The 43,636-nt window shown below is 51.9% G+C and carries 35 protein-coding genes, 2 tRNA genes and 2 pseudogenes; 15 read left to right on the top strand and 24 right to left on the bottom strand.

Annotated features, from left to right (window positions below; translation table 11 throughout):
* Nucleotides 1-515, top strand: a pseudogene (locus FYJ73_RS15740) (IS1634 family transposase); the annotation flags it as partial.
* Between the two features lie 553 nt (nucleotides 516-1,068).
* On the opposite strand, the gene FYJ73_RS12005 reads toward FYJ73_RS15740, so the two are convergent.
* Nucleotides 1,069-2,859, bottom strand: coding sequence for a calcineurin-like phosphoesterase C-terminal domain-containing protein (locus FYJ73_RS12005; protein ID WP_154534961.1), 1,791 nt, complete (start codon nucleotides 2,857-2,859; stop codon nucleotides 1,069-1,071).
* A gap of 144 nt (nucleotides 2,860-3,003) precedes the next feature.
* Here FYJ73_RS12005 and fabG point away from each other — a divergent pair, with 144 nt between their 5' ends.
* Nucleotides 3,004-3,765 carry a 3-oxoacyl-[acyl-carrier-protein] reductase gene (gene fabG, locus FYJ73_RS12000; protein ID WP_154534960.1) on the top strand — a complete coding sequence of 254 codons (762 nt, stop codon included), beginning with the start codon at nucleotides 3,004-3,006 and terminating at the stop codon, nucleotides 3,763-3,765.
* Nucleotides 3,766-3,866: 101 nt separating this feature from the next.
* Nucleotides 3,867-4,535 (top strand): RluA family pseudouridine synthase, encoded by a 669-nt coding sequence (locus tag FYJ73_RS11995; RefSeq protein ID WP_154534959.1) that lies wholly within the window; start codon nucleotides 3,867-3,869, stop codon nucleotides 4,533-4,535.
* Between the two features lie 65 nt (nucleotides 4,536-4,600).
* Here the strand turns inward: FYJ73_RS11995 and FYJ73_RS11990 are convergent, their stop codons facing one another.
* The 5 genes and pseudogenes from FYJ73_RS11990 to FYJ73_RS11970 form a co-directional block, all read right to left on the bottom strand.
* Nucleotides 4,601-5,227 carry an HD domain-containing protein gene (locus FYJ73_RS11990; protein WP_154534958.1) on the bottom strand — a complete coding sequence of 209 codons (627 nt, stop codon included), beginning with the start codon at nucleotides 5,225-5,227 and terminating at the stop codon, nucleotides 4,601-4,603.
* 226 nt (nucleotides 5,228-5,453) lie between these two features.
* Nucleotides 5,454-6,932, bottom strand: a complete 1,479-nt coding sequence (locus FYJ73_RS11985; RefSeq protein ID WP_154534957.1) for an L-fucose/L-arabinose isomerase family protein — start codon at nucleotides 6,930-6,932, stop codon at nucleotides 5,454-5,456.
* A 1,350-nt stretch (nucleotides 6,933-8,282) separates the two neighbouring features.
* Nucleotides 8,283-8,399 (bottom strand): annotated as a pseudogene (locus FYJ73_RS11980) (IS5/IS1182 family transposase); the annotation flags it as partial.
* A gap of 103 nt (nucleotides 8,400-8,502) precedes the next feature.
* The gene (locus FYJ73_RS11975) at nucleotides 8,503-9,687 is read right to left on the bottom strand and encodes an MFS transporter (protein ID WP_154534956.1); all 1,185 of its coding nucleotides are present in this window, start codon (nucleotides 9,685-9,687) and stop codon (nucleotides 8,503-8,505) included.
* Between the two features lie 13 nt (nucleotides 9,688-9,700).
* Nucleotides 9,701-10,027, bottom strand: a complete 327-nt coding sequence (locus FYJ73_RS11970) for a DMT family transporter (protein WP_154534955.1) — start codon at nucleotides 10,025-10,027, stop codon at nucleotides 9,701-9,703.
* A gap of 160 nt (nucleotides 10,028-10,187) precedes the next feature.
* Here FYJ73_RS11970 and FYJ73_RS11965 point away from each other — a divergent pair, with 160 nt between their 5' ends.
* Complete coding sequence (locus FYJ73_RS11965; protein WP_154534954.1) at nucleotides 10,188-10,751, top strand: Crp/Fnr family transcriptional regulator; 564 nt, start codon at nucleotides 10,188-10,190, stop codon at nucleotides 10,749-10,751.
* Between the two features lie 360 nt (nucleotides 10,752-11,111).
* On the opposite strand, the gene FYJ73_RS11960 is transcribed toward FYJ73_RS11965, so the two are convergent.
* The 5 genes from FYJ73_RS11960 to rpsF all read right to left on the bottom strand — a co-directional run bounded on the left by FYJ73_RS11960 (nucleotide 11,112) and on the right by rpsF (nucleotide 15,722).
* Complete coding sequence (locus FYJ73_RS11960) at nucleotides 11,112-13,262, bottom strand: alpha-amylase family glycosyl hydrolase (RefSeq protein ID WP_154534953.1); 2,151 nt, start codon at nucleotides 13,260-13,262, stop codon at nucleotides 11,112-11,114.
* Between the two features lie 31 nt (nucleotides 13,263-13,293).
* Nucleotides 13,294-14,181 carry an ACP S-malonyltransferase gene (gene fabD / locus FYJ73_RS11955; protein ID WP_154534952.1) on the bottom strand — a complete coding sequence of 296 codons (888 nt, stop codon included), beginning with the start codon at nucleotides 14,179-14,181 and terminating at the stop codon, nucleotides 13,294-13,296.
* A 352-nt stretch (nucleotides 14,182-14,533) separates the two neighbouring features.
* Nucleotides 14,534-15,082: a 50S ribosomal protein L9 gene (rplI, locus tag FYJ73_RS11950; RefSeq protein ID WP_154534951.1), complete on the bottom strand. Its 549-nt coding sequence runs from the start codon at nucleotides 15,080-15,082 to the stop codon at nucleotides 14,534-14,536.
* A 19-nt stretch (nucleotides 15,083-15,101) separates the two neighbouring features.
* Complete coding sequence (rpsR, locus tag FYJ73_RS11945; RefSeq protein WP_154534950.1) at nucleotides 15,102-15,374, bottom strand: 30S ribosomal protein S18; 273 nt, start codon at nucleotides 15,372-15,374, stop codon at nucleotides 15,102-15,104.
* A gap of 3 nt (nucleotides 15,375-15,377) precedes the next feature.
* Nucleotides 15,378-15,722: a 30S ribosomal protein S6 gene (rpsF, locus tag FYJ73_RS11940; RefSeq protein WP_154534949.1), complete on the bottom strand. Its 345-nt coding sequence runs from the start codon at nucleotides 15,720-15,722 to the stop codon at nucleotides 15,378-15,380.
* 194 nt (nucleotides 15,723-15,916) lie between these two features.
* Between rpsF and FYJ73_RS11935 the strand changes: the two genes are divergently transcribed.
* A complete protein-coding gene (locus tag FYJ73_RS11935; protein ID WP_154534948.1) occupies nucleotides 15,917-16,159 on the top strand; it encodes a hypothetical protein in 243 nt (80 codons plus the stop codon).
* 202 nt (nucleotides 16,160-16,361) lie between these two features.
* On the opposite strand, the gene rprY is transcribed toward FYJ73_RS11935, so the two are convergent.
* From rprY to FYJ73_RS11920, 3 genes are all read right to left on the bottom strand, one after another.
* Nucleotides 16,362-17,060 (bottom strand): response regulator transcription factor RprY, encoded by a 699-nt coding sequence (gene rprY, locus FYJ73_RS11930; RefSeq protein WP_154534947.1) that lies wholly within the window; start codon nucleotides 17,058-17,060, stop codon nucleotides 16,362-16,364.
* A gap of 102 nt (nucleotides 17,061-17,162) precedes the next feature.
* The gene (locus FYJ73_RS11925) at nucleotides 17,163-18,725 is read right to left on the bottom strand and encodes a sensor histidine kinase (protein WP_154534946.1); all 1,563 of its coding nucleotides are present in this window, start codon (nucleotides 18,723-18,725) and stop codon (nucleotides 17,163-17,165) included.
* 389 nt (nucleotides 18,726-19,114) lie between these two features.
* Nucleotides 19,115-19,387: a hypothetical protein gene (locus FYJ73_RS11920; RefSeq protein ID WP_154534945.1), complete on the bottom strand. Its 273-nt coding sequence runs from the start codon at nucleotides 19,385-19,387 to the stop codon at nucleotides 19,115-19,117.
* 752 nt (nucleotides 19,388-20,139) lie between these two features.
* Between FYJ73_RS11920 and FYJ73_RS11915 the strand changes: the two genes are divergently transcribed.
* Nucleotides 20,140-20,212: transfer RNA gene (locus FYJ73_RS11915), tRNA-Phe, on the top strand.
* A gap of 262 nt (nucleotides 20,213-20,474) precedes the next feature.
* On the opposite strand, the gene FYJ73_RS11910 is transcribed toward FYJ73_RS11915, so the two are convergent.
* The 6 genes from FYJ73_RS11910 to FYJ73_RS11885 form a co-directional block, all read right to left on the bottom strand.
* Nucleotides 20,475-21,188, bottom strand: a complete 714-nt coding sequence (locus FYJ73_RS11910; RefSeq protein WP_154534944.1) for a cyclic nucleotide-binding domain-containing protein — start codon at nucleotides 21,186-21,188, stop codon at nucleotides 20,475-20,477.
* A gap of 14 nt (nucleotides 21,189-21,202) precedes the next feature.
* The gene (locus FYJ73_RS11905; protein ID WP_154534943.1) at nucleotides 21,203-22,216 is read right to left on the bottom strand and encodes an FAD:protein FMN transferase; all 1,014 of its coding nucleotides are present in this window, start codon (nucleotides 22,214-22,216) and stop codon (nucleotides 21,203-21,205) included.
* A gap of 11 nt (nucleotides 22,217-22,227) precedes the next feature.
* Nucleotides 22,228-22,953, bottom strand: coding sequence for a DUF6048 family protein (locus FYJ73_RS11900; protein ID WP_235899355.1), 726 nt, complete (start codon nucleotides 22,951-22,953; stop codon nucleotides 22,228-22,230).
* Complete coding sequence (locus FYJ73_RS11895) at nucleotides 22,925-23,359, bottom strand: DUF6452 family protein (protein WP_235899353.1); 435 nt, start codon at nucleotides 23,357-23,359, stop codon at nucleotides 22,925-22,927. Before FYJ73_RS11895 ends, FYJ73_RS11900 begins: the two co-directional genes overlap by 29 nt.
* 161 nt (nucleotides 23,360-23,520) lie before the next feature.
* Nucleotides 23,521-24,471: a glycosyltransferase family 2 protein gene (locus FYJ73_RS11890; protein WP_154534942.1), complete on the bottom strand. Its 951-nt coding sequence runs from the start codon at nucleotides 24,469-24,471 to the stop codon at nucleotides 23,521-23,523.
* A gap of 49 nt (nucleotides 24,472-24,520) precedes the next feature.
* On the bottom strand, nucleotides 24,521-25,102 hold the full coding sequence (locus tag FYJ73_RS11885; RefSeq protein ID WP_154534941.1) for a DUF4199 domain-containing protein: 582 nt from the start codon (nucleotides 25,100-25,102) through the stop codon (nucleotides 24,521-24,523).
* A 158-nt stretch (nucleotides 25,103-25,260) separates the two neighbouring features.
* On the opposite strand from FYJ73_RS11885, the gene FYJ73_RS11880 reads away from it, so the two are divergent.
* The 5 genes from FYJ73_RS11880 to cydB all read left to right on the top strand — a co-directional run bounded on the left by FYJ73_RS11880 (nucleotide 25,261) and on the right by cydB (nucleotide 31,512).
* Nucleotides 25,261-27,744 (top strand): S9 family peptidase, encoded by a 2,484-nt coding sequence (locus tag FYJ73_RS11880; protein ID WP_235899352.1) that lies wholly within the window; start codon nucleotides 25,261-25,263, stop codon nucleotides 27,742-27,744.
* Nucleotides 27,745-27,754: 10 nt separating this feature from the next.
* Nucleotides 27,755-28,207, top strand: coding sequence for an acyl-CoA thioesterase (locus FYJ73_RS11875; protein ID WP_154534940.1), 453 nt, complete (start codon nucleotides 27,755-27,757; stop codon nucleotides 28,205-28,207).
* 257 nt (nucleotides 28,208-28,464) lie between these two features.
* A complete protein-coding gene (locus tag FYJ73_RS11870; RefSeq protein ID WP_154534939.1) occupies nucleotides 28,465-28,686 on the top strand; it encodes a DUF4492 domain-containing protein in 222 nt (73 codons plus the stop codon).
* Nucleotides 28,687-28,712: 26 nt separating this feature from the next.
* Nucleotides 28,713-30,293, top strand: coding sequence for a cytochrome ubiquinol oxidase subunit I (locus FYJ73_RS11865; RefSeq protein WP_154534938.1), 1,581 nt, complete (start codon nucleotides 28,713-28,715; stop codon nucleotides 30,291-30,293).
* 70 nt (nucleotides 30,294-30,363) lie between these two features.
* Nucleotides 30,364-31,512: a cytochrome d ubiquinol oxidase subunit II gene (gene cydB / locus FYJ73_RS11860; RefSeq protein ID WP_154534937.1), complete on the top strand. Its 1,149-nt coding sequence runs from the start codon at nucleotides 30,364-30,366 to the stop codon at nucleotides 31,510-31,512.
* 209 nt (nucleotides 31,513-31,721) lie between these two features.
* On the opposite strand, the gene FYJ73_RS11855 is transcribed toward cydB, so the two are convergent.
* The 3 genes from FYJ73_RS11855 to FYJ73_RS11845 form a co-directional block, all read right to left on the bottom strand.
* Nucleotides 31,722-32,018 carry a FecR domain-containing protein gene (locus FYJ73_RS11855; protein ID WP_154534936.1) on the bottom strand — a complete coding sequence of 99 codons (297 nt, stop codon included), beginning with the start codon at nucleotides 32,016-32,018 and terminating at the stop codon, nucleotides 31,722-31,724.
* Entirely contained in the window at nucleotides 32,015-33,427 is a 1,413-nt protein-coding gene (locus tag FYJ73_RS11850; protein WP_154534935.1) for an ATP-binding protein, read from the bottom strand. Before FYJ73_RS11850 ends, FYJ73_RS11855 begins: the two co-directional genes overlap by 4 nt.
* A gap of 347 nt (nucleotides 33,428-33,774) precedes the next feature.
* Nucleotides 33,775-34,173, bottom strand: a complete 399-nt coding sequence (locus FYJ73_RS11845) for a hypothetical protein (protein ID WP_154534934.1) — start codon at nucleotides 34,171-34,173, stop codon at nucleotides 33,775-33,777.
* Nucleotides 34,174-34,517: 344 nt separating this feature from the next.
* Between FYJ73_RS11845 and FYJ73_RS11840 the strand changes: the two genes are divergently transcribed.
* The gene (locus tag FYJ73_RS11840; protein ID WP_154534933.1) at nucleotides 34,518-35,417 is read left to right on the top strand and encodes a Cbp1 family collagen-binding glycoprotein adhesin; all 900 of its coding nucleotides are present in this window, start codon (nucleotides 34,518-34,520) and stop codon (nucleotides 35,415-35,417) included.
* Between the two features lie 555 nt (nucleotides 35,418-35,972).
* Nucleotides 35,973-36,055 (top strand) — tRNA-Tyr (locus FYJ73_RS11835).
* Nucleotides 36,056-36,337: 282 nt separating this feature from the next.
* On the opposite strand, the gene FYJ73_RS15735 is transcribed toward FYJ73_RS11835, so the two are convergent.
* A complete protein-coding gene (locus tag FYJ73_RS15735; protein WP_206081768.1) occupies nucleotides 36,338-36,577 on the bottom strand; it encodes a hypothetical protein in 240 nt (79 codons plus the stop codon).
* Nucleotides 36,578-37,031: 454 nt separating this feature from the next.
* Here FYJ73_RS15735 and gltB point away from each other — a divergent pair, with 454 nt between their 5' ends.
* On the top strand, nucleotides 37,032-41,564 hold the full coding sequence (gene gltB, locus FYJ73_RS11825; RefSeq protein ID WP_154534932.1) for a glutamate synthase large subunit: 4,533 nt from the start codon (nucleotides 37,032-37,034) through the stop codon (nucleotides 41,562-41,564).
* 223 nt (nucleotides 41,565-41,787) lie between these two features.
* On the top strand, nucleotides 41,788-43,218 hold the full coding sequence (locus tag FYJ73_RS11820) for a glutamate synthase subunit beta (protein WP_154534931.1): 1,431 nt from the start codon (nucleotides 41,788-41,790) through the stop codon (nucleotides 43,216-43,218).
* Nucleotides 43,219-43,636 lie beyond the last annotated feature (418 nt).

Here is a 43,636-nt window from a genome sequence, read left to right as displayed (position 1 = left end):
AGAAAAGACATGTCGTGTCGTTTGAGAAGAACGAGAAGAAGTACAACGACTCACTCAGACTTTTAGGGTTTGTCGCCATTGTAACGCTCGGGCTGGATCTGACGGCACCGCAAGCTCTGGCTCACTATAAATTGAGAGATGAGCAAGAGAAGTACTTCCAGCAGATGAAGACGGAGATGTGTTCTGACAGGCAAAGAAACTGGAGTGAAGACGGTAAGACCGGCAGGCTGTTCGTCTTGTTCGTCGGACTGGTCATCGGATCATATATCAGACACATCTGGAAGACGACAGGCCTTCACAGCATGTTCGCCTCTTCGCTTGACATGCTTGACGAGATGAGAAACATAAGATGTATCGAGCGGCAGGGGCATGCCACCAAGATAACGCCTTTTGTCGGGAAGCAGGTAGAGATTGCAAAGGCTTTTGGGATTGACATCCCAGTCGGGTGTGAACCGGGATACAAGTCGAAAAAGGTAGGGAGAAAAAGAGGAAGGCCAAAGAAAAACGAGTCGTAGTAGGTTATCGCTACAAACTAATTGAAAATTCAGATTGAAACGACTCCCTTAAAGAATATGATTGCCAATCATCCCTTTTCATTCTATAAGAACCAATAGAAATGTAGCCTATCTACTGCTTTATCACATTTTTATACTTCTTAAACGCAGTTTTTCCATTGGTTATGCTGTATTTCGAAATAAAAAAGTTAGCTTTATGGTGTAAAATATGATACCAATATCAAAAAAAGCACTCTAATATGATATTTGAGCGTAAGACTTGCACCGAAACCCAGCTCCAACTTGCTATTCTTCTTTCCGAGTAGATAGTTTAGCTCCAACGGAACACCAACGCCATTGATTTTCTGGTCGAACAAACCAGAATTGTCTCCATAGCCATAGCCAATGCCCACACGGTAGCCAAAACCTGAGTTGCCCTCGAAATCGGTGTCACATTTTCAGAGTCGCATGAAGTCAGCGCAAGGACTACGACAGCAAGCCATCCGCACATCAAATGTCTAAATCCAAACTTTTTCATTTTATGCTTCAATTATGGATTCGTTCAAAGGACAAGTTACCTGTTTGGATAGTAATGGGCATAGTTGAAGAAAGGCTCCGTGATGACATTCCTGCTCGAGGCGCGGTACACATTGCCGTAGGGGTCATGGGCGCGCACGGTGATCTCTGCTGAGGGCGACAAGGGCTCGTAGTAGTAGAGATGGTTCATGATCAGATATTTGTTGTGCTTACCTACGAACTGATAGGGTACCGATACCGCGTAGCGATGGTGATAGCCCACGGCAAAGGCATCCTGTCCCTCACCGCTGAGGCGTTTCATGGGATGCTCCACGCCGTTCTCAATGGCATAGACCTTCCACCTCGAGTCGGCATTGAAGACGTTGGCAACAATCACGCCCTTGCCGCGCGGCAGGCTCCAGTCGGCAGCGTACGACTCACCGTTGAAATCTGTGTCGGCGCGGAAGAGAGCCATCTGTGTCATGCGGTTCCATCGTGTGCCTTTATAATAGTCGGTGTAGATGGCTGTACCTTGGAAGCCATAGATATAGTATCCGTTGGGCGTGCCGCAGATGTTAACGTTGGACTGCCAGATGTTTCCGCAGGCTGCTGCATGGCAGTGCTCCAGGAGATGCCGTCCGTGGTAGTCAAGTTCATGGTTCAGGGCAAAGTGTGTGTGTCCGCAGAAGAGTTCGTATCCCCCCTTGAAGGTGTCGAGGAGCAAGAGGATCTCCGTGAGCCGCGACGAGGTGAAGTGTCCTTCTTCCGTGGCAATGCCTACGGGTTCAGCGCCTTTCTTCGGTCGTGTGCCCATGGTGAGAGGAATGTGATAGCAGAGCACCACCTTTTTCTGTTTGTCGGCCAGCGCGAGGTCTTGCTTGAGCCACGCCATCTGCCGGTCGGTGAGCTCGCCGGGCTGCCAATAGATGCTGCCACGGTAGAAGTGGCAGTCGTTGAAGCACACGTAGTGCTCGTCGCCACGGTCAAACGAGTAGTCGGTGGGTCCCCATGCCTCTTCCCATTTGCGTTTATAGCGGTCTTTGCCGTCTTGGTCGTGGTTGCCGATGACAGAGAACAGCCTCATGCGAGAAGCGCCGAGAGTCTTGCGTATCTTCTTCTCGAGGGTAGCGTTGAAGCCACCGTAGTATTGTACGTCGTCGCCCATACTCAGTCCGTATACGGGCATGTCGCCGGGTATGGCTTTCAAGGTCTGGCGGACGTCGGCCATCGTCTCTTTGGAGAAGCGTGCCACGTCGGTGATCTTCACGGGGTTGTCGTTGGGGCCGGTATAATAAGGACTGAAGGCGTTGGTGACCTGTGGGTCACCGAAGACGAGCATGGCATAGCGGCTTTCCTTGCCTGTGGGCAGCGGTTTCAGCCAGAAGTCATAGACCGAGTCAGTAGGCGTGATGCGCTGATAGATGCATGCCGTGTGGTCACTATGGCTGTGCGTGGGCACCTCTGCCCAGTCGGGAACGGTGTAGTAGACAAAGTGTGCGTCGGCGCGTCGGCGCAGGGCATAGTGGCCCAGCGAGTCGGTCTTCACACATTCGATGCCGTCGCTGACCGTCACGGCGGGCACGGGCGTGCCGTCGGTGCGACGCAGCGTGCCCTGTATCATCAGCGATGGCTTGGGAATCGGCTTCTGCAGATGGGGCTTGAGGGCGCGGTGCATGGTGTCGCGCACCGTGTCGGCATGACGCGCCACGGCCGAAGCAGTCTGCTTGTGCGGATCGTCGGCATCGTCGGGCTGATGCCAGACAGCGACCACAGCAGCCACCACCACCAAGGTGGCGATCAGGGCTGCCAAGGTGAGCAGGATGGTATGTCGTTTCTCTTTCTTATCCATTGTGAAGCCTTTCAACCTACAAAGTTACATAATAATCATGACTTTATGGCTTTTTGTGCTTTTATTCCGTCAATATTTCGTAACTTTGCGCTGAGAATAACATTTTGGGACATATTAATTGATCAAATAACAACTCTAAACGTTATGGAAAAGAAAGGATTATTGGAGGGTAAGACCGCGCTCATCACCGGTGCTGCCCGTGGTATCGGCAAGGCCATTGCCCTGCGTTTCGCTCAGGAAGGTGCTAACATCGCCTTCACCGACCTCGCTATCGACGAGGAGCACGGCGGTCTGGAGACCGAGCGTGAGCTCAACGCTCTGGGCGTGAAAGCCAAGGGCTACGCCAGCAATGCTGCTGACTTTGCGCAGACCGAGGCTACCGTGAAGCAGGTTGTGGCTGACTTTGGCTCTGTGGAGATCCTGGTCAACAACGCCGGTATCACCAAGGACGGACTGATGCTGCGCATGACCGAGGCACAGTGGGACGCTGTCATCGCTGTGAACCTCAAGAGTGCCTTCAACTTCATCCATGCTTGTATTCCGTATATGATGCGTCAGCGCGACGGCCGTATCATCAACATGAGCTCGGTCGTCGGCGTGCATGGCAATGCCGGACAGTGCAACTACTCGGCTTCCAAGGCAGGTTTGATCGCTCTGGCCAAGAGCATCGCTCAGGAGATGGGTCCCAAGGGCATCCGTGCCAACGCCATCGCTCCGGGATTCATCGACACTGCTATGACGCAGGCTCTGCCCGAGCCCGTGCGCAAGCAGTGGGTCAGCCATATCCCCGTACGTCGTGCCGGTACGGTCAACGACATCGCCGACACAGCTGTCTATCTGGCTTCCGACCTCTCCAGCTATGTCTCGGGACAGGTCATTCAGGTCGACGGCGGTATGAACATGTAAACCAATGACAATGATGAGTGCTGAGGATTGAATGCGGCACTCATCATTTTTTCATCTTCATTCAACACACAGCTTTCAACAGGTATCATTCAACAGACATCATGCAAGTCGTTTACGAGGACAATCACATCATCATCGTGTATAAGGAGAGCGGTGAAATCGTGCAGGGTGACAAGACCGGCGACAAGCCTCTCGCCGAAACGGTGAAGGAATATATCAAGGAGAAATACCATAAGCCCGGCAACGTGTTTCTCGGCGTGGTGCATCGCCTCGACCGCCCCGTGGCCGGCCTCGTCGTCTTCGCACGCACCAGCAAGGCACTGTCACGACTCAACGAGATGTTCCGAAAAGGCGAGGTGCACAAGACCTACTGGGCGATCACGCAAAATGTGCCTGCTGACGAGGCGGGTACGCTGACCAACTGGATGACACGCAATGAGAAACAAAACAAGAGCTACGCCTACGACCGCGAGGTGCCGGGGGCTAAGAAGGCGGTGCTCAACTATCGCGTCATCGGACACAGCGACCGTTACCATCTCTTAGAGATCACACTGCTCACGGGGCGCCATCATCAGATACGCTGTCAGCTCGCACATATCGACTGCCCGATCAAGGGTGACCTGAAATACGGCGCACGCCGTAGCAACCCCGACGGCAGCATCTCGCTGCTCTCCCATCGCGTGCAGTTTACGCACCCTGTGTCGGGCAAGGAAATAGACATTGTCTCCCCCTTGCCCAATGATGCACTGTGGCAGTCGTTTGGAAAATAGCTCTAACGGCCGACGTCCTTGGATTGATACATCCCAAGGTGTTTGCTAGTCTTTTGTATCCTTCATTATAAACTATCAATATCCTCTGCTGTCGTCTCAATGATAGCGGCGGCAAGGCTGTCGGCAGCCTGAACGATGGCGCAGAGCGGATACTCTATGCGTGCCGTGTCGTAGCAGCGCTCATCCTCATAGGAATTGAAGTTCAGTCCAAAAGCACCCATGTGCCAGCGGATGGCGCACATCTCATCGTCGTTGAGTTGCAAGCCGCTGAGCAAGAGCAGGATGACACTTTTCTCGCCGTGACCCATCGGGAAGTCTTTGTACGACACGTTATATCCTTCCGCGTCTTCCCACTGCCCAAGTTTGTTTTTACGTTTCTTGACAGTACGCTTATAGATGTCCATCTTGCACACATCGTGCAGCAGGGTGGCGAGGATGATGCTCTCGCGCTTGACCTCACCCATAGATGCGGCATCAAGGCCTTTCATGCCCTCCCAGATAGCCAGACCGGCGTGGCAGACATTCAGGCTGTGCTCACACAGCCCTCCCGGCACGTTGAGATGATGACCGGCAGAGGCCGGTGCCTCAAAGAAGCCGCCCTTCTCAAGATCTTCGATCACATAGTCGATGCCCTCACGCTTGGTTTCGCGCAACAGCGCTTCAAACTCTTCTTGATTTTTTTGCTTGTCCATATTATAAGATGATATGATGATTGTCGTGATATGCAGATAACTCTGTTTCTATTGCAAAATTACTAATTTTTTCTGACCAACAGCCTTAATCCGGGAACCTTTGCACAACGTTGCGATAAAATAAGTGGGGCTGACAAGATAGTTTCTCTTGTCAGCCCCACGCTATTCATAGGATACTGTCCGCCTTTGAGACCGTCTTAGGGGTCAAGGCGTTGGTATTCGTTTCTTACTCAAATGGGTTTTCTGTTGGGTATGGCAGGCTCTTCGGCTGGTTGTAAGCCACATCCTGGATGCCCATGTACTTCAGGAAGTTGAAGAGATACTTGCCGACATGGGAGAAGGCAACGGCACCATGGTGAGGATAGTGCTTCTCGATGAGCACGTGACGATAGAAGCGGCCCATCTCAGGAATAGCGAAGACGCCGATGCCACCGAAGGAACGTGTCGGCACGTTGAGTACCTCACCCTCAGCGATATAGGCACGGAGCACACCCTCGGAGTCGCACTGTACGCGGTAGAATGTGATGTCGCTCGGAGCAATGTCGCCCTCCAGCGTGCCACGAGTGAAGTCGGGCTTGCCGCCGTTCTCGAGCAGGCGGTTCTGGATGAGCTGGTACTTGATGGCACGGCCGGCGCACATCTTGCACGATGGCGTGTTGCCGCAGTGGAAGCCCATGAAGGTGTCGGTGAGCTTGTAGTTGTACTTGCCGACGATGTCCTCGTCGTAGATATACTTAGGCACAGAGTTGTTGATGTCGAGCAGGGTGACGGTGTCGTCGCTCAGGCACATGCCGATATACTCGGAGAGCGCGCCATAGATGTCTACCTCGCAAGCCACAGGGATGCCACGGCTCACCAGACGGGAGTTGACATAGCAGGGCTCGAAACCGAACTGGCTTGGGAAGGCAGGCCAGCACTTGTCGGCGAAGGCTACATACTTGCGTGAGCCCTTATGCTGCTCAGCCCAGTCGAGCAGGGTCAGCTCAAACTGTGCCATACGGCGGCTGAGGTCGGGATAGTACTTGCCCTCACCCATCTCGGCAGCCATGTCCTTGCAGACATCGTCGATGCGCGGGTCGTTCTCGTGAGCCTTGTAAGCCACGAGCAGGTCGAGCTCAGAGTTCTCCTCGATCTCCACGCCGAGCTCATAGAGTCCCTTGATAGGAGCGTTGCAGGCGAAGAAGTCCTGAGGACGCGGACCGAAGGTGATGATCTTCAATCCCTTCAGGCCGATGACGGCACGGGCCACGGGCACGAAGTCGGCGATCATCTTGGCGATGTCATCGGCGGTGCCGACAGGATAGGCGGGGATATAACCCTTGAGATGACGCATGGCAAGGTTGTAGCTGCAGTTGAGCATACCACAATAAGCGTCGCCACGGCCGTTGATCATGTCGCCGTCGCCCTCAGCGGCAGAGACAAACATGCAGGGACCATGGAACTTCTTGGCGATGAGCGTCTCGGGAGTCTCCGGTCCGAAGTTGCCAAGGAACACGACGAGGGCGTTGCAGCCTGCCTCGCGTACCTCTTTAATGGCTTTGAGCATGTCCTGCTCGTTCTCTACTGTTGTCTGGCAGTCATATATCTCGCCCTTATAAGCCTTCACGATGTTCTCGCGACGCTTTGTGGAAAGAGCGATAGGGAAACAGTCACGGCTGACGGCAATGATGCCGAGCTTCACCTGAGGAATGTTGTTGCTTTGCATAATCTTTTTGCTTAGTTGATTTTGGTGTTATTAGTTGTTGCTATTGATTTGCTTGTTTCGCGATGTCTTTTCGCAATGCGGTGACAAAGATACACTTTTTCTTTGTAACTACAAAGAGATGATATAAAAGAAAAAGTTTTTGCAACGAAACATAACATATAAACAAAATGTACGGTGACAAAATCCGTCTAAATGCTTATCACCTGCTTTCGTCATTGGGACACCCAAGTTCCAAGATTGGTGACGATATCGACCCACTCATATGTTTTGCGGGGTTAAGGCGGGGATAACCCCCGCCCCTACCCACCACTTCAAACGACGTTTAGAAGCGGAGACAATTCCCCGCAATTCAGTGTCAAGGGTGACAAAGTAGGGGCGGGGTTCATCCCCGCCCTAACCCCGCAAAAGATATATAAACAGATGGCACGGGGGGAGAATAATTACCGACAAGGGGGTTAGGGCGGGGATGAACCCCGCCCCTACGAACCCACCACTTCAAACGACGTTTAAGATCGGAGACAATTCCCCGCAATTCAGTGTCAAGGGTGACAAGTAGGGGCGGGGTTCATCCCCGCCCTAACCCTCTTGTCTGTAATATTCTCACACAAAGGACACAGAGATCTCTACCCGTGGCGCACTGGATATTTTCCGTGGAATCATAGTGAGAGGAAATATAAATCTTTATGCTGCCATTATCGCTTTGGCATTTTCAAACGGAAAAGAGAAAAGAAAATCATGGTCATGCTTATGCTCCCCAAAGAGCAATGGGTCTAAAGCTATGGGGTAGTCTTGCGAGCAAGCTCGCCGCCTACCCTATAGCTTTAGCCCCACACCTTTGGTGTCAAGCCTGCCCATGACGAAAATCGCTAACGCGTAAAATTGCCCTTTGGGCATAAAATCCTGCGGCCGAAAGATAGTCCATAGCGTCTTGAAAGTCTGCTATGCTGCTTGTGTTCTGTTGGGTGGTATCATATTTTATGCGCTTATGCGCAATTTTATGCTAAGGCAATTTTCGTCATAGGCTGGCTTTTACCCCGTCAGGGGTGGTGTGGAAGTGATGGGGCAAACTGCGAGCTTGCTCGCAAAGGCTGCCCCATCACTTACACACCATAGCTCCATCGGGAGCTTAAGCCTGCCTATGAATATTTTCTTTGAGTTATGGACCTGAGTTATGGACCTCTCTAACCAATTATGAACATATCGGCCCACGGGAAATATCCAGTGCGCCGATAATCCCCGCCCTAACCCCCATGCCAGTAATTATTTCCATTTACCCACGCTACATATTTTATGTAAACGTACCACTACTGTCCCGTTAAGATTTTAGATCTCGAAATAAATCGAGTTGGCCAGCAGCACATCTTCAAGTACGGCGCGGAACATCTCGAAGTCCACCAGGGAGGAAAGACGTTCCAGGGGATTGCCCATTTGGGAGAGTGCTTCCACGGTGAACTCCTCCTCAAACAGGCTTGCGGTATATTGTCGGTTTGTCCATTTTTACGTCTGATCGGTACCACAAATATAAGACTCTTTCTTAAATTGCGCAAGCAACTTGTTGATTTTTAATAACTTAATTTATAGAACATCCCTTAAGGCAATTAGCAAGCAAGGAAGCTGCGGTAAAGGCAACTCCTACCCCTACCACACCCGTCCATCCATAATGTTGCCAGAATAGACCTGAAACAAATGTACCGGCAGAACCTCCTAAGAAGTAAATGGTCATATAAACGGTATTGACCCGGTTGATGGCGGATGCGTCAAGAGCGACCACGCTGGTCTGATTTGACAGATGGATGCTTTGCATTCCGGCATCAATCAAGAGGATGGCGATTATCATCCACAAGTAACTGTCATTTCCCCAAAATGCCAACAACCATGCAAACAACATGACGCATCCTCCGACAATGGAGAAGAATCTTGCGCCATACTTTTGGATATATCCGCTGATGAAAACCACTGTAGATGCACCTGCCAATCCACACAAACCGAGTGCTCCGATAATATCGTCGCTTGCAAAGAAAGGCTCTTGCTTCATTCGGAAAGCAAGGCAGCTCCACAAGGCAAAGAACGAGCCATAAGCCAATGCCGCCCTCAACGACGCGATACGCAAGTACGGGTATTTGATAAGCAGACGCAACAAGGATTTCATCAGCCCTGCATAACTTTCTCGTGAACGGGCAGGCAACATGGGCAGCATTTTGTGAATCATCAGAAAACAACCGAGCATAAACATGCAAGCCACAAAATAGACAGAACGCCATCCCCATATATCGGCGAGAAAACCACTGAATACCCGTGACCCAAGAATGCCTATGAGCAAACTGGACTGTATAATCCCCACGTTGCGCACCTTGTGGTCCGGAGCTGAATTATACGACACCAACGGAATGAAGAACTGCGGCATGACCGAAGATGCCCCGGCAAGCAAAGATGCGCCCCACACCCAGTAGATGTTCGGGGAGAGTGCTATGGCAAGCAAGGCACACGAAGAAACGATGTAATTGGTCAATATCAGTCTCTTTCGTGAAACCAGGTCGCCAAGCGGAATGACCAATACAAGCCCTGTCACATAGCCTATCTGGGTCAATGTCGCCACCATGCTGGCGGAAAAGTCGCTAACCGCAAAATCCTTAGCCATGCTGCCCAACAGAGGCTGGTTATAATAGCAGTTGGCAACGGAAAGCCCGGTAGCGACTGCCATCAGCGCCAGCAGAGGTGCCGGAATGCCTTGGTTCTCCCTCAATTCATACTTCATCTTCCACCTCCTTTCAGTATGACACGATTTTCAATCCTATCAGGGAAGCAATGAGCATGAACAGGAAGAAAAGACGGATGGGAGTGGCTGGCTCCTTGAAGACGAATATTCCTATCAAGACTGTGCCAACCGCCCCGATACCCGTCCAAATGGCGTATGCCGTTCCCAAAGGCAAAGTCTGAACCGCCTTGGCAAGCAGGGTCATGCTCAATACCGTGGAAGCCAAGAAACCGCTACCCCACAGATAAAAAGCAAGTCCTGACGCTGCTCTCGTTTTACCCAAGCTGAATGTAAGGCTCACCTCACACAATCCTGCCAATAATAAGATTATCCAATTCATACCTATGATTTATTAAATTCAGGTGCAAAAGTAAGCAAGAAATCTCTAAAGGCTTTTTGCATTTGGTAAAAACTGATTTTGCATTTGGCAAAAAACAGCCGTTCATTCCCGTTTCTTTGTGCTATTTTATAATTTTGCACACTGAATACAACAATGAGTTATGGATATAAAGGAAATCTTCAATCAAAGATATGCCATGCCGGATGCGTCTTTGGATAGATTGCGGCAATGCCTGACAGAGGTTTCGTACCCCAAAGGATTCCACGTGTTGGAAAGCGGCAAGATAGAAAAGAATATCTTTTTCATCAAGAAAGGCATTGTCCGCACCTATACTTCGGTGGACGGGAAAGAAATTACCTTTTGGGTTGGCAAGGAAGGAGCAACCCTTGTTTCTATGAAAGGATACGTGAACGATGAGCCGGGATATGAGACGATGGAGCTGATGGAAGATTCGGTCTTATACGTATTGGAGAGGAAAAAGCTGAAAGCATTGTTTTCGGAAGACTTGCATATTGCCAATTGGGGACGGCGTTATGCGGAGATGGAATTGCTTGCCACCGAGGAACGGCTGATTTCCATGTTGTCCGCCATTGCTTCGGAACGGTACAAAGAGTTGTTAGAGAAAGAACCCGATTTGTTGCAACGGTTGCCGTTGGGAAACATTGCTACCTATTTAGGCATAACACAGGCAAGCCTGAGCCGGATCAGGGCACAAATAAAGTGACGTAATTCGGCGATATTCTTTGACGCATTCTCTCAGAATGATATTTAGCAACAAGTTTGGCAGCAAGGATTCAGCACGTTCGAGTTTTAATAAACGGATCACTACTGTCCCATTAAGATTTTAGATCTCGAAATAAATCAAGTTGACCATCATCCTTTGGGACGTTAATAATAGGTTTGTTAAACAATTTAGGTATGATCCCCGAAAAAGTGACGGAAACAGAAAAAAGTTTTTGCAACGAAACATAACATATAAACAAGATGTACGGTGACAAAATCCGTCTAAATGCTTATCATCAAAATAGGGCGTGCCTGATGCAGGCACGCCCTATATATAATAAGGTGTAAGGAGCCCCTGTCGTCAGGGTATCACCTTGAAGCGAATGCGGAAGGTATGGGACTGCTCGTCCCAGTTGGTACCGAGAATCTCGAAGCGACCTATCTGTGAGGTAGAGCGCACATGCTTGCCGATACACGGACAGACATCGAAGTCGCCGATACGAACCAGACGGATCGTCTGCGAGGCATCTTCGGGCAACCGGTCGAGGTTAATGCCCTCAGGTACATGGTTGCGGTCCACATCCTCGTAGGTCACCGGCAGGTCCTCCTCTATGAGTTCGTTCATCTTGTCGCCGATCGCCTTCTCCTCCTGCCGCGACGGCTTATGGTCGAGGTGATAGCTGATCTTGCTTTTCTTCCGTTCGATATGCGCATTGCGCGAGCGCTCGCAACCGAACATGCGGATCATCACCTGGTTGAGCAGATGCTCGGCAGTGTGTGCCGGCGGGAACTCATCCTTGTTGTGCACATTGAGCAGATAAGGTGTCTCTTCCATCTTGGTACTGAATTTATAGATACGTCCTGTATAGGGTCTGAGATCCATGTCCACGGCACCGTCTTTCTTCAACTCGATATTCATCTCCTGCCCGGTAAGCAAGTCGATGGCGCGAACCTCCTTTTCGGGCAGTCCGAGGAAGTCGAAGGCGTGGGCAGGGATGTTCACGCTGGTGTTGACGCGGTCGGGTCCGAAGTTTGCCACCACGAGCAGCACTTCATCCTCGAACTTACGCAGGAAAGCATACTCATGACGGGGATTGAACTTCCACGTCTGCGGGTTGACATACATCAGATCGAAGAACTCTCCCTCGCGCACAGCGGCCTCGCGGTTGGCAATATGCAGGATCTGCTGGTATTTCAGCTGCAGGTGCATCTCGTCCTGCGTGAGATGACGGCGGTCGAAATAGCCGCGGCGGATGGTGTCGACACACCAATAATCGAAGATCGTCGTGCGGCCGTCGCGTCCGGAGAACCCTTCGGCATCCATGCCCCGCTCGCCGAACTCCTGTCCGGCATAGACCATAAACGGATTGTTGCCCATCAGCGCGGCGACGATGACGGCCGGTATGGCCTTTGCCCCACTGCCACAGAAGAAGTCGCTGGCGATGCGCTGCTCGTCGTGGTTCTCAAGGAAGTAGAGCATGTGCTGCCGGATGTCGTCGACATGCTGCCAGTAGTAGGTGATGCTGCTTGCCGGACGGCGGTCGCAGACGATGTCGCGCAGACAGTCGTACATGCCCACCTTGTCGTAGAGATAGTCAAAGCCCGACTGTATGTAGGTGCGATACTGGTTGGTATCGTAGACCTCGCCGATGAAGGCGATGCGGGGATAGCGCTCCTTGACGATGCGGGTGGCGTATGCCCAGAAAGCCGGCGGCACCATCTCCGCCATGTCGCAACGGAAGCCGTCGATGTCTTTCGAAGCCCAATAGAGCAGGATGTCAGTCATCTTCACCCACGTGTTGGGCACCGGATCGAAGTGATAGCTACGTCCCCCGGCATCGCAGTAGTCGATGCCATAGTTGAGCTTTACGGTCTCGTACCAGTCGTTGCGCCCCGGACAGTTGTCGAAGCGGTCGTTGCCGGTGCACTTGGCAGGATTTTCGACATAAGGTTCCTCACCCTCCTTGGGCTGCACCGGTGAGACGAAGGACTGCCCGGGACAATAGTAGAAGTTGTTGGTGGGAGAGAAGTGCTTGCCGGTGTCGTCGTCCTCGCCGAGGTCGCGCACGCCTTCAGGCTTCATGATCGAGTGATACTCTCGTGCCACATGGTTAGGCACGAAGTCGATGATGACCTTCATGCCTGCCTGATGGGTACGGTCGACGAGCTGTTGGAACTCGTCCATGCGCCGGTCGATGTCGTCAGCGAGATCCGGATCGATGTCGTAGTAGTCTGTGATAGCATAGGGCGATCCCGCCACACCCTTCACCACGGAGGGATGCTGTCGCGGTATGCCATGCTTGCTGTAGTCGGTAGCGGTGGCGTGGCGGATGACGCCCGTATACCACACATGGGTGAAGCCCATGTCGTGGATGCGGCGCAGCCGTTCCGCGTCGAAGTCACTCATCTTTCCCGTCCCGTTGACGCGCAGCGTGCCGTTGGGAACGCGGGCCGTGTTACGGTTGCCAAAGAGACGGGTAAAGACTTGGTAAATGATGATTTTTCTCTTCATCCAATCATTTGCGTTTCACACTGAATGATGCTTATTCGAGGCCCGTGGCCTTGACATTCTTGTCGATGCGGCCGATCATTCCACGCAGAGCCTTGCCCGGTCCGCACTCTACAAACTCGTCAGCGCCGTCAGCGATCATGTTCTGCACAGACTTGGTCCAACGCACCGAGCTGGTGAGCTGAGCGATAAGGTTCTGCTTGATCTCCTCAGGATCGGTATGCGGCATGGCGTCTACATTCTGATAGACGGGGCACACCGGCTTTGCGAACTGTGTCTTCTCGATGGCAGCCTGCAGCTCTTCCTTGGCGGGCTGCATGAGGGGAGAGTGGAAAGCACCACCGACCTTCAGGGGCAGCGCGCGCTTGGCACCGGCAGCCTTCAGTTTCTCACAAGCCTCGAGGATACCGTCCTTGTCGCCAGAGATGACGAGCTGGCCCGGGCAGTTGTAGTTGGCAGGTACCACGGTGTGGCCTTCCTTGCTGACCTCAGCGCAAATCTCCTCTACTTTCTCGTCGGGGAGTGCGATGATGGCAGCCATCGTGCCGGGGTTGGCCTCGCAAGCTTTCTGCATGGCGTTGGCACGGGCAGCAACGAGGCGAAGGCCGTCCTCAAAACTCAGCGCGCCGGCAGCTACGAGAGCAGAGAACTCGCCGAGAGAGTGACCGGCGACCATGGCGGGCTTGAAGTCGTCGCCAAGGCACAGTGCCGAGATGACGCTGTGGAGGAAAACGGCAGGCTGTGTGACCTTGGTCTCCTTGAGCTGCTCGTCTGTACCGGCAAACATCACGTCGGTGATCTTGAATCCGAGTATCTCGTCGGCCTGGTCAAAGAGCTTCTTAGCCAATGCGTTGTTGTCGTAGAGGTCCTTGCCCATGCCTACGAACTGTGAGCCCTGTCCGGGAAAAACAAATGCTTTCATCTTCTTTAATGTATGTTCTATTTATGATACGTTCTGTTTCAGTAGGGAACACGGCTGTATGACAGTCATTGACAGCCGCTTCTACTGTATTATGCAAATTTACATAAAAAAAGTAAGACTAAGAACTTCAATGCCTAAAAAATGATCACCCTTAACCGTATTTATGTTTTAGCGGGATCGCAGTAACTGTTCTATGTATGTCTTTCGTCAGCATTCGCTGAACAGCTACGAAGCACGCCATTATTTAGGACTGTATAACAACGAAAGATCCCCACCGCAAGCGGATGCGGCAGGGATCGATATAATATGCTTTACAGTGCAAAAATTACTTCAAGCTAACAGTAGCTGTTGATTACTCAGCAGCAGGAGCCTGCTCCTCAGCAGCCTCAGCAGCGGGAGCTTCCTCAGCCTTAGGAGCCTCCTCCTTTGCTGCTTCCTCAGCGGGAGCAGCCACAGGCTGGTTCTCGGCGACAACCTTCACAGGCACCTTGACCTCAACCTCCTTGTGGAAGTGAACGGTAGCCTCGAAGTCACCGACCTTGCGAGCCTCACGCATGGTGATGATCTTGCGGTCGATCTCGATGCCGAGCTTAGCGAGCTCTTCAGCAACCTTAGCAGCACCGACAGAGCCGTAGAGGTGACCGGTAGCGGCAACCTTAGCGGAGATGACAAGCTGAACATCCTTCAGAGCCTCAGCACGCTTCTCAGCCTCAGCCTTCAGAGCGGCGAGCTTAGCAGACTGCTGCTTGAGGTTCTCGGCGAGCTGCTTGCGGGCACTTGCAGATGCGATGACACCCTTGCCTGTCGGGATCAGATAGTTACGGCCGTAGCCGTCCTTAACCTTTACGATATCGTTCTTGTATCCAAGTCCGATAATATCTTCTTTCAGTATGATTTCCATATCTTCTGCTCCTCCTTAATTACTTCATCAAATCGGTTACATAAGGCAGCAGCGCGATCTGGCGTGCACGCTTCACGGCCTGAGCCACACGACGCTGATACTTCAGAGAAGTACCGGTGATGCGGCGAGGAAGGATCTTGCCCTGCTCGTTGAGGAACTTCTTCAAGAACTCAGGGTCCTTGTAGTCGATATACTTAATGCCACTCTTCTTGAAACGGCAGTACTTCTTCTTCTTTGTGTCGATAGAAGGGGCGTTCAAATAACGGATTTCTGATTTCTTCTGCTCTGCCATAGTTTATGCCTCCACTTTGTTGTTCCACTTTGCCTTACGCTTCTCGGCATAAGCCACAGCGTACTTGTCAAGCTTCACAGTGATAAAACGAATCACCTTCTCGTCACGGCGGTAGCCGGTCTCGAGGGTGTTAACTACTGAAGGCTCTGCCTTGAACTGCAACAGGCAATAGAAACCTGTCGACTTCTTGTCAATTGCATAAGCCATCTTCTTCAGTCCCCAGGCCTCTTCGTTCACAATCTCAGCACCCTTGTCGGTGAGCAGCTTCTTGAACTTAGCGACCGTTTCCTTCATCTGTTCATCAGACAAAACGGGAGTCAAAATGAAAACGGTTTCGTATTGATTCATACTACTTTGTTGATAATTAAAATGTTATTTTGCAAAATGCGACTGCAAAGGTACTATTTTTATTTGTGATAACATGACAGGGCTGAGCCCTTTTTCTTCTTTTTAACATTAATTGCCTTGCTCACGCGACGATGCTGCAACAATAATTCGTAAATTTGCAGGCGATAAACAGAAAACTTAGCAATACAAAGATCATGTCTCAATCGCAGCAAGAGAATAAAACGGTAAGGCATCGGCTCGTCTCAAAGGCAAAGGGATTCATCGGCCGCTTATGGCCTCGTGTGCGTCCGGTAGTGGGTATGCCTCTTATATATATCGGTGTGCTGTTGATGGTTGTCTTTTATTTCACCAACCTCACCAACTACAACCTGCTTCTCTTCCTGCCCCTGTTGCTGATTGCCCTTGGCATCATCGGAAAGGTAGCGGCTGACAGGTAATTGCAATGTCTTGCCGTTTATGTTCTTTTTAGCTCTTTGCGGCAGGATATGGCATATTATATTTTGCCGATTCAAACATTTAACCCCGAGCTGCCCGCTTGAAAAGCCTTTTGCGATGCTTAGGCTTTCCACAATAGGCAACTCGGGGTTAATGCTTGCCAGTCCTTTTTGAAAGGAACTAACCGCAAACTATCATTCTGTATTAATCGTCTTCCGGCACGATGAGCTTATAGCCCTGACCGTGGATGTTGATGATCTCGATCTGGTCGTCAGCTTTCAGATGCTTGCGCAGCTTGGTGATGTACACGTCCATGGAGCGTGCGTTGAAGTAGTTGTCGTCGATCCAGATCGTGCGCAGAGCGTCGTTGCGCTTGAGGATTTCGTTGGCATGAGAGCAGAGCAGAGCCAAGAGTTCGTTCTCCTTGGTGGTGAGCTTGGTCGACTTGCCGTCGATGGTGAGCAGCTGCTTCTGAGTGTCGAAGGTGAAGCGGCCGATCTTGTACATCGTACTCTCACGGTTTTTCTTGCCACGCACACGGCGGAGGATAGCCTCCACACGCTTGACGAGCTCCTCCATGGAGAACGGCTTAGTGATGTAGTCGTCAGCGCCTTTGTCGAAACCTTCGAGTACGTCTTCCTTCTGCACACGGGCGGTGAGGAAGATGATAGGCACTTGAGAGTTCATCTGACGAATGTCCTGAGCCAGCGTGAAACCGTCTTTTTTCGGCATCATCACGTCGAGGATGCAGATGTCGAACTTCTCTTTCTGGAACTCTCTGAAGCCAGCCTCGCCGTCGGGACAGAGCGTAGCGTCGTAGCCTTTGGCAATGAGGTACTCACAGAGCAGGGTGCCGAGGTTCTCGTCGTCCTCGCAAAGCAGAATCTTTACTTTTTCTTCCATAGTTGTTGGTATTTAATTGTTTTTTATTATTGTTCTTGTATCTGGGTGGAAGCGGCGGGCTACACCTTATTATATATATAGATGTACGTGACGCTCCAAGGTTTAATCCTTGATCACCGGCAACTTGATGGCGAAGGTGGTACCCTTGCCGTACTCGCTGTCCACCTTGATCTCGCCGTCGTGGAGATCGACAACCCGCTTGACATAAGCCAGTCCGAGGCCGAAGCCCTTCACGTCGTGGACGTTGCCGGTATGTACGCGGTAGAACTTCTCGAAGATCTTCTTCAGGTTCTCTTTCTTCATACCTATGCCCGTATCGTGCACGGATAGATAGAGATAGCTGTCATCGTTCCATGTCTTCAGATAGATGTCGACAGGCTGGTCGGGTTTGCGATATTTCACAGCGTTGTCCATCAGATTGAAGATCACGTTCTGGAAATGTACCTCATCGACATAGATGCTTGAGTCGACAGCCTCCACGTCCACGTAGATCTTGCCGCCGGTATGCTCCACACGCAGGGTAAACGAGTTGGCGATGGTCTCCACCATCTCGTTGAGGTCGAGATGCTTCTTCTTAAACGATGAGCGCTTACGGTCGAACATCGACATCTGCAGCACTTTCTCCACGAGGAACCTTAAGCGCTTGGTCTCGTCGGTGACCACACCGATGAGGTGCTTCATCATCTTCTCGCTCTTGGGCACGCTGTCATCGTTGAGCATCTGGGCAGCGAGCGAGATGCTGGCAATAGGAGTCTTGAGTTCGTGCGTCATGTTGTTGATGAAGTCGTTCTTGATCTCGCTGTAGCGTTTCTGCCGGAAGATGACCACAATAGTGAAGATGAACGTGATGAGCAGGATGATGGTGAACACCACACTCGGGATCATGAACCGGATGCTGGAGAAGATATAGCTGTTGATGTCAGGAAAATGCACGCGCACCACACCCATATTCGAAGCCGGATCATTGCGGAAGAGCACCTGGCTGTAGGTGTATTCGCTGCCTTCATCGCTATAATCGGGACAGCGGTAGACCTCACGTCCGTCCTGTGTGGACACCGTGAAGTGATAGGGAATATTGATGCCGTTGTTTATCAGCTCGGCTTTGATGTCCTGGTCGAGAATCTTGAAGTTGACACGCTCCTTCAGCGGTTTGTCTGAGGCAGAGTAGAGCATGTTCATGATCACCTCGTCGAGCAAAGCCTTCTGATAGACGTATCTGTTCTTAACTATCTCCTGAAGTGACTTGCTGGCAGCCGTGTTGGAGTTGCGGTCGGTGCGCAGGATCATGGCCTTGGGCATCTGTGTTGGCTTCACCGCCATCGTCTTCAACTCAAAGGAAGAGTAGACGGTGCCGTCCTTGCCCGCCACGGAATATTGGTGAGAGTACTGCACGCTGCCGTCGTTGGGTTTTCCACTTCGGGTGCCTACGCTGTCTTTGCGGTAGGCATGACGCTCGGTCTCGTTGACGTCTTTCTCAAGATAGCGCAGAGTCTCGTTGAGTTCCAGATTGCGCGAAGCCTGATAGAGGGCGCGGTTGACGCTTTCGTCAAACTGTTCCTTCTTCATGTTGGCCATCTCACGAATGTAGGTGAGCTGTAGGCCAAGCAAGATGACAAAGGACACGCCCATGATGATGGCGATGGTCCAAATGGATTTCTTCTTCATGGCGGCAAAGTTAGGGAAAATCTTAATTGGTTAACAGTTTAATGTTAACGATTATTTGATCGTTTAACTATATTAACCATAATCATAGCAATATAGATACAATATGTTTTCTATTTCTTGCCGTACCAATATAAAGATTTGTCGTTGCTTGCAACAGATAAGCGTGACGCTTGGATGATAAAACAAGGTGAGCCATATACAACAAGGCAGGTCATATATAAAATAATGTGTGCGCACGACAGAAAGGACAAAAGGCAAGTAGTAACTATTCAACTGCCATATCGCCCTTTGGCGATAACAAGTTGTTAATATAACAGGGTTAGTTATATAGAAGCGAATACAAGCGGAAAGGAATTCGCCGAATAGTTACAATGCAGAAATTCTTCCTATTATCCTTTCTCTGCTTGGTCGTAGTGCGCTGCCTTCTTGAACGTCCAGCTCTGATATGCTACACAGAAAGCGATGAAGACGATCACGAAATGAGCCGGCAACTGATTGAAGGCGAAGAAAGGAATGAGGTTGACAACGATCATGAGTGTGACAATCAAATAGGCAAGACCCAACTCTTGCATCCATTTGAGCAAGAGAATGCGTTTCTTGACACCACCTTTCCGACACTCCCGCTCAACCATCAGCCCCATGCCTTCATAGAACAGCGCCATTGTGATGGCAAGCAGATGCACTGATACAAGCTTAAAGATTATGCTATCAATGAGGCCAAACAATGTTGTAACCGTCAAAATGCCATAGATGCATAACAGTGACAGAACAAACTCTTTCAGAAAATTAGTTATTAAATTTTTCATATGCAAGTATAAAAGTCATAAGCCATTAGCGCCCATCCTACATACGGAACTGTTTTACCAGCAACTTTTGCGGTTAATTTCAGCAGAGCCGATTTTTAGTTGCAAAGATAGTAAACTTCTATCAAAAGACAAAAGACCTAAATGTTTTTGTTACGGTTAAGATTGCATATAGTATCATGCTGTAAATCGATGTTTTTTGCATCGGCTACAACTTCTCTTTCATGTTTTTCAGCGCATCTACTATGTCCATAACCGTCTTTTTCACAGATACAAAAGTAAGAAAATATCTAAAATAAGCAAACGCAAACATAACTTTTTCCATACTTACTTTGCTGATTAATAGACGTTTAAACGTATCTATCGAACGTGGAATTTACCCCAAGGTGAGATTGGAATGCATTCACTTCTATATAACTAACCCTGTTATATCAACAACTTGTTATCGCCATAGGGCGATATGACAGCTGAATAGTTACGGAAAAGAAGAATAGCGTTAATAGATATTAAACCATTGGGAGAAATTTGCAAGATGAGAGGAAATGTTGTATCTTTGCACTCGCTTTTCTAAATCAATCGCTGGCGTTGTCCCGCCATGCCATTAGAAAGAAGGTGCCTTAGCTCAGGTGGTAGAGCAATGGACTGAAAATCCATGTGTCCTTGGTTCAACTCCAAGAGGCACCACTCCTCCTTTCATTCTGCCCGGATTTCCAATGATGGAGTTCGGGCTTTTTTATGCCTTGCTGCGAATTGCCATTGTCATCTTCATCTACATGTGCATCTACATCTTCACACGCATCTTTAACTTCAACATCATCTCATTACCATCTTCATTTTTTTACAACAGATCTTCTATAATTATTATCCCCTCCACTATCCACTTATAGGGTATGTCTTTTCGACCCTTGCAGCATATTACTCCCCTCTATTCTTTTAGGGGACGAGGCTATTGGGTTGGGTGTAAGACTATTGGTTTTGAGGGCGTGAGGCTGTTGTTAATGATCTTCTCCAGCGCAGGTATGATCAAACATCCTCGTGTCCACTCTACGAGCCCCTGCTGTTCCCATTGTCGGAGCACCGCAGAGAGCCGGCGGCGGTCAATGTTCAGTTCCTTTTCCAATCTTGAGATCTTGATGTGGACAACCTTCCTGCCTGCCGGGCGTATCGAATGTACCAGAAAGAACCGGCGGAGGAACTCCTCGTCGGTGTGCAAGGGAGCATGCCAAAAGAGTGCCTGTCGCTTTTGCACCTGCGTGGAGAGTAGGTTCAGGAGATTGAGGCGAAAGATGAGTGAGTTGTCGCTGAGCTTGAGTATCTCCTGCTTGTCAAGCGTGATGAGATGGCAGACAGTCTTTGCTTTCCATAACTGAGAGAAGTGCTGTGCCAGTCCGAAGACGTATTCCGGTTGTACAAGCATAGGTCCGTTGATCTCTTCCTCCACCCTGTATCCTTTGTCGTCGGAGAAGGTAGTAGCCACCGCCGTGCCGTCGGTGAGCATGACCATCATGCCGCTGCGGGTGTCCGTATCGACGATAGTATCCCCTTCGTGCAGCGTGTGAAAGGAGAACTTTGTTTTTGTCACGATGTTCTCCAGTTCCCTTCGTCCCATGCCGATGAAGAGCGGGAAGCTGAGGAGCGTGTAGAAAATATCAGCGACCATGTCTTGCAGGCATATTATTGTGCGATGGCCTTTTTCATCGATGGCGAGTACCATACCTGGTTGTGCCCTTTGCCGTCGTCGTAGATGAAGTAGACCATCAGTTCGGGATGTTTCCGGAGAATCTTCTGCGCACCTTTCAGTCCCGTGACCATAAACGCGGTGGCATAGGCGTCGGCAGTGGCGCAGTCTTTGGCGAGCACGGTCGAGGACAGGATATTGTGCTGCACGGGATAGCCCGTCTTGGGGTCGATGGTGTGGGCGTATTTCTTTCCGCCTTTATAGTAGAAGTTGCGATAGTTTCCGCTTGTGGCCATGGCTTTGTCCGTAACGTTGAGCACGGTCTGCAGTTCCTGATTGGTTTGTGTGGCGTCGTCGGTGGGTTTGGTGACACCGATCTTCCAGGGCAGACGCTTTTCGCTGATGCCACTTGTGACAATCTCGCCGCCGATCTCCACCATGAAGTTTTCTATGCCCTTATCGCGCAGGAGCTTGGCCACCACATCGACGCCGTAGCCTTTGGCAATGCCCGAGCAGTCGAGCATCAGCCGCGGGTCTTTCTTGACAATATGCCCATCGACGAGAGCCACCTTGTCATATCCTACAAACTGCCGCAGAGAGTCTACGACATGGCGCGAGGGATGCACACCCGACTTGAATCCGAAGCCCCACTCGTTGACGAGTGGTGCCACGGTGATGTCAAAGGCACCGTCGGTCTCACGCGATATGGACTCAGCTTTGTCAAACACTTCGGTAAACATCTTGCCGAGCTTCACCGGCCGGTTGTTGTTGACCTGCGTAATGACCGACTGCTTGTTGAACGGCGACAGTGCGGTGTCTACCTGTGCCAAAGCCTTGTCGATGTCCTGCTGCAAGTTTTCCGACGACTGATAAGTGATATGGTATTCCGTGCCAAAGACAAACCCCGTGTCGTGCTGGTAGGGAGTGTTGCGCTGCTGCATGATAATCATCACCGTGCCCACGACGAGAACGGCGAGAAAAATGATCTTCAGAAAGTTCTTTTTCTTCATAGGTTACAGGATCATAGTTCCACAATGATGTCGAAAGTACCTCCGATGCGTGTGGAGGCCTGCTTGCCGAATCCCGGCACGTACCAGACGTTACCAAGTGGTCCGTCGTCGTGCGAGAGGCGGCGGTAGTATCGCACGCTCCATCCGAGATGTATCGGCCCGTAGATTTTCGCGTCGATGCCCGCCAAGGCTTCCATCCATGAGCATTTGGCTTTCACGCCCTGTTGGTGCACCGGATAGTTGCCGCCGTAGACGGGGTCAATGATAGCGGGATTGTCGACATCATATTTAAAGGAAGTGGCAGCCAGACGGGCGCCGACGTAGGTGCGATAGATGTCGTGTTTGTTTTTCATGATGTTGAAGTCCATACCTATCTTGGCGTAGGGTGCGGAGGTATGGTAGCTGATTGCCGTGGTCACCTCGCGGTGGTCAGCCTTTCCGAGTCCGAATTCCACAACGGGGAAGTACTTGTCTTTGAGGTTCACGCGCACGCCGGCCTCATACTGTCCATAGTCCGAGACAGCTTTCTGCACGAGTCCGATGGCGTCTACCTTCACTTGTACGCCACGGAAGAAAGGTATCGAGTCGTCGATCTGCTTGCGTCTCATAGCTTCCTGCTCCTGCTTTGACAGGTGGCGGGGCTGTTGGGGGTGCTTTGCCACTGTTTCCTTCTGAGCATATGCGGTGGAGACGAGGAGCACCAGGAGACTAATAGCGATACTCCTTAAAATATACATAGAAATGCTTCTTGGATGTATCATAGGTGATATCTCGGTTTTGGATGGTGATAGAGTCGATGGCATTGCGTGTGTAGTGTATGCCCTTGACTTCATGGAAATAGTTCATGCCGCAGTCCACGGATTCGAAGTGAGGGATGTTGGTCTTGTCAATGGTCACCGTGTCGAGCGTGGTATTGGTGCGGAAGAAGAGTGTGTCGCGGTCGCGGGCGTAGCTCACGGGCAGCGTAAAGCTGTCGGTGTTGACCTGCTGGTTGATGAGTATGGTGTCGTTGCCGTCGTTGCGGTTGGTCCAGATGGTGAGCGGATCTGTCAGCGTCGTTACCCGTCCCATGAGCTTATAGTTGGCATACACCGTGTTGTTGAGCGGACAGTCGACGGAGGAACACGAGGCAAGGAAGAGCAAAAGGAAGAGGGGAAGAAAGAGCAGACCCTCTCTAGCTCTCCCTAAAAGGGAGAGAAATGGTAGCCCTTCTCTCACTCTCCCCAAGGGGGAGAGAAATGCCCGTCGAAAAGTGGGGACGGAAGAATGGTTGTTATTTCGCATATATGTTGATGCCTGTGTTTTTATATTTCCTTCTCTATCTGATAGTCGTTTCTGTTTGGGTTCTGCCGGCTGATAAGGTCGCCGAGGAAGCCGGCGAGAAAGAACTGCGAGCCCAGTACCAGTGCGGTGAGTGCCACGTAGAACGAGGCGTGCTCGCTGAGCAGGTCGCCGTAGACACCGTTGCAGAGGTTATAGATTTTCTCGCCAAAGAGCCAGCAGAGCGAGAGAAAGCCGATGAAGAAGATGATGCTGCCGATAAATCCAAAGACATGCATCGGCTTCTTGCCGAAATTGGTGAGAAACCACAGCGTCAGCAAGTCGAGATAGCCGTTGAAGAAACGGTTGATGCCGAACTTCGAGTGTCCGTATTTCCGTGCCTGATGGTGCACGACTTTCTCGCCGATCTTGGTGAATCCGGCATTTTTTGCCAGATAGGGAATATAGCGGTGCATCTCACCGTATACCTCGATGTTCTTCACCACGTCGCGTCGGTAAGCCTTCAGTCCGCAGTTGAAGTCATGGAGATTGTGTATGCCGGATATCTTGCGTGCCGTGGCGTTGAAGAGTTTCGTCGGGATTGTCTTCGAGAGCGGGTCGTAGCGTTTCTGCTTGTATCCCGAGACGAGGTCATAGCCTTCGTCCTTGATCATGTGGTACAGAGCCGGTATCTCGTCGGGCGAGTCCTGCAGGTCGGCATCCATGGTGATGACCACGTCGCCCTGTGCTTTTTTGAAGCCACAGTAGAGTGCCGGGCTCTTGCCGTAGTTGCGGCGGAACTTGATGGCTTTGACGTTGCTGTCCTTCTTCGACAGCTCTTCGATGACGTCCCAGGAGTGGTCGGTGGAGCCGTCGTTGACAAAGATGATCTCGTAAGAGAAATTGTTGGCCTGCATGACACGGCAGATCCAGGCATGCAGTTCCGGCAGCGATTCTTCCTCGTTGAAAAGAGGTACTACAACAGATATATCCATGATGATGTTTTTTTCTATGATCAGGTGATTGTTGAAAAGTTGCTTGGTGCTATTCGGCGTGACCGTTTTGCTCCTTTTGTTCTGGCCCGTTGGTGGGTATGAAGGTCTTTCGCCTGCACGCCAAGGCTATGGGCAGGCTGAGCAGCACGCCCATGAGGATGTTGTCCATCATGATGACGAACGTCAGCTGCAGGGGCGAGAGCTGTCCGATGACCGAGATGGTCCGCTTCATCTGGCCTACGGCTTGCAGGGCGGCGGCACCTTCGTGGCGGTAGACTTCTTCCATGGTCTTGAGCGACTCACCGAGCATGGTCATGAAAGCACCATGGTCGAAGAAGCGAAGGTAGACAAACTGCACGGCCGCAAAGAGCAGCGACGCGTAGAAAAACGTATAGCAGCTAAACGCAAAGCCACGCCGGAAGGAGATATGTCCGTCCAATGCGTCATTACGGAAGCGCACTAAAAACCAGCCCACCACGATCGGGGTGCTCAGTGCCAGCAGGCTGCCCAACACGGATGCTGGGGCAAAGACGATGCTCAGAAAGCTGGCTGCCCACACCAAGGCCAGCACCACACCATACTGGCGGGCGTAGGCTTTGAGCTGTACCAAGTCCATTACATTGATTATCATACTGCAAAATTACTCATTTTCAATAAGAAAGATTAAGGTCTTTGCTGCTTTTTAATGATTTTTTCTAATCTTGGAACCATATTTCTGCACAGAATTCAAAGATTTTGTGTAAGTTTGCAGTTGAATTGAGAGATCTTTTTGTTTTAACCACATCATTTATGAAGAACATCCGTCATCATGTTCCCACAGCACGGTGGGGCAAGACCACCGCCCTGATAGGGCTGACACTATGCGCCCTGCAACCCATGCAGGCCGCCACACGTCCCGTCACTCATTTCCGCTACAGCGGACCCTTTGTCCTGCAACGACCCGTGATGGTCGACACCATCGGCCTCGACCGCAAAGGCTACCAATTTGACAACCTGCTCGGCACCTTCGTCGATCTGACCAAAGCACGGCAGGGCAAAGAATATCAGGGGGCATTCGCCCCCTCCGACAAAGCTGCCACAGCACTCCACCTGCTACAGTTCACCCTCACCAACAGCCGCTATGCCAAAGGTACGCTGAAAGTAGGAAAGATGAAACACTACAAGCTCTTTGTTGACGGCAAAGAAAGCAACGGATCACTGACACTCATCCCCGCCACTCACAACATCGTCATCAAATATCTCACCAAGCCCGGTGACCACGACTCGCTGCAGGTAAGTCTGGACAGCGACACCGACGCACTGTTCTCCACTTCTGACAACGGACGACGTGACCTGACGCTCTATGACTTCCTCAACGGCAAGCACTACTACGGCAGTCAGGTCAGCAGCGACGGACGCTATGCCATCACCACGTCGTACGAGACGACTTCCGCCAACAATACTTCATGGCTCTACACCATCTACGACCTGCGCCGCGGCACCGCCGTGCGCACCTCTGACCGCAGCCTGCGCTGGATGCCCGGCAAGAACAGCTATCTCTTCACTCGCAAAGGTGTCAAGGGCAACCAGCTGGTAGAGGCGGATGTCATCACGGGTGCCGAGACGATTCTCACCGACAACCTCCCCGAGGGCAGCTGGACGATGGCACCCAACGGCAAGTTCCTCATCATCTCGAAAGAAGTGGAAGGACCGAAAGACGACAGCCAGGTGCACCAGATCATACAGCCCGACGACCGGCAGCCCGGATGGCGCAATCGCAACCAACTGCTGAAATACGACTTGGCAACCGGCTATGCCCAGCCGCTGACCTTTGGATACCACGATGTCTCGCTCTGCGACATCTCGCACGACGGACGCTATATATTATATATGGTATCACGCACCCGTCTGAGCAAGCGCCCGACAACACTCAATTCGGTCTACCGCCTCGACCTGAGCACGATGCAGTCGGAGTGCCTCGTCGACAATGACGGTTTCATCGCAAGTGCCATCTTCTCGCCCGACGCCCGAACAATCGCCGTGAAGGGCTCACCGGAGAGTCTCGGCGGCATCGGCGAGAACTTGCCGAAAGGCCGCATACCGAGCATGTACGACTATCAGCTCTACACCATCGACTGCGCCACACGCAAGGCGCGACCGATGACCAAGGACTTCGACCCGAGCATCGAGACCGTGCAGTGGAACCGCTACGACGGCAAGATATACTTCAACGCCCTCGACCGTGACTACCGCCGTCTCTACCGCATGGATCCCAAGAGCGGTAAGATAGAGATGCTGCGCACACCAGAGGACTATGTCGGGGGCGTGGACATGGCTGAGACCGCCCCCGTACTCTGCTACAACGGACAGAGTGCCATGAACGTCGACCGTCTCTACACGATGAACACCGCCAACGGCAAGTCGACGCTCTTGGAAGACCAGCAGACGACGCTCGCCGACGTGGATCTGCCCACATGTCAGCCGTGGAACTTCACGAGCTCGCGCGGTGACACCATCTACGGCCGCTACTATCTGCCGCCTCATTTCGACGCGACGAAGAAATACCCGATGGTCGTCTACTACTATGGCGGATGCTCACCGACAAGCCGCTACTTCGGCGGCAACTATCCTTTCCCGCTCTATGCCTCCAAAGGCTATGTGGTCTATGTCATCGAGCCCAGCGGTGCCGCCGGCTTCGGTCAGGAGTTTGCCTCACGCCATGTCGACACGGCTGGCGACGGCGTGGCTGAGGACATCATCGAGGGCACAAAGAAGTTCTGTGCCGACCACAGCTTTGTCAACGACAAGAAGATCGGATGCATCGGCGCGTCTTACGGTGGTTTTATGACGCAGTATCTCCAAACCAAGACCGACCTCTTTGCCGCCGCCGTCTCGCATGCCGGCATCAGCGACCACACGCAGTACTGGGGTTCAGGCTACTGGGGCTATTCCTACAGCGAGGTGAGCATGGCCAACCGCTACCCATGGTCGGACCGCGACCTCTATGTCAACCACAGCCCGCTCTACAATGCTGACAAGATCCACACGCCGCTGCTCCTCGTCCACGGCACTGCCGACACCAACGTGCCCACGGCCAACAGCATCGCGCTCTACACGGCACTGAAGCTTCTCGGACGCCCCGTGGCACTCGTAGAGGTCGAGGGTGAGAACCACTGGATACAAGATTACAACAAGCGCATCAAATGGCAGAACACCATCTTCGCCTGGTTTGCCAAATGGCTCCAAGACGACGACAGCTGGTGGAAAGCCATGTATGACAAGGTGCCGGAATAATACATTCATCATGAAAGAGACACAAGACGAAAAGGAACAACAGAGCGTGGTGTTTCATCACACGCTCCCCATACAATTGCGTTGGAACGATGCCGACCAGTTCGGACATATCAACAACACGCTCTATTTCCAATACTACGACATGGCGAAGATGGACTATTTTGCCAATATTCCCAACACCAAGATCGACCAGCGCCACGCCATCGTCACGGTGCACGTTGACGCTGACTTCCTCTCGCAGGTGCACATCGGCGACCATGTCGCCGTCGAGACGGCCATCACCCATATCGGCCACAAGAGCTTTCAGCTTGCCCAGCGGCTTGTAGACACCGACACGCAGCAACTGAAATGCGTCGGCAAGACGATCATGGTGGCTTACGACCTGGAGACCAATGAAGCCGTGGAGATGTGGCCCGACTGGGTAGAGGCCATCGAACGCTTCGAGGGCAAGAAGCTGAGGTAATGCTCACCACCGGCATGCCGGTCTGCTCTTATTCCACGCTTTCCGCCTGCCGTAGCGATGCGTCCCCGTCTGGCGATGCTGCGCTTTTCGCCTGTTTAGAATTGCTCGGTTGGGTATGCTGCAGCTATGCAGCTGCCCAGCCGTTTTTTGTTTTTTAGTCTCTCCTTAAACACAATTTCTCTTTCCTTTTTCTTGCCTTATTAAAATATTTATCGTATATTTGCCATCAAAAAGGATTCCTAAAAGCAAAACCGCTGATGAAGGCACGACTCAAACACTTTGCCGTTTCGGTATGGCATCTCTACTACGACGGCTTCCGGAGCATGACCGTCGGTCGCACCCTATGGGCTGTGATCCTCATCAAGCTGTTCATCATCTTTGCCGTGCTAAAACTGTTTTTCTTCCCAAACTTTATCCACGAACACGCACAGAAAGGACAGGAAGCCGAATTCGTCTCTTCACAGATATTGAAAAAATAACTCATTAACCATTAAACAACAACACAATGACAAACCTCCTATTAGACATCTCTACTGGCACGGTGGACTGGGCGCGCGCGCAGTTTGCCCTGACAGCCATCTATCACTGGCTCTTCGTACCCCTCACGCTGGGTCTGGCGCTCATCATGGGCATCGTGGAGACCTGCTATTACCGCACGGGCAAAGCGTTTTGGAAAGAAGCCGCACGATTCTGGCAACGTCTCTTCGGCGTGAACTTCGCCATGGGCGTGGCCACCGGCATCATCCTGGAGTTTGAGTTCGGCACCAACTGGAGCAACTATTCCTGGATGGTCGGCGACATCTTTGGCGCGCCGCTCGCCATCGAGGGTATCGTGGCCTTCTTCATGGAGAGCACCTTCGTGGCTGTGATGTTCTTCGGCTGGAACAAAGTCTCTCGTGGCTTTCACCTTGCCTCGACATGGCTCACCGGTCTGGGCGCGACGATCTCTGCCTGGTGGATCCTCGTCGCCAACGCCTGGATGCAATATCCTATCGGTCAGGAGTTCAATCCCGACACGATGCGCTTCGAGATGACGTCCTTTGCCAATGTGGCCCTCTCGCCCTTCGCCGTGGATAAGTTCTGCCACACCGTGACCACCTCGTGGATCATCGGTGCCGCCTTCACCGTGGCAGTGAGTGCCTGGTATCTACTCAAGCAACGCAACACACAGCTCGCCAGACAAAGCATCAAGATAGGAGCTATCGTCGGACTCGTCGCCACACTGCTCGGAGCCCTCACTGGCGACAACTCTGCCTACATGGTTGCTCAGACCCAGCCCATGAAACTCGCCGCCATGGAAGGTCTCTATAATGGTGGCACACACCAGGGACTCAGCGTCGTGGCCCTGCCCGGACCGTTCTCACAGCCTGACTATGAAAACGATGTAGAACCACCCTACCGCATCGCCGTACCAAATATGCTCTCGATCCTCGCCACACATCATGCCGACGGCTACGTGCCCGGCGTGAACGACCTCCTGAGCGGATTCACACGTCCCGATGGCAGCAAGGAGCCCTCTGCACGGGAGAAGATGACGCGTGGACGGCGTGCCATCGCCAACCTCGCACAATACCGACAGCTCATGACCGCTGCCAAGACCGGAAAGGGCGACACCGCCGCTGCCAAGGCGCAGGCACAGAAGATTCTGCCGCAGCTCAAGGCTGACATGCCGTACTTCGGCTATGGCTATATCAAAGATGTGCACCATCTGGTGCCCAACATCCCCATCAGCTTCTTCGCCTTCCGCACGATGGTGGGCATAGGCTGCCTGTTTATCCTGTTCTTCCTCGTCGTGCTCCACTATATCTATCGTCTCGACATCTCCAAGCCGCGCTGGCTGCTCATTGCCGCCATCGTCATGCTGCCCCTGGCTTATATAGGCAGTGAGGCCGGATGGGTAGTCGCTGAGGTAGGCCGACAGCCGTGGACCATCCAGGACATGTTGCCCGTGGGCGCCGCTGTGTCGGGCGTGTCGTCGGGAAGTATCGCCACAACGTTCTTTGTCTTTCTCTTCCTCTTCACCACCATGCTCGCCGTGGAGATCAGCATCCTGTGCAAGCAGATCAAGAATTACAACTTCGAGTAATAAGGCAAGCTGATAATGAAACAGAGCTTTAGACTCATATCATTCACGACAATCTTAGAATCATAGCACCATGTCATATACATTTCTTCAGCACTATTGGTGGTTCCTGATCTCGCTGTTGGGAGCCCTGCTTGTCTTCCTGCTCTTTGTGCAGGGAGCCAATACCCTCATCTTTGAACTGGGCAAGACACCCGAGGAGCGCCGTCTGGTCATCAACTCCACGGGCCGTAAATGGGAGTTTACGTTCACCACGCTCGTCACCTTCGGCGGAGCGTTCTTTGCCGCCTTCCCGCTGTTCTACAGCACGAGCTTTGGCGGAGCTTACTGGCTTTGGATGATCATCCTCTTCTCGTTTGTCATCCAGGCTGTGAGCTACGAGTTCCAAAACAAACTCGGCAACTTCCTCGGCGCGCGCACCTTCCAAGTATGTCTGATCATCAACGGCATTGTTGGTCCGCTGCTCCTCGGCGGTGCGGTAGCCACCTTCTTCGACGGCAGTAACTTCATCGTGGACAAAGCCCATGTCACAGCACTCTCGCAGCCCGTCATCAGCCACTGGGCCAATGCCTCGTGCGGCCTCGACGCACTCCTCGACCCGTGGAACGTTGTGCTCGGCGTGGCCGTGCTCTTCCTGGCCCGCATCCTTGGCCTGCTCTACATGCGCAACAATATCGACGAGACGACGCTGCGCGAGCGCTGCCGCCGCAAGTTGCTGCCCAACACTGTATTATTTCTCGTCTTCTTCCTTGCCTTTTTCGTGCGCCTGCTTGTCAAGGACGGCTATGCCTACGACAGCAGTACTGGCGTGGTGAGCATGGCAGCGGGGAAATATCTCGCCAACCTGCTGACGATGTGGCCGCTGGCCGTAGTGCTGCTCTTCGGTGTGGCAGCCCTGCTCTACGGCATCCTCCGCACATGGCTGAAGGCTGACTATGCGCGTGGCATCTGGCCGGCGGGCATCGGCACGGTACTCGTCGTGCTCGTTCTCTTCCTCATTGCAGGCTGGAACGCAACAGCTTACTATCCCTCCAACGCCGACCTGCAGAGCTCGCTGACCATCGCCAACAGCAGCAGTAGTCTGTTCACGCTCAAGACAATGTTCTACGTCTCCCTCCTCATCCCACTGGTCTTGGCCTACATCGCCTATTGCTGGCACGCCATGGATCACAAGAAGCTCACGGTAGAAGAGGTCAAAGACGAAGAAAGCGAAGCATATTAAAACCGCGGCCTCACCACCAACCCTTCTACAAAGAGAAGAAGGGTTGGGAGTAATGGGAAAAAAAATACGAGAGACGAACAAGGGGGGCATTATAACGAAAGGGACGCAAGATAAGAATATCAAGCGTATAGGTACTTCTATACGCTTGATATTCTTATCTTCTCGGCATTTGTTTATCTCTGTACAAGTGAGAAACGAGCGCAATCGCACTACTTGATATGCACCCCGTCAGCCTGCTGTTTGGCCTCAATGCCACTGAAGTGGTTGAGCAACTCCAAAGCACGGGACAGGTCTTCGCTGCGCAGACAGAAGAAGCGAAGACGTTTCTTCTCCAATGCCGGATTCTCAAAGACGAACTGCACACGGTACCAACGGCTCTGTGCCTTGGCGATGGCCTCCAAAGGCTGGTCGTCGAAATAGAGGTAACCGTTCTTCCAATACTCATAGGGATCCATGTTCTCTTCTGCTACCGAGAATAGTCCATCGCCATGCATGGTTGCGTTCATTCAGGAAGCTGGAGAATGACATCGTCAGGAAGAAGAATGTCACAATCAGCATCAGACAATGGCTGCTCACGAAGGAACAAGGCGTACACCACCTTCTTGCCTTGTGCAAAAGGAGCCACATTCACCTTCTTCTTTAACTTTTCAAGAAGCCGGTCGGCATAGTCGGCCCCCTTCCATTTACATTCACCTACAAGAATGGTGTTCTTGTCGTTCTGGTCTTCCGCCACGACATCAAACTCCAAGTCCTCATACCTCACAGGAGTTTTCTTGCCTTCCTCATACACTGGTGCCTTACCCCACCAGCGACCCGCCACTTTCCAAGCATGACCGAAGAGAATATTTCCCGATACAGCTATCTGGCAGATGCGCTCCCATATTCCGCCCACATGGTCATGGAAAGACCGTTCAAGCATTTGCTTTACAATATTGGTCCGACCCATGGCAATCGTAGACTTATAAGGTTCCACAAACTTATAATAGAATGCCATAAACGGGTCATCAATCTGATAGAGGGTTTTCTTCGTCTTCTTCTCACTCTCACCAAAGGGCACTTCTTTGCGGATAAACGCCATTTCTGTGAGGTTCTTGATGGGCTTGGACAGTTCGGCCGTACTCTTGCCAACAGCACTGGCAATATCAGAGTATCTGTGACATCCACTGCCTATGGCCGTCAAGATAGAAGAATAGGGAGCTATGTCTTGGGCATCATCGCGGAAGAGACGCGATGGCTCATGGTAAAGCAGCCCGTGCTCATTCAATACAAGCCCTTCCACAGCATCCTCGAAGGAGTCGTACTTCTCCCTTTGGTTCCAATATTGCGGTACGCCACCCCATACACTATATTCCTCTATCGCTGCCTTTGCATCCATTTGCATTGCCTTGCTCCAATGTGGCAGCCTGATAGGTCGGAGGCAGAATTCCTCATCCGCCCTGCCATAGAGAGGTTCTGAACCTTGGATGAGACCTTGCATCATACGCTGTGACGAACCACAAATGATGATGTTGCAACGAAGGCCCTCGCCACCAATCACACGTCGGTCAACAATACGCTGTAAAGTGGATGGCAGCGAGGTATCTTCATATACCATATATGGAAACTCATCAAGAACAAGAGTGGAATTCTCTTCACATCTATGATTGAAAGCCAGTATAATCTGTTCCCAACTGGGGTAAATGGGGCCATCAAAACCCTCATAGACCATGGCTATGGTTTTCGATAACATGTCTATTTGCGTTGCTGTCTCGCTCTGACTTGCCTCGAAATACACATCCTTTGAACTCAGCACCTTGCGTATGAGTGTTGACTTACCCAATCGTCTTCGACCATAAAGCACGATAAAAGCAGGAGCGTTGGATGACAATGCCGCGATGAGTCTGCTCTGTTCTTGTTCCCTGTCGATGAATTCCATCTGTACCTTTTTAGAATTACTTGTTTCGGAATAACTAATTGCAAAAATAGTAATTTATAATCGTACTTCCAAAATATCGGTATGATTTTTCTCTTCCCTGCTAACGTCTGTAACCGAATACCTCGGAGAGAGATTATTGGGGAAGGCTATATATTCTCGATATTCGTTAATATTCTTGATGACATCGTAGATGGTGCGTTAAAAGAAAAAGACTAAAAGCGTTGGAACTAAGTTTGTCCACTGAGGGCAGTGGACCTCCCGGAAACGGACCTCCCGGAAGCGGACTGACTATGTGATACATACCGTTTAGCCACAAGCCCATCAGCGTTTGGGGCTATGCCAGCACCTTACTTAAAAATCACTGTCTTGTTCCACTCAGGATCCAGTCTCATCTTGATGATTTCGCGCGTCCGCCTATTATAGGTAATATAAGTGGCAGCCTGTAGCGTCGTGATAAATTTTAAGAAGCACACACTGCGAAGTGGCACGTCATTAATATACAGATAATCAAATTGTCCACTCTTCTTTGGGAAGGTGTAATTGTCTGTTGTGACGATAATGGCCTTACCTTCGTCAAAGGCTAACATCATCACCCAGTTGAGCTGCGTCACCGTATCTTTCCCCTCCACGGGAGCAAAGGTAAAGCCCTTCTGGCTCCATGCCCTATCCTCCTTCTCTAATTTCTGTTTCAGATTGATGGACTCGAACTGGTAGGGAAGCAACGAAACGGAGATAGCAGAATCCAACGGATAGCAGTTTCTTTGCTTCAGGCAGGGATCTGTGAGATCCGTGTGAAATAAAAGCCCCCTCCCATTGAAGATGTACATTTCATTAGACAACAAGCTTTTTCAAGCATTGATCATACATCTTTATCATTTCTCCCTGAAGGTAATTACTCCCCTCTCCCTTTGGAGAGAGGTTGAGGGTAAGGCTATTGAGTTGAGGCCACATTTGTATTAAATTTCCGCAAATAAGCAACAATTTGTCTTAACGTATTAAAAAAAAAGAACGAAAAAGTACACAAATGTGCTTGTAGCACTTATCTTTGCGACGGATAACTAAAAAATACCGCACATTAAATACAAAAAATATGAAGAAGACAAAACATCTTGTCATGGCTTTCGCCTTGGCAACCGTAGCAATAGGATTGGGATCCTGCAACGGTAACAACAAGAATGCCCAGCTGCAATCACAGCTCGACTCTCTGGCTACCGCTGACAGCCTCCACCAAGAGGACATCAAGGCGATGACCGACTTCGTCGACATCATGTCAAGCGGTCTCGATAGCATCAGCGGTCAGGAAGGACAGATCAAGCAGATGGGACAGGAACAGGGTGGAAAACTCGACAAGGCTCGCCTGCGCCAGCAGCTCAACAGCTTGGCTCAGCTCGTCACCCGGCAGCGCAACCGCATCAACGAACTTGAGAAGAGCCTCAAAGGTCAGAACAGCAGCTATTCACAGCGCGTGAAGAAACTCATCGCTTATTATAAAGCTCAGCTCGACGAAAAGGACAAAACCATCGCTGAACTGAAAACAGAACTCGACAGCAAAAACGCTGACATCGCCACGCTCAACGAGCATGTCGAAAAGCTCACCACCAATGTCAATGACCTCACGGCCAGCAACAACGAGCTCGGACAGACTGTGGCAAGCCAAAAGACGACCATCGCCGAGCAAGATCAGGCTATCCACGAGGCATTCGTCACTGTCGGCACGTCAAAGGACTTGAAGACAAGAGGTTTGCTCACCGGCGGATTCCTGGCTAAGAAGAAAGTCGACGTCAGCAAACTCTCCAGCGCAGGATTCACAAAGGTGGACATACGCAACTACAACGATGTTGTGCTGAAATCGAAAAAACCGAAGATCATGACACAAATGCCGTCTGACTCCTACACGCTTCGCGACAACGGCAACGGCACCACGACGTTGCATATCAACGACGCCAACCGCTTCTGGAGCGTCAGCAAGTATCTCGTAGTGAAACTGTAATCGACCATAGAGTAAAGCATATATAGAAGATGGTGTGCAGGGGCGACAAATGTTGGCTCTGCACACTTGTTTTATTAGTAACTATTCAGCTGCCATATCGCCCTTTGGCGATAACAAGTTGTTGATATAACAGGGTTAGTTATATAGAAGCGAATTCCTTTTGGTGGATAGCATCCACATCGCTAGGGTGGTATTACCCCGTTAACGGTGCGGCAGGCGGTGAGAACGTAGGGGCGGGATTTATCCCCGCCCTAACCCCGCAAAGATATAAAAAACATGTGGCACGGGGTGTGGAATGATTACTGTCACGAGGGTTAGGGCGGGGATAAACCCCGCCCCTACGGTGGATGATGTCACTACCGATGAAGAAGTTAGCAAGTAGTTATTAGTTAGAAGTAAGCTTTTTACTGCATTACCTTTTTATTTTCTGCCTTTTAGCCTGCATTCGGTGAATAGTTGCTTTGTCACATTTACTGTTAAAGTAACAAAAAAGCTTCTCCAAAGCCTTTGCTGTCTCACGAAAAAGTATTAATTTTGCACTCGCTTTCCAGCAATGGGTAGTTACCAGAGTGGCCAAATGGGGCAGACTGTAAATCTGCTGGCTCTTGCCTTCGGTGGTTCGAATCCATCACTACCCACTTTTTTATATATGGAAAGATCCATCAATACCCACAAAAAACTGATGGAAAGGTCCATCAATACCCACAAAAAAAACTGATGGAAAGGTCCAGCACCACCCACTTTTTTATATATAGAAAGGTTCATCTCTGCACACAGAGAAAAACTGATGGAAAGGTCCATCACTACCCACAAAAAACTGATGGGAAGGTTCATCAATACCCACTTTTATATATATATAGAAAGGTCCATCACTGCACACAGAGAAAAACTGATGGAAAGGTCCATCAATACCCACTTTTTTATATATGGGAAGGTCCATCACTGCACACAGAGAAAAACTGATGGAAAGGTCCATCAATACCCACTTTTTTATAGCTGTAAACAGCATAAGGATACGTCTCGGCGCGCAATCCGGGCTCATAAGGAGTGACCACGCTGACCTCATGACCCTGCTGATGGAGCTTTTGGGCATAGTCCTGCACGGTCAGCGAAACACCATCCATCACGGGAGGAAAACATTCATTAAACAATCCAATCATCGTCTTTCTGTTTTTAGAGTGAAGCCATCCACCGGTCGCTCTTTGCTCCTACACCATATTATATATAGGTATGTACCTTTGTTTTTATAGGAATGACCGGCTTCTGACCGTGATCTTTTCAAGACCACACTGCAAAGTAACTCTAAATTTGTTTCGCTGACGTGTCGATGATAAGTCAATCAAATGAAAAGATCCGTAAACTTTAGTAATGCTTATTCCACCGTCATGCAGATATACAAACGTACTTTGTTTTACATTTTGACGTTTTATAAGCATTTCGCCCTTCTTTGCTTACAATTAGTATAAATAATTTGTTATATACACAACAACTGTAAGCATGAAACGTTATAGAAGAAATTTGTAATCCCCTTTTGTAGGTATATTCTTACATTTAGAAGTCTTTTTAGTAATTTTGTAGTCAATTTGAAAGTGAAATAACCAAATACGTTAGCAAATGCAAAGAAATGGATTGTACAACAGCGCCTATGAGCACGATGCGTGCGGTGTAGGTATGGTGGTGAATATCCACGGCGGTAAGTCGCACCAGCTTGTCGACAACGCCCTGAAAGTGCTCGAGAACTTGCGCCATCGTGGCGCTGAGGGCGCTGACGGAAAGACAGGCGACGGTGCAGGCATCCTGCTGCAGATTCCCCACGAGTTTATATTGCTTCAGGGTATACCAGTTCCGGAGAAGGGCAAGTACGGTACAGGATTGATTTTCTTGCCCAAAGATGAGAAACGTCAGCAATCCATTCTTTCCATCATGATCGAGGAGATCGAGCGCGAGGGATTGCAGCTCATGCATCTGCGCTCGGTGCCTACGAACCCCGACTGCTTAGGCGAGGCCGCTTTGGAGTCGGAGCCTGACGTCAAGCAGGTGTTCATCACCGGCGTCAGCGACGACAAGGTGCCTGTCTTCGAACGCATACTGTATATCATCAGAAAGAAGATCGAGCGCCGCGTCCACGACAAGGACTTCTATATCTGCTCGCTTTCGAGCAAGACCATCGTCTACAAGGGTATGCTCTCCAGCTTGCAGCTGCGCCAGTACTATCCCGACCTGACGAACAACTATTTCACCAGCGGTCTGGCACTCGTCCACTCCCGCTTCTCTACCAACACCTTCCCCACATGGGCACTGGCGCAGCCGTTCCGTCTGCTCTGCCACAATGGTGAGATCAACACCATCCGTGGCAACCGCTCGTGGATGAAAGCACGTGAGAGCGTGCTCTCTTCCGAAGCACTTGGCGACATCCGCGACATCTCACCGATCGTTCAGCCCGACATGAGTGACTCGGCTTCACTGGACAACGTCTTTGAGTTCTTTGTCATGAATGGAATGAGTCTGCCACATGCTCTGTCGGTGATGATTCCGGAGAGTTTCAACGACAAGAACCCGATCAGCGAGGATCTGAAAGCCTTCTATGAGTATCATTCCATCCTGATGGAGCCGTGGGACGGTCCTGCCGCTCTGATGTTCAGCGACGGCCGCTACGCCGGAGGTATGCTCGACCGCAACGGTCTGCGTCCGGCCCGCTACACGATCACCAAGAACGGCACCATGGTGGTAGCCTCCGAGGTCGGCGTGATGGACTTCGACCCCACCGAGATCGCCGAGAAAGGACGCCTGCAGCCGGGTAAGATCCTGCTCGTCGACACCGAAGAGGGCAAGATCTACTACGACGGAGAAATCAAGGAGCGTCTCGCTTCTCAGCATCCTTATCGCCAGTGGCTCAACACCAACCGCATCCAGCTCGAGAACATCCACTCGGGCCGTAAGGTCAGCAACAGCGTAGAGCATCTCCATGCCAAAGAGGTGGAATTTGGTTTCGGCGAGGAAGACATCAAGGACACGCTCATCCCCATGTCCACCAAGGGACAGGAGCCTACGGCTTCCATGGGCAACGACACACCGCTGGCCGTGCTCTCTCCCAAGCCGCAGATCTTCTTCAACTACTTCCGCCAGCAGTTCGCCCAGGTCACCAACCCTGCCATCGACTCCATCCGTGAGAACCTCGTGATGAGTCTGGCCGAGTATATCGGACGCGTCGGCACGGGTATTCTCAACCCTGATGAGACCAACTGCAAGATGGTGCGTCTGCCCCACCCTATTCTGACCAACGCACAGCTCGACATTCTTTGCAACATCCGCTATAAAGGCTTCAACACCCGCAAGCTCAGCATGACCTTCGAGGCTCCCGCTGATCCTGCCATGGGCGGCGAACGTCTCCATGAGGCCATCGACCGCCTCTGCCACGACGCCGAGCAGAGTGTTGACGACGGATACAACTATATCATCCTCTCGGACCGCGACATCGACGACAAGCACATCGCCATCCCGTCACTCCTCGCCGTGAGTGCCGTACACCACTACCTGATCAATGTGGGCAAGCGTGTGCAGACCGCGCTGATCGTCGAGAGCGGTGAGATCCGCGAAGTGATGCACGCAGCCCTGCTCTTGGGCTACGGTGCTTCAGCTCTCTGTCCTTACATGACCTACGCCGTCCTCGACGACCTGGTGAAGAAGGGCAAGATCCAGGAAAACTACCCCACTGCCGAGGCCAACTATATCAAGGCCGTGAAGAAAGGCCTGTTCAAGATCATGGCCAAGATGGGTATCTCCACCATCCGTTCTTACCGTGGTGCCCAGATCTTCGAGGCCATCGGTCTGTCACAGGGACTGCTGAAGGCTTACTTCGGCACCGACACGAGCAGCATCGGCGGCATCGGACTCGACACCATCGCCCGCGACCAGCTCCGCTTCCACAGAGCTGCCGTGAACACTGAGAAAGAGGAGGAGACGCTCCACATCGAACTGCCACTGAAGAACCTCGGACAGTTCCACTGGCGCAAGGATGGTATCGACCACGCATGGAACCCAGAGACCATCGCTACCCTGCAGCTCGCTACGCGCACGGGCAATTATGAGCTCTTCAAGAAATTCTCCAATCTCGTCGACCACAAGAAGGAGCCGATCTTCGTCCGCGACTTCCTCGATTTCAAGCGCAACCCGATAGATATCAATAAGGTGGAGCCCGTCGAGAGCATCGTCAAGCACTTCGTCACCGGTGCCATGAGCTTCGGTGCACTGAGCAAGGAGGCTCACGAGGCGCTGGCTCTGGCCATGAACGCCCTCGGTGCACGCAGCAACACCGGTGAGGGCGGTGAGGACCGCGACCGCTATTCCGGCACTGTCGACGGCATCAGCCTGAGCAGTAAGACCAAGCAGGTGGCTTCCGGACGCTTCGGTGTCACCACGGAATACCTCGTCAACGCTGAGGAGATCCAGATCAAGGTGGCGCAGGGTGCCAAGCCTGGTGAGGGTGGACAGCTGCCCGGCTACAAGGTCAACGAGATCATCGCCAAGACACGCCACTCCATTCCGGGCATCTCACTCATCTCTCCACCGCCTCATCACGACATCTACTCCATCGAGGACCTCAAGCAGCTCATCTTCGACTTGAAGAATGTCAACCCGAAGGCTGCCATCTCCGTGAAGCTCGTCGCCGAGAGCGGCGTGGGCACCATCGCTGCCGGCGTGGTGAAGGCTAAGGCCGACCTCGTCGTCATCTCCGGCGCTGAAGGCGGTACAGGTGCCAGCCCTGCCAGCAGTATGCGCTTCGCCGGCATCTCGCCCGAAATCGGCATCGCCGAAACACAGCAGACACTCGTCCGCAACGGACTGCGCTCACTGGCCCGCCTGCAAGTTGACGGCCAGCTGAAGACTGGTCTCGACGTCATCCTCATGGCACTGCTCGGTGCTGAGGAGTTTGGCTTCGGTACTTCCGCGCTGATCACCTTGGGCTGTGTGATGATGCGCAAGTGCTCGCAGAACACCTGCCCCATGGGCGTGGCTACGCAGGATCCGAAACTGCGCGCACACTTCCGAGGCAGCTACCACAACGTGGTCAACTATATGAAGTTCATCGCTCAGGAGGTACGTGAATACCTCGCCGAGATGGGCTATACCTCACTCAACGAGATTGTCGGTCACACCGAGCTCATCGTGCCGCGTGACATCAAGGCCGAGGAGGCCAATGTCAACGAGGAGACGGTGGCTAAATGGAAGAGCCTCGACTTCTCCAACCTGCTCCACCGCGAGACCGGCGACACCTCGCTCTACTGCACCAAGCTGCAGGATCACGAGATCCACGATCTTCTGGATCAGCAGATCATCGCCAGCGCACAAAACGCCATCGAGAAGAAAGAGGAGATCAACCTCGACTACGCCATCCGCAACACCAACCGTGCTGTAGGCACCATGCTCAGCGGCCTCATCGCTACGAAATACGGCGAGGAAGGCCTGCCCGACGACACGATCAACATCAAGTTCAAGGGCTCTGCCGGTCAGAGCTTCGGTGCGTTCCTCGTTCACGGCGTGAGCTTCAAACTCGAGGGCGAGACCAACGACTACTTCGGCAAGGGTCTCTCCGGTGGACGCATCTCTATCCTGCCCCCGATCCGCAGCAACTTCGAAGCCGAGGACAACATCATCGCCGGCAACACCGGATTGTATGGTGCCACCTCAGGCGAGCTGTATATCAACGGTCAGGTCGGTGAGCGCTTCGCCGTGCGCAACTCGGGAGCCATCGCCGTCGTGGAGGGTGCCGGTGACCACTGCTGCGAGTACATGACAGGCGGACGCGTCGTCGTCCTCGGTCCTACCGGCCGCAACTTCGCCGCTGGTATGAGTGGTGGCGTGGCTTACGTCTGGGACAAGAACCACAACTTCGACTACTTCTGCAACATGGACATGGTGGAGATCAACCTCGTAGAGGAGACCACTTACCGCAAGGAGCTCCATGAGCTCATCCGCCAGCACTATCTCTACACCGGCTCGAAGCTCGCCCGCACGATGCTCGACGAATGGAACCACTACGTCGAGGAGTTCATTCAGGTTGTGCCTATCGAGTACAAGCGTGTGCTGCAGGAAGAGCAGGTCAAGAAGCTCCAGCAGAAGATCGCTGACATGCAGAGAGACTATTAAAAGGTAAAAGGGTAAAAAAAGTAAAAGGGTAAAAAAGTAAAAGGGCAAGAAAGCCCTTTACGGTTTACCCTTTACCCAAGATACCGATAATAAACAAGTAAATCAACAAGTAAAAACATAAAGGTGATCAGGTCAACAAAAGCAAGCGACAAGAAGGCATCCTTCCAAGTTCACATTTCCTTTTTTTACCTTTTTACCTTTTTACTTCTATACTTTTAAGATTATGGGTAATCCAAGAGGATTTTTAGAGGTGGAGCGCAAGGAAGCCGGCTACCGCCCTATACATGACCGCATCCACGATTTCGGCGAAGTGGAGCAGACACTCAACAGTAATGACCGCCGACTGCAGGCAAGCCGCTGCATGGACTGCGGCGTACCTTTCTGCCACTGGGCTTGCCCCCTTGGCAACAAACCGCCAGAGTGGAACGACGCCCTCTACCGCGGTGACTGGCAGCTGGCATACGAGCTGCTCACCGAGACCAACGACTTCCCGGAGTTCACCGGACGCATCTGCCCGGCACTCTGCGAAAAGGCCTGCGTGCTCAACCTCATGGAGCACGAGCCGACCACCAACCGCGAGGACGAGGCCGCCATCATCGAGCACGCCTTCGGCGAGGATTATGTCAAGCCGCACGTACCCGAGCGCAACGGAAAGAAGGTCGCTGTCGTCGGTGCAGGACCTGCCGGGCTGACTGCCGCCACACGCCTCAACCAAAAAGGCTACACGGTGACCGTCTACGACGCACGCGAGGATGCAGGCGGACTGCTCCGCTACGGCATTCCTAACTTCAAGCTCATCAAGTCGATCATCGACCGCCGTCTCAACCTGCTGCGCGAAGAGGGCATCATCTTTGAGTTTGGCGTGAAACTCGTGGACAGTAAGAAGAAGAGCGCTGACGACAAAGGCGAGATCGCTGCCAACATTCAGAACGACCCCACGCTCGGCAAGGACAAGACGGTGACCATCGACAAGCTCAGCGCAGACTACGACGCTGTGGTCGTCGCCACCGGCACGCCGACAGCCCGCGACCTGAAGATTCCCGGACGCGACCTCAAGGGCGTGTACTTCGCACTGGAGATGCTCTCACAGCAAAACCGTAAGCTCGCCGGACAGGAGTTCAGCCGCGATGAGCTCGTCAACGCCAAAGGCAAGAACGTTCTCGTCATCGGTGGTGGTGACACCGGTTCCGACTGCATCGGCACAGCTCACCGTCAGGGAGCCAAGAGCGTGACACAGATCGAGATCATGCCAAAGCCGCCGGTGGGTCCCGACGATCCTAAGAACCCGTGGCCCAACTGGCCGCGTACGCTGAAGACGACGTCTTCGCACGAAGAGGGCTGCGTGCGCCGTTGGAACATCAACTCACTGGAGTTCCTCGGCAAGGACGGCAAGCTCACCGGCGTGAAGGTTCAGGAGATCACATGGGTGCCGAATCCCGAAGGCGGCCGTCCGCTGATGAAGCCTGCCAAGGATCCGGAGATCATCCCGGCCGAGATGGTGCTCCTCGCCATGGGCTTCCTCCGTCCACAACAGCCACAGTTCCCTGCCAACGTCTTCGTGGCCGGTGACGCCGCCTCTGGTGCCAGCCTCGTGGTACGTGCCATGGCCAGCGGCAAGGAAGTGGCTGAGAAAGTCGACAAATTGCTGAAGTAGACTTGTCTCAACAGAGTACAAGACTCTTCCTGCTTTCGTCATTGGGACACCCAAGTCCCAAGATTGGCGACTATATCGGCCCTATCATATGTTTTGCGGGGTTAGGGCGGGGATAAACCCCGCCCCTACATTGTCACCCTTGACACTGAATTGCGGGGAATTGTCTCCGCTTCTAAATCCGTTTGAAGTGGTGGGTTCGTAGGGGCGGGGGTTATCCCCGCCCTAACCCCCTTGTCGGTAATCATCCCCCCCGTGCCACATGTTTGAATATTCCCCACGCAGATTCCGCGAATCTCGCAGATTTTCTAATCAGATATTATTATGTAGTGCATGAATGCACTATAGATCTGCGTAATCTGCGTAATCAGCGTGGGAAAGAAATATTCAGCGTGGATATTCCCACGCATATTTCGCAGAT

The organism is Hallella mizrahii (assembly GCF_009695775.1).
In the GTDB taxonomy this organism is placed as follows: Bacteria; Bacteroidota; Bacteroidia; order Bacteroidales; family Bacteroidaceae; genus Prevotella; species Prevotella mizrahii.
Note: the sequence above shows the minus strand (reverse complement) of the source record. Positions and strands in the feature narration are given on the sequence as shown.

What these genes read in the sequence shown, in the direction of transcription:
- FYJ73_RS12005 (WP_154534961.1), bottom strand. Translation starts at nt 2,859, where the DNA reads ATGGATAAGAAAGAGAAACGACATACCATCCTGCTCACCTTGGCAGCC.
- fabG (WP_154534960.1), top strand. Translation starts at nt 3,004, where the DNA reads ATGGAAAAGAAAGGATTATTGGAGGGTAAGACCGCGCTCATCACCGGT.
- FYJ73_RS11995 (WP_154534959.1), top strand. Translation starts at nt 3,867, where the DNA reads ATGCAAGTCGTTTACGAGGACAATCACATCATCATCGTGTATAAGGAG.
- FYJ73_RS11990 (WP_154534958.1), bottom strand. Translation starts at nt 5,227, where the DNA reads ATGGACAAGCAAAAAAATCAAGAAGAGTTTGAAGCGCTGTTGCGCGAA.
- FYJ73_RS11985 (WP_154534957.1), bottom strand. Translation starts at nt 6,932, where the DNA reads ATGCAAAGCAACAACATTCCTCAGGTGAAGCTCGGCATCATTGCCGTC.
- FYJ73_RS11975 (WP_154534956.1), bottom strand. Translation starts at nt 9,687, where the DNA reads ATGAAGTATGAATTGAGGGAGAACCAAGGCATTCCGGCACCTCTGCTG.
- FYJ73_RS11970 (WP_154534955.1), bottom strand. Translation starts at nt 10,027, where the DNA reads ATGAATTGGATAATCTTATTATTGGCAGGATTGTGTGAGGTGAGCCTT.
- FYJ73_RS11965 (WP_154534954.1), top strand. Translation starts at nt 10,188, where the DNA reads ATGGATATAAAGGAAATCTTCAATCAAAGATATGCCATGCCGGATGCG.
- FYJ73_RS11960 (WP_154534953.1), bottom strand. Translation starts at nt 13,262, where the DNA reads ATGAAGAGAAAAATCATCATTTACCAAGTCTTTACCCGTCTCTTTGGC.
- fabD (WP_154534952.1), bottom strand. Translation starts at nt 14,181, where the DNA reads ATGAAAGCATTTGTTTTTCCCGGACAGGGCTCACAGTTCGTAGGCATG.
- rplI (WP_154534951.1), bottom strand. Translation starts at nt 15,082, where the DNA reads ATGGAAATCATACTGAAAGAAGATATTATCGGACTTGGATACAAGAAC.
- rpsR (WP_154534950.1), bottom strand. Translation starts at nt 15,374, where the DNA reads ATGGCAGAGCAGAAGAAATCAGAAATCCGTTATTTGAACGCCCCTTCT.
- rpsF (WP_154534949.1), bottom strand. Translation starts at nt 15,722, where the DNA reads ATGAATCAATACGAAACCGTTTTCATTTTGACTCCCGTTTTGTCTGAT.
- FYJ73_RS11935 (WP_154534948.1), top strand. Translation starts at nt 15,917, where the DNA reads ATGTCTCAATCGCAGCAAGAGAATAAAACGGTAAGGCATCGGCTCGTC.
- rprY (WP_154534947.1), bottom strand. Translation starts at nt 17,060, where the DNA reads ATGGAAGAAAAAGTAAAGATTCTGCTTTGCGAGGACGACGAGAACCTC.
- FYJ73_RS11925 (WP_154534946.1), bottom strand. Translation starts at nt 18,725, where the DNA reads ATGAAGAAGAAATCCATTTGGACCATCGCCATCATCATGGGCGTGTCC.
- FYJ73_RS11920 (WP_154534945.1), bottom strand. Translation starts at nt 19,387, where the DNA reads ATGGCGCTGTTCTATGAAGGCATGGGGCTGATGGTTGAGCGGGAGTGT.
- FYJ73_RS11910 (WP_154534944.1), bottom strand. Translation starts at nt 21,188, where the DNA reads ATGGTCGCTGATATTTTCTACACGCTCCTCAGCTTCCCGCTCTTCATC.
- FYJ73_RS11905 (WP_154534943.1), bottom strand. Translation starts at nt 22,216, where the DNA reads ATGAAGAAAAAGAACTTTCTGAAGATCATTTTTCTCGCCGTTCTCGTC.
- FYJ73_RS11900 (WP_235899355.1), bottom strand. Translation starts at nt 22,953, where the DNA reads ATGTATATTTTAAGGAGTATCGCTATTAGTCTCCTGGTGCTCCTCGTC.
- FYJ73_RS11890 (WP_154534942.1), bottom strand. Translation starts at nt 24,471, where the DNA reads ATGGATATATCTGTTGTAGTACCTCTTTTCAACGAGGAAGAATCGCTG.
- FYJ73_RS11885 (WP_154534941.1), bottom strand. Translation starts at nt 25,102, where the DNA reads ATGATAATCAATGTAATGGACTTGGTACAGCTCAAAGCCTACGCCCGC.
- FYJ73_RS11880 (WP_235899352.1), top strand. Translation starts at nt 25,261, where the DNA reads ATGAAGAACATCCGTCATCATGTTCCCACAGCACGGTGGGGCAAGACC.
- FYJ73_RS11875 (WP_154534940.1), top strand. Translation starts at nt 27,755, where the DNA reads ATGAAAGAGACACAAGACGAAAAGGAACAACAGAGCGTGGTGTTTCAT.
- FYJ73_RS11870 (WP_154534939.1), top strand. Translation starts at nt 28,465, where the DNA reads ATGAAGGCACGACTCAAACACTTTGCCGTTTCGGTATGGCATCTCTAC.
- FYJ73_RS11865 (WP_154534938.1), top strand. Translation starts at nt 28,713, where the DNA reads ATGACAAACCTCCTATTAGACATCTCTACTGGCACGGTGGACTGGGCG.
- cydB (WP_154534937.1), top strand. Translation starts at nt 30,364, where the DNA reads ATGTCATATACATTTCTTCAGCACTATTGGTGGTTCCTGATCTCGCTG.
- FYJ73_RS11855 (WP_154534936.1), bottom strand. Translation starts at nt 32,018, where the DNA reads ATGAACGCAACCATGCATGGCGATGGACTATTCTCGGTAGCAGAAGAG.
- FYJ73_RS11850 (WP_154534935.1), bottom strand. Translation starts at nt 33,427, where the DNA reads ATGGAATTCATCGACAGGGAACAAGAACAGAGCAGACTCATCGCGGCA.
- FYJ73_RS11840 (WP_154534933.1), top strand. Translation starts at nt 34,518, where the DNA reads ATGAAGAAGACAAAACATCTTGTCATGGCTTTCGCCTTGGCAACCGTA.
- FYJ73_RS15735 (WP_206081768.1), bottom strand. Translation starts at nt 36,577, where the DNA reads ATGATTGGATTGTTTAATGAATGTTTTCCTCCCGTGATGGATGGTGTT.
- gltB (WP_154534932.1), top strand. Translation starts at nt 37,032, where the DNA reads ATGCAAAGAAATGGATTGTACAACAGCGCCTATGAGCACGATGCGTGC.
- FYJ73_RS11820 (WP_154534931.1), top strand. Translation starts at nt 41,788, where the DNA reads ATGGGTAATCCAAGAGGATTTTTAGAGGTGGAGCGCAAGGAAGCCGGC.